This window comes from Spirosoma humi, assembly GCF_054776575.1.
This window is the reverse complement of sequence record NZ_BAAHBR010000015.1, coordinates 1,311,737-1,369,407: the sequence shown is the minus strand read 5'-3', so window position 1 is coordinate 1,369,407 and position 57,671 is coordinate 1,311,737. Positions and strand designations below refer to the sequence as shown.

Sequence of the window (57,671 nt, the reverse complement as noted above, 5' to 3'; positions counted from 1 at the left end):
GAATAAATCAGATCGGAGACCAGTACACTCAGGTCGTCGCCGGTGGTGTTCCGCAGAATTTCGCTGAAAATACCTTCGAAATCGGTGCTGGTGGTTTTTCCTTTCGTTTTGGCGACGGTGAAAATATCTTTTTGCTTGAAGAACTGAGGTAGCGTTAAGCCCAGATCATTCACCTCCGTATTCACGACGAATAATTTCCCCTGGCCAGGATTAACGGCATCGAACTCCGTGAGCACATCGTTGATTGTCCGTTTGAAGGCACCGTTTCCGTTTGGCGCATCGTAGGGAAACATGCTGGCGCTGGCTTCAAGGTAAACTTTCAGGCGCAACGGTTTGCCGGCTGTGACGGCTCCCGACATAGCCAGAGTCGGCTCTTTGCCTTCTTTGGCCAGTTTACGGTACGTGCGATTCCGCTTAATATACGCTGCCAGGGCCGACTCGTCGATTTTTCCATCGGGTGTCAGGAGCGCCTTTGTTTTTTTGTCGGCACCCAGTTCTTTGCTTTCCTGCCCGATATATACCCGTAGCGCATCGGCTTCTGTCACGTCTAAGGTGTTGTCGTTACTCAGGGCGTCGCTGATCTGGTCATCTAATTTATCGCCTGAACTGGAGCAGCCGGATAGATAACCTATCGACAGCACAAGCAGTGGCAATAAACAAAAACGGGGGTGAATCATGAATAGTTATTGAGTTTATGAATGGGTAGGGTTTCTGCTGCCAATCCGCTATTTGCGGCCGGACCTGTCGCAAAAGTAGGCATCTGGCTATACGTTAACCCGTCATGAACCTGCGTGACCTTAAATTTTCTTAAATTACTATAGAACGTAACGAACCATCGGGCCATTTTATGTCAATCGGTACGGATTAACGATGAACGGACGTTTACCTTTGTAGTTCTGATTACACCCAACATGACGCTCCGCCATCTAGTACTGAGTTTTTTACTGGTTCTTCCCATTCTTCTCCAAAACTGCGCACAGGTAGCCCAACCGCCTGGTGGTAAGAAAGACACCCTGGCCCCGAAACTAGTGAGTAGCCTGCCCACCGCCCGCCAACTCAACTACAAGGGCAAGACGGTTGAACTGGAATTTGATGAATACGTAAACAGTGAGAATCTGCAGCAAAAAATAACGATTACACCCCAGGACAGCAATACGTTCGTGGTGAAGTCATTGCCGCTTGGTATCCGGCTTACCTTTGCCAAACCCTTTTTACCCAACACGACCTACACCATTGATTTTGCCGATGGTATCAAAGACATTACCGAGCGTAACATCGCTAAAAACACCAAAATCGTTTTCAGTACGGGGTCCAGTATCGATTCGCTTTACCTGACCGGCAATGTGGTGGACGATGAAAGTCGGCAGCCACTGCTGGGATTTGTCGTCGGCTTATTTGCACCGACGGATACACTGCCTATCAATCGAAAACGCCCTCAGTATTTTGCCCGAACGGACAGCAGTGGCAATTACCGCATCGAAAACGTGAAGGCTGGCCAGTATAAGGTCTATGGTTTCGATGATAAAGATTTAAACCTGGTGAACAACACGCCAGGCGAGCGGGTGGCTTTTCGGGATAGCGTCTTGAACTTGAACCGCAACTATTCGGATGTCAATATGGTCGCGTTTCGGGGCTACGGGAAGCCGCGCATCAGCCGACGCGAACGCACCGACGAAACCCTCGGCCTTGAACTCAGTAGTGGCATAGCCAGCTATAAATTACGTTTCGGCAAACCCGTATCCACGACGGCTGTGTCCACGACGGCTGTATCCACGACGGCACCAGCGCAGAATGCATCGGCTGATACACTCGTCTCGGCTTTGGAGAATCCCAAAATGATTCGGCTTTACCGACCGGCTAATCGGGCCGCCGACGATACCCTGCACTTAACCATTATGGCCGAAGATTCGGTGGGCAACGTGACGGAACTGCGAGAGCGGGTTTATTTTTCGCCATTGAAAACACGGGCCAAAAACCGGACAGCGCTGGCGGTACAGGTAAATCCTCCTTCGGGTGAGCCGATCGATAATAACCTGGAATTTACGCTGGTCTTCAATAAGCCCATTTTACGGTTTAGTACGCAGTTGATGATTATTGGGGCGGACAGTACGAAACCCATTAAACTGACACCTGCTAACCTGACATGGAGTAATAATTTCTCCCGACTGATTATTCGGGAAAAGACTACTCTACGCGATACCCTGTTTTTCCGACTTCAGAAAGGCGCCTTTGTCAGTGTTCAGGGCGACACGTTGCCCCGTTACTCGGCCCGGTACCTGATCGCCAAGGACGATAGTTACGGTCTTATTGCCGGGAAAGTGAATCCGGCCACCGTTGGACCCGCTGGTACCAACTTCATCGTTGAGCTACTGGACGATAAATACCAGGTTGTTCGAACGGCCTACAGCACAACAAGTTTTAGTTTTGGTCGACTCAAGCCCGGACTTTATCGCCTTCGGCTGATCATCGACGCCAATAACAATCGACGGCGGGACATCGGTAATGTGCAGAAAGGAATTCAGCCCGAACGTATCATTTACAACCCCGGCACCGAAGAGAACGGAACCATCCGGGTCAAGCAGGATTTCGAACTGACCGATCTCGACTTTTGAGGGGGTTGGGGGTGGTAAAAACAACAAGCCAATGAGAAACGGACAACTCAATAATCTCTCCTCGCTGAAATCTATCCGAAAGGAACTACGTAACGGCGCTACGGAAGCCGAAAAGGTGCTTTGGCAACGGTTAAAAGGTGGTCAGTTAACTGGTTTGAAGTTCAGGAGGCAGCATAGTATTGGCTTGTTCGTATTAGATTTCTACTGTCCTTCAGAACGTCTGGCTATCGAATTAGATGGAGAAATACACCAAACCAGCGAAGTTCAACTGCATGATGAAGAGCGGCAAAAGGCCATTGAAACGCTGGATGTCCGTGTCATTCGCTTTCCGAATGCAGCGGTAATGGATAACATGAGTCAGGTTCTTCGTGATCTTCAGCAATATATCACAAAAGAATAGTATCAGATCGCACTAGGAATTCCGGGTATAGTTCTTTTACTGGCTGAATAATAAACAGCACAGCGCCAGATGGCCGCTGATTATTCAGCCCTTGGCCCGTACCTTTGCGCTGGGTAACAAAATCAGTCCCAATCCGCCGGAATTATGTACGTTAAACCTAAAAAAGAACTCGGTCAGCACTTTTTGAAAGACCTGAGTATTGCTCAACGTATTGCCGACTTGCTGACGATGCATGCGGGCGTCGATGGAGTGCCCTACACGAAAGTTCTTGAAATTGGGCCGGGAATGGGTGTGTTGACCCAATTTCTACTTCAGAAGACAAACGTTGACACCTATGTTATCGAAATTGACCGCGAGTCAGTCGATTACCTGAAACAGCACGTTCCTGCGCTCGAAGGTCGAATATTAGGGGCTGATTTTCTGAACATTCGCCCCGATCTGCTGCCAACCAAGCAAGCGGATAGCACCGAGCCATTTGCCGTAATCGGCAACTTTCCCTATAACATCTCGACCCAGATTTTATTTAAAGTGCTTGACATGCGCGATCGGGTACCCGAGGTGGTGGGCATGTTTCAGCGCGAAGTAGCCCAGCGGGTAGCCTCCGGACCCGGTAATAAAGATTATGGAATTCTGAGCGTGTTGCTACAGGCTTGGTATGACATTAAATACGAATTCACGGTCGAACCGGACGTATTCAATCCGCCCCCAAAGGTCTTTTCGGGCGTGATCTCCCTTCGTCGCAACAGCACCACTGACCTGGGTTGCGACGTGAAAAAGTTTACGCAGGTGGTGAAGCACGGCTTTAGCCAGCGCCGGAAAACACTTCGTAACGCACTCAAACCACTCGCTCCGTCGGAAGCTGCTCTTGCCAGCCCATTCATGGACAAACGAGCCGAGCAGCTAGGCGTAGCGGAGTTCGTGGAGTTGACTTTGTTAATGGACGAGCGCGCGCAGGAGTAAACACGCGTCACCTGGACTACAAAACACAGGTCATCCTCTCTCGCTCATTCACGCCACTTTGGTGGACCGGTTTCGCTTTTAAAACCATGACGTTCGAACTTACTAAAGATTACCTCGATACTATTCAGGCGGCCATCGACGCGGGTGATGATGCCTTGCTTCGAACGGAGATGGAGGAGCTGTATCCGGCCGATATTTCGGGTGTTCTGGACGAGCTAGCGCCTGAATCGGCGCATTACCTGCTTAGCCTGCTCGACAAAACGGTCGGTGCCGAAATTCTGGCTAACCTCGATCAGACCGAGCGAACCACGTTGCTCAAGTTGTTTACGTCTGCTGAAATTGCCCCGTTTATCAACCAGATGGACTCCGACGATGCCGTGGACGTGCTCAATCAGCAACCCATTCAGGTACGGGAGGAAGTAATCGGTCTGCTCGAAGACCGGGAGCAGGCGCGGTTCATTCTGGATTTGCTGCATTACGAGGATGGGGTAGCGGGTAGTCTGATGCAGAAGGAACTCATCCGAATCAATGTCAATCTGACGGTAAATGCCTGCATTGAAGAGATTCGCCAGCAAGCCGAAGACGTTGAGAATGTATACGCCGTTTACGTTGTCGACGACGTGGGGAAGTTGCTGGGACTGGTATCGCTGAAGAAAATTGTGCTCGCCCGGAAGAATGCCAAAATTGCGGACATTTACGACGACGACATTGTGTTTGTCGAAACCTACCGGCCCGTCGATGAAGTGGCCGAAGTGATGCAGCGGTATGACCTGGATGCCATTCCGGTCGTGAATGTTCAGCAACGATTGTTGGGCCGGATCACCATCGATGATGTAGTCGACGTCATTACCGAGCAGGCCGAAGAAGACATCCAGGTAATTTCCGGTCTGTCGGGAGAAGTCGAGGAGGATGACAACATTTGGCGACGGTCAAAAGTACAATTGCCCTGGCTTGTAGCCGGGGCGATAGGCAGCCTGATGGCAGCAACCGTTATCAACGGTTTTCAGACGGAACTAGGCAAGATTGCCGCTCTGGCCGCTTTCATTCCCATTATTGGGTCAACGGGGGGCAATGTCGGGATTCAGACCTCATCGCTGATTCTGCAAAGCCTGGCGGATACGTCGGGTCTGAGCACAACCCTTGGCCGCCGGTTATTACGAACGCTGATGGTTGCCGTCATCAATGGTCTGGTCGTGGGTTTGATTGCGGGAACTTACACGTTCATCATTGGTGAGCCCCGTTTGTTTTTCGTCGTCGCCACCTCGCTGTTGGCTGTTGTCTTGCTGGCCTCCTTTATGGGGACCGTAACGCCATTGTTGCTCAATAAAGTCGGCATCAACCCGGCTGTAGCCTCAGGGCCGTTTATTACAACGGCCAATGACCTGATTGGCATCGGCGTTTATTTTTTGATTGCCCAGTGGCTGCTGGCTGAAGTCTGATTGCGCCAATCTTATCCTGGACCTTAAAGGTATTGAACCAGAAAAAGCTCCCAACGGAGCTTTTTCTATAGTGGGACTGAACACACAAAGACCGATTTGTTGCAGCCTTAGTCCAGTATCAGTTCGGCGAAAGCCTCTTTACTAAAGCCTTTCAACTCACCGGTCCGGCCTGCTTTTATTTTGGCTACCCAATTAGGATCGGCCAGGAGCGGCCTGCCTACAGCGACCAGGTCAAAATCGCCCCGGTCCATTCGTCTGTTCAGCTCATCCAGGGAAGCGGGTTGTGAGCTTTCGCCCGCAAAAGCCCCGAAGAACTCACCCGTAAGGCCCACTGAACCGACCGTAATGGTGGTTTTGCCCGTCACCTTTTTGGCCCAACCGGCAAAGTTGAGATCAGATCCCTCGAATTCAGGTTCCCAGAAACGACGTTGTGAACAGTGAAGCACATCGACGCCAGCATCCACCAACGGCTGAAGCCAGGCTTCCATTTCCTGCGGTGTTTTAGCCAGTTTATGCGTGTACTCTGCGGGTTTAAACTGAGATAGTCTGATGATGATGGCAAAATCTTCGCCTACCTGTTTTCTGACTTCTTTTATCACATCCGTAGCAAAACGCGTACGCTCAGCCAGGGTTTTGCCGCCATACCCGTCAGTACGCAAGTTGGTTGCCTCCCAGAAGAACTGGTCGATCAGGTAGCCATGTGCTCCATGAAGTTCGATACAGTCAAACCCTACTTTTTGGGCATCGGCTGCGGCTTTACCAAAAGCCTGTATCGTGTCGTCAATGTCTTTTTGAGACATGGTCGAGCCATTGGCGAAACCCGGCCGGTTGAGTCCCGACGGTCCTTCGAAGGGAACAGGCGGCACCCACCCCGACTGGTGGTTATCCATAATGCCCATGTGCCAGATTTGCGGGCCCATTTGCCCACCGGTAGCGTGAACCTGATCGATAACGCGTTGCCAGCCTTCTAGCGCCTGCTCGCCGTAAAAATGGGGTATGTTTGCATCATTGGAGGCCGAGGGGCGGTCAATGACGGTGCCTTCCGACAAAATCAGGCCTACTTCACCTTCTGCTCTTTTCTGATAATAAGCGGCTACCTTTTCAGTGGGTATGCCACCAGGTGAAAACGAGCGCGTCATTGGTGCCATGACGATGCGGTTTCTTAAATCCAGTGTTTTTAACTGAAAAGGCCTGAACAAACTCTGAGTACTCATCTTTTTCTGGGGTTGTATTAGAGCGAAGAAGAAATAAGTTTACTTAACCGCTCAAAGGCCGCTTCGTCGCGTTTGTAGTAGGTCCATTGCCCCTTGCGGGTGGCTTTGACAAACCCGGCACGCTGCAGGATTGAGAGGTATTCGGAAACAGTTGACTGGGTGAGGTTAGCCTTCGCCTGAAGCTGACCGACACATACTCCCTGGTCATAGCCATATTCTTTCTGCCCCGGAAAATTAATTTCCGGTTCTTTAAGCCATTCCAGCATTTGCAGGCGCGTCTTGTTAGACAGCGCTTTGAATAGATCAACCTGTTCCATATAACAAATATATCGACTTTTCTCGATATCTAGAAATGGATAGTACTTTTATGAAAAACTAATTGAGTTTGAAGCATTCGTCACATCGGCAATAACCCCAGAGTTGATTACAACCTTTTTTCGTATTGTCTGGAGCTTTGCGGGCAGCCTGCGTTGGTGTTCCTACGAAGTAGTTTTGTTGGTCAGCAAAGGCCGATGGATGCGGGAATTGCTAACACCTCTCCGCATCCATCGAGTTTCTTTATCTAGTGCCTTTATTTCTACTATCAATGGCTTCCTGGGTTGGGGGCAACAAAAAGGAAAGGCCGTCATGAACCGTGGCTTGTAAGGCTTCCACCATTGGCCGGAAGCGTTCATTGTATTTCTGAAAAGCCACTTTATAATCAGCCTCTTCAGCCATCGCATCGGCCAGAACAGTAGCGCCCTGCATGGCCAACGTGCTTCCCATTCCGGTCGGAAAAGCGGGTGCATAGCCTGCATCGCCAACTAAAGCCACTCGGCCACTGGTCCACGTGGGCATTTTTATTTGGCATCCCTGGTCAAAATAAAACGTATCGGCTTTTTTTAATTCGTCAATGAGTTGGGGTACTTTCCAGCCTACGCCCTGAAAAGCTTCAATGATGATTCGTTTCTGGCCGTCGATATCGTACCGGTCGTAGTCGACTTTCTGGTTGGCTCTGAATGTTAAAAAGCCATCCGCACAAGCCTCGTTGTAATAGTAGATCACGGCCAGATTGGTGGGCGTATTGTACATCTGCCCATAATTTTTCTTGCCCAGGGATCCGTCGACTGGAAAAACAGAAAAATAAAAATTCAGGAAATGCGTAAACTGCTCTTCCGGGCCAAAGGTGAGCTTTCTAACCCCCGAGTGAATGCCATCAGCCCCAATGACGAAGTCATAAGCGTCGACCGTTCCGTCTTTAAACGTAACCGTTACCGCGTCTTCGCTTTGTGTTAACGCGACCAGCCGATTGTTGAAACGATACGTAATGCCGTCTTTGGCCTTGGCGTATAAAATGTTCACCAGATCGTCCCGGCGAATTTCCGTATCGTCGCCCGGCCGGATAGCCCCGATTTCCTCGACCTGCATCGTTCCCTGTACGTCGCCAGCGGCATTCATAAACTCAAGCCCTTTGGTTGGCACTTTAGCTGCTTTTATCGCGTCGAGTATGCCCATTCGCTGGGCCGTGTCCAACGAGTCACCCCGCACATCGATGGGGGAGCCACCCATTCTGGGTGCAGAACCGGTTTCTACGACGGTTACCCGGTAGCCATACTGGTTCATCCAGTACGCCATTGTTAGGCCCGCAATACTGGCCCCTGAAATCAAAACTGACTTTTGCATGGTTGGTCTTCTTACTTAATTCGTATGCAAAGGAATGTCAGTTTTTAGGGTTAAAATAGCGCGATCGCTACTAAAACTAGTCGTAAACATGAAATCAAAAGTCGATAATCAGCAGCACTTTGACAAAATGGCGGCCATGGCAGAACGCCTGGGTGTAGAACTGTCCAGAGACGTTCGGGATGATTTTTTGCAGAGTTTTGAGTTCACCAACGTTCAGATTTTTGATTTTCTACCCGAGTTCGCCCTGATGATTCGGAGCATGGTCTCCAAAAAGGAGTTTACGTTCAGGCGAGGGGCGATTAGAGCTATTGAGCGCGGAGTCTTGATTGCCTTCAATAATTTTTTTAATGATGGGCTCGAAGAAACCGCCCCCCGAAAAATGGTTTTGAGTGAAGAACTGCCCAGTATACAAATAATGCCCTTGCAGGTAGGGGCGAGCATTCAACTGCCCAGCCATTCGCACCGGAAGCTGATTTCAATTATCGTGAGTCTGGATTATCTGCAGTTGCTTCTAAGCGAAGAGCATGCTCGTTTCGATTTTTTACTGGGGCAGGAAAACCAGTTTTTTATTGACGAATTCATGTCGGCCGATATTGTCCGGGTGGCGAATGAGATCAGCAGGACCAGTACTCAGCCCGCGTTGCCCGCTCTTTATTACCGGGTAAAGACGTTGGAGTTGTTGTACTTTTTATTTCGCGATTTGACGAAACGAAAAGAGGCCGCGCACGAACAGGTAACCATTGATGAGTTAAAGGCCCTGTATAAAGTGCGTGATAGTCTGATGGTAAAACTTAACGAACCTACTCCCGTAAAAGAACTGGTACGCATAGCGGGTATGAACGAGCTAAAACTGCGTAAGTTATTTACCCAAGTTTTTGGAATGGGTTTATACGATTATTTCCAGCGCATCCGGATGCAGGAAGCCGCCCGACTACTCCGTGACGAAAAGCTCACGGTATCGGAAACCGGCTATCGACTTGGCTTTTCCAACCTGAGCCACTTTACCCGCTTGTTTGAAGAGCACCTTGGCAGCAAGCCCAAAAAGTGGAGTATGGGAAAAGGATGAAAAGAAAGGGGCTTATACAGACGGAGTTAAGTAAACAATCGCATCCATTCGCAGTCAGAGTGGGGCTGGCATTTTGTCCCTAAGGTCTAGGTGTGCATTCATGTACATACGCTATATACCTAAAGGCCGAACTTGTGCCTCATTTAAAGCCTTTACAGGTTGTTCTTCCTGAATCTGGCTGGTGATAAACCGACCCCTTTCCCAAATAAACGGATAAAGTATTTAGGGTCTTCGTAACCCAGCCGTGTGGCAATTTCCTGGACACTTAAGTCGGTGTAGACCAGCAACCGCTGCGCTTCAGCCAAAACGGCCTGCTGGATATGATACGTAACCGAAAAGCCTGTCACGGCTTTGATCGTGTCATTTAAGTGACTGGCCGATACATTCAATTGTTGGGCATAGTCCGATGGTTTTTTACACGTAAGAATTTGCTGAGTCAGTAACTGACGAAATTTCCGGGTCATCTCCAGGCTACGTACGGAGTAGTCCCGAAGCCGGTCGTGAAGCTGTGCCTGAAAAATAGCCGCTACGCGGTAGATAAACCCATTGAGCAAGGTCTGAACAAGCTTATGGTGAAAAATGGCCGATTTGTTTTCATACAAAGACCTGTCAATCAGCAAAAGCATGGCTTTGAACCACGCCTGTTCACTTTCATTCAGGGTTAATAACATAACGGTTGACAAAGACTGCTCCAGTAAATCTCGTACGGCTTCGTCGATCAGTTTGGCATCGAATCCCAGAACCCAGCCTTTGCACTGGTGGGCAGAACGTACCTGGTGAATTTGACCCGGCTGGGATAGCAGGAAGGCTGTTTTGTCGATGGTAACCTGCTTGAAATCAATGTGAGTCGTTATGGTGCCTTCTTCCAGGAAGAAGCAGGTGTAATGATCATGCCGGTGCGGATTCGTCAGTTCATTCTGATAGTGCTGGAGTATTGGATGAGGCAACTGGAAAAGGACTACGCCTTCCGATATTTCATTCATCTGGTAGACCTGTATCGGGCCTTTAGACATAACCGTCATTGGCGGTTTATCGCCAGAATCCGTGTGCATAAATAGTCGTGTTAGGATCGACGCTACTTTTTAGCTTTTTTCGTAGTTCCCGAACCATAGGAATATACCCTGCAATATAAATGGAGCTATACTCACGTAGGTCTTTGGTGCCTGTCCATTTTTCCAAACTTTCCAGACTGCTGCCGTCGGGCTGGACAATAAAGTCAAATTCCGGATTTTCACGGATCAATGCCGTTGGAATCTGGTAGTCTTCGGGCAGGAACACGGCCACCTCCAGCGGGTGTTCTTCCGGGTAAGTCAGCTGTTTCAACCCCAACACATGACCAAGTGCACTGCCGTCGACCAGGGCCAGCACTTTACCTTGTCTGGCCGGTAGGGGAGCGGCATGAGCAGGCCCTACCAGAACCTGGTCGCCTGGCCGAATGCGTTGTGCCCAGCGGCTACCCGCGCCGTTATGCCCGGTTTCTACGTAGAGGGTACAAATTCCCTTTTCGGCCTCCCACCAGGCAGGGGTGTAGTCCCGGTATTCAAACTCATCTACCTTACACTTAAGTCGATGGATGCTTTTCCATTTGCCCATATCGACGGTGGGCAAGTGTAGATCGATTTCGTACATAGAAGCGGGGTTCCATGGTCTGACATCCAATACGTTGGCTGGGGCGGCCAATGTTTTTTCGATCAGCTTGAAGGCTCGTTTAATAATATTTGCCATAGCTATCAGTTGATTTGCCTGGCAAAAGTAGCCCGTCCACATCGGTGATTTGTCCGACAAATGACGGTTTATGGTGGACTATTCACGTCTAAAGGCTAGCTGGGCAAACGGCTATCGATGTACGTGTCTCGCGCGAATCCGGCGTCCGCCCCGACCAAGACCAACAATGCCACCCGAATCAGTACGTTGTAGCCCATAACGAAGAATAAATCCATAAAACGTTTTGGAGCTATCAAAGGAGTCGTTGCTGAAGTCGTAGTAGCCGGTCGTGATGCCGAAGCCAACTTTGGGAGCAATCTGGGCGAAAATGTTGTAGCTGAGTTCCAGCATCAAACTCCCCTTCGAGTCGAAAACGCGGCCTGCGCCAATGGCCATTTCATTGGCGAAGATGCCGTAGTTGGCCACATCCATCGTTACTCTGGCTTCCAGGAACAACGTGGTGTCGGGTCTGAGGGAGTTGCGGCCGAAAGCAATGCCCAGGTCAATGACATCGAACGTCTTGCCGATCTCAATATTCTGCGCTACCCGATCGCTGGTTTTGCCCGCCCCTGTATAGATGGAAAAAGGGACCGATCGGACATACCAGGGAGCCTGTTTAAAATTAAAAGCTGTCTTCGTAGAATCGGGTGTTGATTGGCCCTGCGCTTGGAGCGTACCGCTTAGGGCAAATAAGAACACAAGGGAACACAGGCAACGAGTCCGTAATAAATGGCGCATGAGCAACTGAAGGGAAAAGCACCAAGTTAGGCACAATGGCTCAGTAAACTACGAAATAGGTCACTAAGTGATTGTGTATAATGAAGCTAGCTTCCTGTGCCTACTTTCCGATACAGAATGTAAGTAATTTAAGCACGAGCGTTTCGGAAGACAAGTTTAGAATAAACAAGTTCTGTAAATAAGCCCAAAGCGGTATTCCTAAACGGGTACACACTATCTTTTGAACGAGTTATCATAACTTAGCCCACTAAAAAATAACAGCATTTCTGCTACGTAAAACTCGCTCACTACGGATGACTGAAACCCAGATCTTGGTTGACCAAACTGCCAATGCCTATCAATGGATTAATAGACTGGTGGAGACCCTGCCGCCTGACAAGTGGCACATCATTCCTGCGACCGTAGAATCCAGTATCGATTGGCAGATTGGTCATTTACTTATCAGTCATTATTTCCATTCCATTATGGTCATTCGGGGACACCAAATGGACATCCTCCAGCAGCTTCCCATTCGAGAATACAGTGAATGGTTTACCATAGCCGCTCCTTTCCAATCCGTAGGCAAAGTAGATTCCGCTAAATTGAAAGAGGATTTGCTCTTCATGCAGCAAAAGTCGTTAGCAATCCTGGCGACGGTGCAGGCTTCGGAACTAGATGATCCGTTGGAGCCCACCCCAACTGCTCACCCCATCGCCACCACAAAACGGGAGGCCATTGATTGGAATATCAAGCACACCATGTACCACTGTGGCCAGATCGGGCTTATTAAGCGTGTGGTGGATACGCGTCACGATTTTGGCCTACGAGTAAGTTAAGTGGCAGCGATATGTATACGCCCCTTCGTCTCATTTGGGAGCCTGCCTTTGCCAACACCTCGTTCCCGTACCAGGCCAGTTCAACCGGGTTGGAATGGGGCAAAAAGAGAGGTTTCACAAGGGGAGTATGGCTACCGAAAAGTACATAGTAGATCATTGGGTGGATCGAAAAGGTTTCTATACAATGAAATAGGAGCTTGAAAGCGTAAGGGCTAAAATTCAACTTTAGCTAACTCTTGCGAGATCTCCCATAATTTCAAAGAAACATTTACATCCTCTGCTTGTGCAGGTATTTTTGCCACAGATGGAAATCCTCGAGTCTCAATCATTTTATTGGGTCCATAATATGCACCTCCTTTAGCCTCTGGAGCAGTAGCTGCATATAAGGTTGGCAAGGCTCCTTGAGCAGATGGCTGGAACAAAAACGGAAAAAAAGTTCTCGCCATGCCTGCGACACTCCATCGTCCTGCGCCAGTAATAAGCAGATTTGTTCGAGAAACACCTGGATGGGCAGCCATACTCACGATACCCCAACCGTGCTTTTCACTTTGTCGCTGAAGTTCTAAAGCAAACATCAGGTTGGCCAGTTTTGATTGGCTGTATGCTTTCCCTGGCGCATACGAAGAGGTTGACTGAAGGTCATCAAAATTGATTACTGCTTCACGATTGGCTATACTTGACACGGTAACAACACGAGCATCGGGTGATTGGCGTAATAAGGGAAGAAGTCGTGCTGTCAGAGCAAAGTGGCCAATATGGTTTGTGCCGAACTGCAACTCAAAGCCATCGGCCGTTTCGAGTCGTTTTGGCGGTGTCATGACGCCAGCGTTATTGATGAGAAGATCAATGGCTTGCCCTTTTGACATCATTTTCGACGCAAAGGATTTGATTGATGACAGGTCGGCAAGGTCTATTTTCTCGAAACTCACGTTGGCGTTGGGGTTGATCTGTTGAATCCTGGCTATTGATTCCGCCCCTTTTTGAGGATTACGTCCCATCAATAGGACAGGCCATCCTGCCGATGATAGAGCCAGTGCATCTTCATACCCGATTCCTTCGGTACTGCCTGTAATGATCGCTAAACCACTGTTTCTTTGCGGAATATTAGCGGCTGTCCAATTATTCATTTCCGTCTGCATCTACTGTTTTTTGTTGATGCAAAGGTGGACAGCCAATAAAAAACAGATGTAGTCTAAAGTCGTATTGTTGTAGTTCAAAGTATGTATCAACGACAACAATACGACGTTTTGGGATGGTGGCTTTGTTTGCCGTTTTGTACCGCTGCGGCTGTCTGCAAAATCCGTCGCCTGCTCGTTAAAGTCCTCACGTCTCACGCAGGAGCGTTTGGTGCTATTGATATTACCAGGGCAATTATCGACTGCGTCGACACGTACCTTCTCAACGATTCTGTCAGACCTAGCATGGGTCTATTAGCGCCGGTCAAGAAATTTACAAGCTTGTTACTCGCTTTACTCGTGGCTATTATTCGTCTCCGTTGGGAGGGTTTATAGAGACGATTATTTTTTACGATTTGTCAACCTCAATCAATAGCATACGCCCTAAAATTGACCGCAGGTTCCTGCCGGTGCCGATTCCCCAGGCACATAAGATTATTCCTGCCAATGCTGAACAAACTCATCCACGGCGGCAACGTAGTGTTTCTTTTGATCCGCTGGTAAGAAAGCACTCTCAAAGCTGTTTTTGGCCAGTTGCACCAGCTCTGACTGGCTCAATGCAAGGGCTTGCTGACACGCCTGCCAGTTGGCAGCCAGATAGCCGCCAAAGTAAGAAGGATCATCCGAATTGATTGATACCAACAAGCCCCCTTGGAGCATTTTCTTTAATGGATGTTGCTCAAGCTGGGGTACCACCTTCAGCAGTACGTTCGATAAGGGACACAGCGTCAGAGGAATCTTCGTTTGGGCTAGATCGTGCATTAGCTGAGGGTCATCCAGGGCTGCATTGCCGTGGTCGATACGGTCAACGGTCAACAGATGAAGTCCCTGCTTTATATAGTCAGCTGGCCCCTCTTCGCCGGCATGAATTGTGGTCTTGAAGCCTAGTCGCTGAGCCTGGGCAAAATACGAGCGAAACTTAGTTGGAGGATTGCCTCGTTCGGCTCCTCCCAGCCCAAACCCTGCAATTTGCTCATACCAAGGTCGAACTGATTCCAGCAGGGCTAACGCATCGGCTTCCTGGCGGTGTCGATGCGCGCTGACCAGGAAGCCGGTTGTCATGTGGAACAACTTTTCTCCTTCACGCAGCGCACTCAACACCCCATTCATGATCACCTCAATGGGCACGCCCGTTTGGGTGAAGCTTTGAGGGCCTAAAAAGACTTCAGCGTGACGAACACCATCCTGGCGGACTCGGGTTAAATAAGCCAGTGTAAGCTCATAGAAGTCCTGCTCGCGACGCAGTACCCGACATCCCTCAAAATAGACGTCCAGAAAGGACTGAAGATTGGTAAACCGGAAGGCTTGCTGAAGGGCCAGTGGCGAATTCCAGGGAAGCTTGATTTGGTTGCGTTCAGCCAGCTCAAACATCAAATCAGGTTCAAGGCTTCCTTCCAGATGCATGTGCAGTTCGGCTTTGGGAAGCTGAATAATAAACGGATGTATGGGTGATCCGCTCTCAGCGTTGGTTAGGCAATCGGAAAAACTCATCAGTTTTCAGCTCGTAACTAATCTACAAACGTAAAGAAAGCGAACTGGATTCAGTAGCGCAATCCTAAGAAAGAAGCCACTCTAAAACAGGGATTGTCTACGCCTTGTAAGTTGAATGAGTGGACAGGAGGAGGGAGGTAGCTAGTTTTGTTAAGGGCTGGTTTTCGTCTGCCTCGAGAGGGAGCGTTTTTAAAAGACGAATAGTTGGCTACGTGACGCCCGCCCTATCGCCGAAACCTGGGTTACAGATGCTGATTCAGTCTACTCTGAATGTCGAAATCAACGCTGACGATACAATCTTCCGCATTTGACAAGCTGAACATGGGGTTGACCGTTGCCTATTGCCGAATGAGCAACCCCATGCCTCACTGGCACAAAACCGCCTATCGACTCCTGCGCTGTCGTCAGTTAGATAAAGCGAAATCAACCGCTGCTTTAGCATGAATGGCAATGGTGTCAAAAATGCCAGTAGTCCTTGCCCAGCCAGGCTTAGTCAGGCGGTTGAGCAAACGGCGGGTTGATCAAATTCTTCAGTACCTCTCGAAGCTGTAGCAAGTTAAGCGGTTTGATTAGATAAGCCGCAAAACCAGCCTGTTCGGTGCGGGCCTGGAACGACTGGGGGCTGTAGCCTGTTAGGGCCACGATTGGCAGGGAATGCCCCCAGGACTGCTCACGCAAGCGCCGACTCACCTCAAAGCCATCCATATGGGGTAAGCCCAGATCCAAAAGGATGACATCCGGTCGCCACTGCTCGGCCAACGCAAGGCCATCCGCCCCACTGTAGCTAACACGGGCTTCATACCCGTTTAACGCCACCAACCGGGCCGTCATATCGCCTAATGTCTGATTATCCTCGATCACCAGGATCCGACCCTTCGCCTTAGGCGTATGGAGTATCGGCTCTCGGGTTGATCCCAACGGTACCGATTCCGGCTGCAACGGCAAGCGAACCACAAATTCACTGCCCTCGCCGAGGCCTGGACTGTGCACCTCAAGGCTGCCTTCATGCAACCCGACCAGTTGTTTCACCACGGCTAAGCCTAAGCCCAGTCCACCCTGAGGTCGGTCCAGGGTGGTTGCGCCCTGCACGAAAATGTCAAAGATGGCTCCCTGCTGGTCAGGGGCAATACCATCATCCTTCACCCGCAGCAGCGCCTGCTGGTTTTGCGCGTCATCTTTCAACCCCTGGAGGCTTACCCAGACATGCCCCCCTGGATGGGTATACTTGAGTCCATTGGTCAGTAGATTCATCACCACCTGCGCAAGCCGCGTCTCATCGCCCAGTATCGGCAGCGCGTAAGCCGGTAAGGATAGGCTTAACTGCCGATGCTGCTGGTCATAAAATGGCTTAGCGGTATCGACCGTTTGCCGCACAATCGTTACCAGATCGAGGGGTTTCTTGCGGAGATGGATCAGGCCATACCGGATGCGGCCTACATCCAATAGATCATCCATCATGCGGCTCATGTGGGCCACTTCCCGACTCATCTGCTCGACGGCCTGTGGATAGGACAGGCTCTGATCGGCACCTTTGGTTAGTTGCAGCACCAGCAAGGTGTTGGACAGCGACGCCAGGGGGTTGCGCAGTTCATGGCCCAGCATGGCCAGAAACTCATCCTTGCGTTGATCCGCTTGCCGAAGGGCCTCTTCGGCTTTCGCCCGTGCAACGGCATCCCAGGTTTGTTCGGCCGTGGCTTTTAGAAGCGAAATCTCTTGATTGGTCCAGTGATGGGGAACGGCCTTGAGCACCGTCATGCTGGCCACCCACACACCCTGTTTGACCAAGACCACGTTGAGCACCGAGCGAACCGACAACGCCCGATAGGCGACCACATCGGATGGGGGCAACGAGCGCTCGGCCTCCACGTCGTCCACCACCAGCACCCCGTCGCGATGAGACTGCAACGAGCCGTCGTAACTCGCCAGGGGGTGTTCGCCGACGATGCTGGGCACCTCACCCCGAAAGAAGTCCCGCTCGACCACGGCAACCCCACGCTCCCAATCGTAACTTCCATAATAGGCGCGGTCAACGCCCATATGCTCGCCCAAGACGCGTGCTGCGGTCTCCTGGATAGCAATAGCATCGGTCAAGGGCCGCATGGCGTCGCTCAGTTTGAGCAAGTACGCCTGCCGTTCTTCTAGTCGTTTGCGCTCGGTGATATCATCGTAGATGCAGGCAATGAATGGACTGCCTTTAGACCCTAGCCTGGATAGGTAAGCACTGTACCATTGACCCAGTTGTTGGACCGGGTATTCCATTCGGATTGGCTCACCCGTGCGATACACCTTTTCCAGCGTCCGATGCCACTCGGGTTCCAAATTGGGTACCAGTTCGCTCATTCGTTTGCCGATGACCTCTTTGAGGCCCGTCATCCGAGTAAAGGCTGGATTATGATCACGATGCCAGTAATCGACCACCTTACCGGTCTGATCAAGGATGACTTCCAGGAGGCTGAAGCCTTCATCAATGGCATTGAAAAGAGTTCGATATTTGGCTTCCGATTGCTGGTCAAGGCTGGATTGACTGTCTGCCTGCGGGATGGGCTTTTGCGGCTGATGCCCATCCTCGGGCTGGTTGTTAAGCGGCTGGAACTGATCGTCTGAGTTGGCCATTCGATTGATTATGAGGGCTTGATGGCTTAACTAAGGAATAGAAGAAGAGTTTATAGCAGTAAGCTTATTAGTAGTCTCTTTGAACGCCCGGATTATGGAGCAATTGATTAAGGCTTCGTTGTTTCCTGGTGAAGCGTATACACGAATACGGATTTGTCTTAAGTAGAAGCGTTCATGGAGTATTGTTCTCAACGATGCCAAGGAAGAACATGGTGAATCATAGAATACGAAACTACTGAGCTAGAAAGCCATTTGACATAGCCCCATCTATCTACTTATACTCGTTGTTTCGCTTACCGCTTATCCATTTATTAGGCCGCTTGGCTACTTTGCTATACATAGTACTATATATAGCAATTAAGTTTGATTCAACAAACAGAAGGCCGTTTTATGCCTGTACCGGATGATAGTAGTTCTTGGTCAGGAGAAGTATGATCTTGGCCAACTCTTCCGATTTTAATGCTTTACTGCAAACAACCAACACAGCACATGCGATTCTTTTTTAGCTTCTTATTAATTAGTCTCTGCTCATCAACCTATGGACAACTGCCCGATTCGCTAACCAAAAAAATAGATGCCGTTTTTGCTGAGTACGACAAAACCAACACGCCTGGCTGCGCTTTAGCCATCCTCAAAGACGGTAAAATTATCTGCCAAAGGGCTTACGGCATGGCCAATTTAGAATACAACATCGGCATCAGTCCTGCCTCCATTTTTCACACCGCATCCCTCTCCAAGCAGTTTACGGCCGCAGCATTGCTCCAATTATCCCTCGATGGCAAGCTTTCGTTAACCGATGATATCCGAAAATATATCCCGGAGGTGCCCGATTTTGGGCATACCATTACGTTGAACCACCTCATCCATCATTCCAGTGGAATCCGAGATCAGTGGGATTTGCAATGGCTGGCCGGGTGGCGGGATGACGATTTGATTACTGAAAACGACATACTGACCATGCTGAGCCGACAGAAAGCGTTAAACTTTGTACCGGGTGAGGAATACGCCTACTGTAATACGGGCTACACCTTAGCGGCTATTGCCGTCAAACGAATTACGGGTCTTTCGTTACGGGCCTATGCCGATTCGGTTTTCTTTAAGCCCCTGGGCATGAGCCATACGCATTTTCATAGTGATCACGCCGAAGTCGTTCCCAACCGGACTTCAGCTTACCGACGAGATCGAAAAGGAAATTGGAAAATTAGCCTGCCCGTTTTTGATACCTACGGCCCAACGAGCCTGTTTACCACCGTGGAAGACTTAGCTCGATGGGACGAGAATTTCTATAGTAAGAAAATTGGGGGAGATGCTCTGATAGACTTAATGCGGCATACGGCCGAATTGACTGACGGGACTCCACAGACGTATGCGGCTGGCTTGGTCATGGGCACCTATAAGGGCTACCGAACCGAAGGGCATGGTGGTGCCGATGCTGGTTATCGGTGCAATATGATCCGATTTCCCGATCAACACTTCTCCGTTATTTTACTGGCTAATCTAGCCAACATTAGCGTCAGGGACCTGACGGACAAAGTCGTCGATATTTTTTTGCCAGACAGCTTGTCTCAAACGCCGGTTTTTAAAGCCGATAGTCTTGTTGTAGGAGCCTGGGCGGGCGATTACTTCGATTCGCGCACGCATTCGATCTTAAAGGTCAGCGCTCAAGCGGGGACATTGCGCCTGGGCAACACCGACTTGCTGGCAACGACGAATACGGAGTTTAGGGTCCAGTCGTATGGGTTTAGCTTTAGCGGGAATGCCACTCATACGAAACTACAGGTCAGCCTGCCCGGCTCGAAGGTTCAGGTATACGACAAGGTTAAACGGATTACCCCCTCAGCGGTAAAGCTCCAGGAGTACAGAGGAACCTTTTTCAGTGCCGAACTAAACACTACCTACAGTTTATCGATGAAAGAGGGTTATTTAGTGTTGCAAATGCCTAAAAATGAGGCCATAGAGCTTGCTCCGTTCATAAAGGATGTTTTTGCGGATGGGATGGTGGTTCGCTTCACCAGAAATAAAAAGAAGCGAATCACGGGTTTTTATCTGACAACCGATCCGGTGCGCAATCTGTATTTCGAGAAAACGGGAGTTAAGGGCTGAGTAGCGTTGACGCTAATTCGTTTATCTAGTCCATTGCTTTACCGTTTCAAAAAACGCCCAGTTTTCGAATCGTGTTGGTGACGACTGTCCCTTCGTCTCAGGAGGGAGGGTATTTTGATACAGAAGATAATCCCATTAGTCTTCGATGGGAGCGGCTAGTGCTTCGCTGAGGCCATGAGCGGCTAAGCCCTCAAACGTAGCCAGCAGAACGGCCGTATCCAGATAGGCCCGCAAGTACACCACTTTGCCCCAGCGCATTTTGATCAGGTGCATTCCCTCATTAACATAGCTTGATCCGTCTGCGGGGGTAGCCCGGTCGGTCCATTCCACGGCGATCGTCGTCATCCAGGGCCAACCGCTAACGGCTATACTACGAATCTCAAAGTTGAGCCCCGGAAAAAGCCGAAATAAGCGAGCAAACCATTGCCGCATGGCGGGAACGCTATGGCGGGTTCCGCCTAAGGCGTGCTGGCCGCTGAAGGTATGCGTGATTGAGGGCGACATTCCCCCGAGCATGGATTCATAGTCGCCCTGGCTTAAGCGCTCAAAATTTTTTTGGACGATCTGTTTGACGATGCGATGGTACATGGGGTTAGCGATCAACAGGGTAAGTATCACCTAAACGTTCCAGCTAAGCGGCCTAGTACGCTGGGCTATTAGGCAGCCAAAGGACGGAACTTAAAGCGAACTTTTTGTGGAATATATACTTCAGCAATCGCTCAGTTTATAAACAGGTGAATCGCTTACATCTCCGGGAGGAGGGTTTTGTGAGATTTGATTTATTAATATACCAGACAAATGGTACTTAGCTTTTTGTCCAGCTCGATGCCAGGATTCGCTCCATGAAGCTCTCTTCTTCTCACGCAGGAGGGCATGATGAGAAGGCACGCAACTGTTTTATAAGACAAATGGCTATTTTTCACGAGCATTGAAGCTTTAAGAGTCAGTCTGCTTCAATCAACTACCTTTCTTCAAAACGATAGCGCTATGACAAAACCCATTATTCTCCTGCTGCTGGCGACGGTTTGTGGCCTCATTAATCCAGTTGATGTGAAGTTCCAGGCTCAATCCATACCAGCCGTTAAGCCCGTGCTAGCCTTTACCTTCGATGATGGCTCAATCCAGGATTTTGGTGCGTATAAATTGGAAACCTGGAATCAACGACTGCTGGACCATCTGAAAAAAAACAAGCTCAAAGCCATCTTATTTTCGGCGGGTGCTAACAAGTCTGGCCCTAAAGGAAAATACGTGCTCAACTCCTGGAACAAGGCTGGACATCTCATCGCCAACCATACCTTCTCGCATGTCAGCTTTAACCGTAAACAGGTCAGTCTGGAGGATTTCAAGCTTGAGCTAACTAAAAATGACCGTCTCATTAAGGGGTACGCCAATTATGCCCCTTACTTTCGATTTCCCTACCTTAAGGAAGGCGACACTAAAGAAAAAGTGGATGGGTTCAGAGCCTTCATGAAGCAGGAAGGCTATAAAAATGGCCACGTCACCATCGACGCTTCGGATTGGTACATCGACGCTCGCTTAACCGAGCGGCTAAAAGAAAGCCCTAATGCGGATCTAAGCGGCTATCGAACCTATTATAAAAATCACTTATTGAGCCGGGCTCTTTACTATGATTCTCTGGCCTACCAGCTCACTAAGCGGCACATCAATCACGTGCTGTTGCTGCATCATAATCTAGCTGCAGCCCTTTTCCTGGACGATTTGATCAGGCATTTTAAAGCCAATGGTTGGGAGGTTATCGACGCCGATCAAGCCTATAAAGACAAGATCTATGCAGCCGTGCCCACTACGATTCCCGCTGGCGAAAGCTTAATTTGGGCCTTAGCCAAAGAATCCGGCCAGTTTGAATCGGTGTTGCGTTATCCTGCTGAAGATGGCGAGTATGAAAAACCGTTGATGGACAAGTTAGGGCTTTGAGCTAACATGCCCTGATTAAGATGCCCTTGTTTAAACGCCCCTTTCTCTCACGCGGGAGCCTTTTGTGAAACGCCGTAGCTGTAAACCTTAGCTAATAGCTGAGAGTCTAGTTGATCGGACGCAACCATCCAATGCAATTGTGCATCAACCTGATGATCACGTCACGTCAGCCCAGGCGATCGATTGTAAACTATATTGTTTCGATGCCAAAGAAATCGTTGTACTTATTTAGTTTTATCCTTGCCAAGTTCGTCCTGCAATATCTCCTCATGAGTCCTGAGTATGATTTACAGCGGGATGAATATCTGCATCTTGATCAAGCTAATCATCTGGCCTGGGGATACCTGTCTGTTCCACCAGCTACTTCCTGGGTTGCTTTGATCAGTAAAGGGCTTGGCAACTCACCGTTGGTTGTTCGTTTTTTCCCCGCCTTCTTTGGTGCCTTGACGCTGCTCGTAGTTTGGAAAGCAGTCGAAGCCTTAAAAGGCAACCTATTTGCCTGCGCACTGGCAGCCACCGGCGTGTTATTTTCAGTGCTGTTACGATTAAATCAGCTTTTTCAACCGAATTCGTTGGATGTCTTATGCTGGACAACCTTGTACTTTATTGTCATTAAGTACCTTCAGTCCAACAACAAACGGTGGCTTTACGGGTTTTCGGTTATCATTGCCGTTGGGTTTCTTAATAAGTACAATATTGTTTTTCTACTGACTGGATTTCTACCGGCCATCCTCCTTACTCCACAACGCAGGCTATTGCTCAATCGCCATCTTTACCAGGCGTTACTGCTTGGCTTATTGCTGATTTCACCCAACCTGATCTGGCAATACCTGCATAATTTTCCGGTCGTTCACCATATGAAGCTACTAGCTCAAACTCAGTTGGTTCATGTAGACCGAATCGATTTTCTGAAGGAACAACTCCTCTTCTTCTTCGGCTCCCTACTTATCATAGGAGCCGGATTATATGGTCTGCTGGTTTATAAGCCTTTCGAGAAGTATCGTTCATTTTTTTATGCCTTGATTTTTACCTTAGCGACCTTCACCATTCTGAAAGCTAAGGGATATTATGCCATCGGTATTTACCCGATTTATATTGCCTTTGGTGCCGTTTATCTGGCGGTAAAAATACAATCGGGGTGGGGACGGGCTTCGTTAATAGCCATTCCAATCCTGTGTTTTATTCCAATGTATCAGGTAGCTTTTCCCAATAAGCCACCACAAGAAATCGCCCAACATCCTGAGCGGTATAAGAAATTAGGCCTTTTACACTGGGAAGACGGCCAGGATCATGCCTTACCCCAGGATTTTGCGGATATGCTAGGCTGGCAGGAATTAGCTGCTAAAGTGGATACCGCTTATACCCGACTGGCTGATCCAGAGCATACCTTGGTCCTCTGTGATAATTATGGGCAGGCTGGAGCGATTAACTATTACACTCGTGAGCACATTAAGGCTGTTAGCTTCAATGCGGATTATATTGACTGGTTCGATCTAACGAAAACATACAGGCATCTCATCCGAGTTAAAAGCGTTGAAGAAAACGCCAGTGAACTGAAGGAGAGCAGCCCTTTCTTTTCAACTGGCTATGTATCCGATTCGATTAGGAATCCGTTTGCCAGGGAGCGTGGTACCACCATTTATGTTTTCGAAAAGGCCAAAGTAAATATTAGGAGTCGGCTTGCTAACGAAATTGCAGAAGAGCACTGGTAACGTCTCGTCCCCTGAATCCTGATCAAAGGGTGCTCATGAGCTGATGGTAGAAGGCATCTTCGTCTCAAGCGGGAGGGTATTTTGAGCGTTCACAAATGAGAGTACTACGCCACAACATGTTAAACTTTACTCAATGCTAAAGCCTCTTTGAAGGCAGCGACGATAGTCTCATTAGACCAGCCTACTATACTGTCGTTTACCAACAGGACTTGAGTGCAGTCGGGTCTTGCACCCGGGGTGGCCATATTGAACTTCTGCAAGAGTGTATCTTTAAGCTTCAAAAAGCTTATGCTGGAAGACAACTGCAACGTAAATACATTCGTCCCGCCTTCAACCGGGCTAATCGTGGGGTCAGGCAACTCATTGAGGAGCGTAAACAAGTGCTTTGACTGGGCCACGGCGTCATTCGCCAAATTACGGATTCCTACCGGATTGATCCTCTCGCCTGGGAAAACCCGAGTAGTACGCCGGGGCGGTTATGGGCCACTTGTTCGAACACACTTGGTCCGCCGTTGTGGTCTTTTAACCTTGGTCAAAATAAGGTTTACTCGTCAAAGAGAGCCCGAAAAAGTAGCAAGTCAAATGTAGCAACTCCAGACAACATAAATAAGCCTGGTAGGCCACTATAAGCAATAAACCCCCATTGTTACCAACTAGACAACGCTGGGGGAGAAAAGAGCCAGGCCGCTATCAGCCAATTTTACCAAGGACACGTAGCCGGGGCGGGGAAGTACTCTGCACTAAAAAATTGTCCACTTGGACCAGTTTGGTCAAGCAGCGCATACTTCACGATGCGCTGGCCAGCCTGCTGGGCAGTGCTGGTGCCCTGATACCCCGTAAAATCGGTCTGCGTCCAGCCGGGGCAAACCGCATTCACTTTGAATGAAGTATCCCGTAGCTCGTAGGCCAAATTGATGGTGTACATGTTGAGGGCCGCTTTGCTGGATTGATAAATGGCCAGTTTATTATGATAGCTGATGCCCGTTGGGTCGGCGGCTAAGCTTAACGAAGCCATGGCTGTCGTTACGTTCACAATGCGTGGCGCAGGCGACCCCTTCAACAGATCAATAAACGCTTGGGTTACTCGTATTACGCCAAATAGGTTCGTCTCATAAACTTCTTTGAACTGATCAATTGACGTACTCAAAGCTGATTGGGGCACTGCACCTGAAATACCCGCATTATTAATCAGTACGTCGAGTACTGGCGTCGCTTTGCCAATGAACTGGCGGGCTCTCTGAACCGATTCGTCATTGGTAACATCCAATTGAATGGCCTCCACGTTGGCAATACCATCCGCACGAAGCGTTTCCACGGCCGACAAACCATTCTCAAGATTACGGCTACCCAGATACACAAAGTACCCCTGCTGAGCGAGTTGTTTGGCCACTTCGAAGCCAATGCCTTTGTTGGCTCCGGTTACTAAGGCTGATTTCATCTTATTTCGTTGCTTGTTGAACGGCACAAAATTCGTCCGCCCAACACCAACTCATAGGGACAAATCACCTTAATTGTTGGACAAATTGTGCCGATCCCCTAAAAACTCACTGACATTCTTCCCTGTCTTTTTCTTAAACAAGCGGGAGAAGTAAGCTGGGTCAGTAAAGCCGAGTTCATAGGCGAGTTCCTTCACTGAAGTGGGCGAGTAGTGCAGCTTGCGTTGGGCTTCTTCAATGAGACGGTTGGTAATCCATTCTTTGGGCGAGAGCCCAGAAAAGGCTTTAACCACTTCGTAGAGGCTGTTTGGGCTCATCGCTAGTTGTTCGGCAATCGTATGCACATCATGCTGCTGATTGAGCTGGGCTTCCACCGCCAGGGTAAAGGCTACGTATTTTGACAACTTGGGATTGACGGGGATCGGCTGCGGCTGCCCCTCGAAGTAAGCGCTGTTCACCTCGGTTAACAAGGCATTCAGATGGGCTAAAATGATGTCTACTTTCGTTGGCTTACCCGTTGAATGCAGAAGGCCAAATAACATCGTCAGTTCTGCCTTTACCCGCTCCCTGGCATCTGGCTCAAAGCGGATGATGCTTGTCTGTAATGGATTCAGCAAAAAGGGGAAAGCCTGTGGCAATAGGGCCAGGGTATGCTCATCAAAGCTGATTTTATACTGTTGTGTGGCTTTATCAGGAGCGGGATGAGCAAAAACCTGGTTAGGCGTGCCAAACACGGCCTGACTATCGGTAATGGTCATCGCTTGCCCATCGATCTGAATGGTCTCCGTCCCCTGGTCCACAAAAACAAGATAGTAATAGGCGAGCTGATGAGGTTGTAGCAGTTTGGGCCATACCGATTCGGGGAGCGGTATGGCACAGTTTCGGTTCACCGTGATGGGCAAGCGATCATGGTGTTTAATTTGCTGAAGTAGTCCCTTGGTTTCGAACATGGCTAGTCCCGTCTTTTGAACAAGCATAACAGGAAAACTGAATGGGCTGTTCCGCTTATTCGGGACAGGTTAAGGCCCCCAGTTAACGGGTGTAAATAAGGCGGTGTCAACCAGGGGAAAAGCCTGGAAGAGCCCGTTCCAACTGGGCAACGCCTATCAGTTCATTCAGCATGTACACGGGGGCAGTTTCGCTTAACCGGCACAAACAAAAACAAATTTCATCAACGGCTAGGGGGGCTTCCTTTGGAGCATTTTATCAAAAAGAAGGGGTACTCTTCCTCAATGGGTGTAGTGTCAAACAGCCCAACCTGGCCGAACTCCTCGTCAATGGAGGCTTGATCGTAAAAAAACATCTTGATCCCGTCAAATACCTCATAGTAATCTTGGCTGATGAACCGACCTTGGCCGTAGGTATGAGCTTGTTTGGAAATGGCGGTAAACACCATGTAGCCCCCATCCGCGAGTTGATCATAACAGGCCTGAATCAGTTTCGCCCGTTCCTCTCTGGCCAGCAGATGAACCAATCCGTAACAGAAGATGCCATCATAGACGGCGGTGTCGAAAGGCATATCGGTCACTGAACCCTGATAAACTCTCATACTGGTTCCAAACCGCTGACGACCCAGTTCGATGGCTGTTGCCGAAATCTCAATGCCTGTCACGCTCATGCCGTTCTGGATGAACAACTGGGCATTACGTCCGTAACCGATGCCCGGTACAAGCACATTTTTTACCGCCTTTTCCCGAAAAAAGTCGTTGGTCAATACCGCAGAACGTGCAGGCTCAAAGCCCCACATGGCCTGTCTTTGTCTGAAGGTGTGCTCCCAGATTTCAGTCATCTATCTGCAAATTTTATCCGCTAGCACTTTGCATCTGAACCCTAGCCGGTTCACCAGGCCTATAATCCGGTCCGTGTCAATGGCAACGCTCTCGACCCGCAGGACGGTATGCCGGCACGGGAAATCAGTTCCTACTGAGGAGCTCTCCATATCAAAGCTGAATTGCAGGCTGGCCAAACAGCTTACCAACAGATTTGTCGTTTGCTGGGCCTGTCGGCGGTTCTCTATAGTGGTGATAAGTAGCTCAACCATTAGCTGAAAGCCGCTTGCTTTTAAATGGGCTACAGGTAATTTACGTTAGAAGCGGTCGTCAAATGTAAGTAGAAACTCCTTTGATGCAGCAATGTTGCATTAAGGGAGTTTCTAGCCAAAAGTGAAAAAATTAACTCTTGGACGTATTTTCATAATAGTTAGGTGATTTTTCGTCGTCTCAGATAGGAGCGGCCGACCGTGAATTATCGGGGCGCCAGCAACGACTGACCGGCCGTGGAGTAGGTTTCGGCAAACCTATTCCATGCTCTGAAATAGGTTTGATTGAACCTGGATACCTTCTCTCTTCAGTGCACGACAGGTTGACAATTAAGTCCCTCCGTTGTGCAGGAAAATGCTCAAGGTTGCTGATTTGTTAGCTGGGCATGTGCTGCCCGGTTGAACTGATACTGCGTTTTGGCTTCGATCCATTTGTCGGTGGCTTCGGTAAGCAGGGCCTGGGCTTCCAGCAAGTCCGATACGGTGATCAGACCACTGGCGTAACTCGACTGGCTTACCTTTACATTTTCGGTCGCCTGAAGTTTCGCCTGTTCCAGTACGCTGATCTGACGGTAAGACTCGACCACATCCACCCAGGCTTTTTCGGTTTGCAGTCGCAACAAGCCCTTCGTATCGATCAGCGTATTCTCGGCCATCTGCTCCTTGATCTTCTGTTTCGTGACGGCATATTTATTCGTCCACCAGTCGGATAGGGGAATCGAGACCGTAGCGTACAACAAGCCATTACTGATGCCACTTCCGCTTCAGAGTAGCCGTCAGATGGTTTGTTGGCTCTGAAGTCATCTCGAACCCCTAAGCAGCCAATACAAATGAGCTGGTTTCACGGATGGGTAATCGGCAGCTTGTCGCTTATCACTTGGTCAGTTACTGAAAACTGAACGTCTGAATAATCTCCATAGGTAACATCGCTTGCGCAGGTTACTGCTTGACTGGTATTTTCCCCTTTGTAAACCAATGAGTTACTAAGATAAGTTTACAAAAGGGACGGTTAGCTACTTGGTCTCTGATAGGAGCGATTGGTGAGACGATTATTTTTTTAATAGATGTCAACTCCAGTTAGTAGCATACGTGTTGTCTAGTCCTAAAATTAATTCTCGTCACCGAGGGACTTATTTTTCTTCACCTTTGCCCCATTCAAACTACCCAGCTTATAACTGAATGTTGCCCGAACGCTGGCGTTATAGATGTACTGCCGGAAATCCTGATCAAACTGAGCCGAATTCAGTACCGACGTAAAGCCCATGCCCCGGGTTAGAAAATTCTCAGCAGCGAGTCCTAAACTACCTCGTTTATTGTTAAAATCTTTGCGTACACCCAATGAATACTGAGCAAAGCCAATCCGGTACCCTTGTAAATTAATGTCCTTTCCTCTATATCCGATGTTCGCCTGAACGGCCCAGCCTTTGTCGAGTTGCAACTGGGTATCCATGCGACCACCCCACCGAAAACCTTGGTTGCTGATCATCGTCGACAGGCCGTTGACGTCTAGCGTTAAGCCCTGGATAAAACGGTACATCACGTCTAGGTTGCCATTTACACTCCACCGGGGCGTAATATTGACCGTGGCAAACAAGTTAGACCCATAATTATATTCTTTTCCTAGGTTGGTAACGCGCGTCACGACAGCCCCCACCAGCGTATCCGAACGTTGACTGATCGATTGAATATCATCCGTGTTGAGTCGGGTATACAGTGTAAAATTCAAATACGTTTTCTTTATCTGGGTACTATAGCCAGCTTCAATCCGGTCCACCGTTTCAGGCTTTAAATACGGATTGCCAATCCGAATAGTAAGCGGATTGACTGTATTGAAGTTGGGATTTAGGTCATCGATAAACGGGCGTCGAATACGCCGGGTATAGGCCAGTTTAACCGTGCTACTTTCCCCGATTTTCTTGGACAGATTGATGCTGGGTAATAGTCGCCCGTAATCGGGAATTAGAATTGGGCCTTGCCCACCCGCGGTCGACCCACCAATCCGGGGCCCTCCAGTCTGGGCCTGAATGCTGGTATACTCATACCGCAAGCCCGTCATAATGGCTAATTTGCTACGTGTGGTGAACGTAGCCGATAGGTAGGCAGCCGCAATATTCTGATCGTAGGTTAGCGAGCCAGACGGACGGCTGTCGTCAGTAGCAAAGGCGGAGGTAGGCGTAGCCAGCAGATATTGGTAGAGGCTGGTGACCTGACGAAGTGTGTTTTTTCCACCGAACTCCAGCTGAAAGCGCTGACTGATAGACAGCTGATAGTCGGCCTGGAGGATAAACTCCTTATTTGTCGCATCGTTTAAGTTTCGCTGCCGGGTTTTGATCAAACCAAGCGTATCCAGTTGATTCGCGTCGAAATTGTTGGTCAGCTTATTCTGGCTGTACTGCGTCGATAGGCTAAACTCTTTCTTAGGTCCATCGCCGGTACCGGAGTACGTATGCAGGTAGTCGACGTTGACATCAATTGAATTGGCTAAATTTTGGCTATACACATCCCGTTTTAAAGGAACAGTAATGGGCTCGTTGGATAGGATGGTTGTTGCCTGGTGTTGATCCTGGTTTAAGTTCCGAATACCCAGCCGCACGCCAGCCGTCAACGATTGATTTTTCGCCAGATCATAATCCAGCCCCAGCGCATATTGCGCAAATACCCCTTTGTCGAAAGCCTCAATATGCTGATTGGTGCGAACTGGTGCGGCTCCCGATGCCATATAGGTCGTTTGAGTCAGATCGGATGCCGATGGATTATAAATTACACGGCCATTCCCATTGAGGTTGAGCCCTAATCTGCCTTTTCGGAAACTACCATTCAGGCCCAGGGTTGCATTGCGGTTGCCCAAGCCGCTGTCTACATCGAGATGCAGTCCCTGGAGCGTGTTCTTTTTCGTAATGATATTGATAATCCCCCCGCTCCCTTCCGAATCATATTTGGCTGATGGAGACGTGATGACTTCAACCGTTTTGATGAGATCGGCGGGTATTTGTCGTAAGGCATCGGCCAGATTACCGGCCAGAATGGACGACGGCTTGTTGTTAATTAAGACCCGGACACTGGAACTGCCCTGTAATGTTACGTTCCCCAGCAGGTCAACCGAGAGCATGGGTACTTTTTTAAGAATATCGGTGGCATCACCGCCTTTAGCCGCCAGGTCGCTATCGGCATTGTAGACCAGCCGATCCACTTTATCTTCCACCAGGGCTTTCTTTCCCGCGACAGTTACTTCATTCAACGTACGGGTACTGGCTATTAATCGAACAACGCCAATGTCTTTGGTTTGACCTTTCGCCAAAACGATAGGCTCAAGGGTCCTGGTGTTATAACCCAGAAACGAAATGAGTAGTCGATACGAGCCGGGGGCAATACGGGTAAGCAAAAATTTACCCTTTTCATCGGCAACTGTTCCATCCACTAATTTACCACTTGTCGTTTCATATAAAGCCACATTGGCAAACTCGACCGCTTTGGTCATGGTCGAATCAATGGCATAACCCGAAATTTTTGCGTTGCCTTTTGATGCCGTTTCCCCCACTGGAGGGGTATTGGATTGGCCCGGTTGAACCGGAACTGTCGGATTTGTTGTACCACCCGGCGTTTGAGCGAACGTAACGATGGTCGTTAGGAAAAATAAGTAAATGGTAATTCTTAGCCACATAACCGGATCTAAAAAGTTGACCTGCTGCCTGATAGAGCAAAATTGCCCCTAATGATTGATGAATAGAAAAGAAACGCGGCTAATGCCTTTACAAGGGTAGTAAATACATGGTTCAGGGCCGCTTCAAAATTCCCGGCCTCTTTCTCCCATTATCAATAAGGTATACATGGTTTCTACCCGTTTCGTTTGGGCATCAAAAGTACCCCCGCATTCTGAAGCAACTTTGAAGTTTCAGCAGATAATAAGCTCGTTTACTAATTAACCTGAAACAGGTGGCGACGCATTGCCGGGGCCTGGTTGCAGATTACTCGCATGGCCTATTGGGGACAAATCGGTGAAAAATCTGCTCATCCCGGAAGAGCAAAGGATTGCCTTCGTTGATGATAATAAATCTCGACCGGTACCATCGCGATCAGTCCGAAAATGAGTTGCGTTTTACCATCATGCTAGGGCCGTCGCATCAACTACAGATTCTCTCTAGGTTTGCCCATTTACTTTGCCCACCCCAACGTATTCTACGTGACGTTGCTTCAATCAACTATACCTTTTTTTGTCGGGTAAACGTACTGGGGAGATAAGAGACGTTATGCATTATCAACGTATGAAAAAAAGCCAGAGATTCGGCTCGTTACCATCCTGGATACTAGTTAGTTGGCTGTTGCTACTTCCAGGGACGGTATCCACTGGGCAACCGCTGACTACGAATGCCCGACAGACGTTTCCGGATAGCCTTCCGACGCGCCCCACTACGTTCCGATGGGTCGCACCAGCGGTACTCATATCGGCAGGATTAGCCTTATCGCCTGATTATCCCAACAGCCATTTTGACCGCTTTTACATCCGCAGCGAGGTTCTGGCTAAAATTCATTTTCGCACCCATGCCGATGATTATTTACAGTATGGGCCAGCCATAGCCTGGGCTGGCTTGAGTCTGGCGGGTGTGAAAGGCCGGTCGCATCCCCTCGACCGGGCATTGATGGGCTTACTCGCCTACGGGATCAGCACAGGCGTCGTGCTGGGCCTGAAACATACGACCCATGAGCTTCGGCCCGATGGGTCCAATTACCTCTCTTTCCCATCCGGACATACGGCCAATGCCTTTACCGGAGCGAGTTTATTGGATCGGGAATTTGGCGGAGTCAGCCCCTGGATTCCCATCGGTGGCTATGCGATGGCCACCTCAACCGGCATCTTACGGATGACCAATGATAAGCATTGGGTATCGGACGTATTGATTGGAGCCGGGATTGGCCTACTCTCGACCGAAGTCGCGTATCGCGTTTACCCGTGGATAAAGAAGGCATTCACAAGACGTGAAGGCACCCATAATGTGTCATGTTGGCTCCTAAGAGAAAGATGAGTTAAATGCATTGCGTTGGATTTCTGCTACTAGTAAGGGCACTTACTACTTTACTTAACTAAATCTATCCTACGCCTATGTGGTGGACGTATGCATTACTCTCGGCCTTGTTTGCCGCCCTGACCGCCATCCTGGCTAAAGTGGGCATTAAAGGAGTCGATACGAATCTGGCAACGGCCATTCGAACTGTCGTTATTCTGTTTGTCGCCTGGGGACTGGTATTCTGGCGAGGTGGTATTGATACATTACCAACGCTTAGTCGCCAGAACTGGCTGTTTTTGGTATTATCGGGCGTAGCAACCGGGCTCTCGTGGATTTTCTACTTTCAGGCGCTGCAACTCGGGAAGGTCTCGCAGGTGGCACCCGTCGATAAGCTTAGTGTGGCCATTGCTATTGTGCTATCGGTTGTATTTCTAGGCGAAATGCTAACCTGGAAAACCGCTATCGGGGCGATCTTGATTATTGGTGGCACGCTGGTGCTGATTCTGTGAGTTCGTCAGATAACAAGGTACTTACCGAATGGCAGCGGACTACCCATTCAGCCAATGTTGGCTAACGTTCCCCCATTGATTGCAGAATCAGTATCCTTATGTTTTTATCCTGTTTGCTTTTAGTTGGCTACTTTTGCCTTGGCTAATCCACCCTTACTCATCCTGTCAAACCCCAATCCGATCACTATTTATGCTTTGTTGAAAGGGACGAACACAGTGAGTAGATTACTTCCTACGTAAGCGGTAGCCCTTATCGGTAAGAATCCTACTCGTTCATCCGTTGTCATAAGTAAGGCCTAGTCCGGCAACTGCGCTTTCCCTAAGCAATCAGGCCTGCTGGCTATCTGGAGCCATCACCGTTTTGGCCAGGTTATCTTCTTGAACGCCCATTTATGTGCTGGGCAATTTCTTTTGTCTCATTTTGGAGACCGCTTCGTGAGATGAAGCAAATGAGTATGGAACTTGGTGAGTAAACGTGTCTGGCAAACAGCAAGTTGACCTGGCAAAGAGCGAAAAGAAAAGCTGTTAGGATGTTGAGTAAGCAACCTCTAGCGCCCCTGTTGCTCAATGAAGAGTAAGGCCCGCTGTAAGACTTCGTCTTGACCACTAAGAACGCCTTGAATGGTCAGTGAAACGGGAACGTCAATCTTCACCCCCAGGCGTTGATTCGGCGTGCCGTCGGGATAGTAGACTGCAAAACCCGAATAGCGGGATTCGTAACCGCCAGCCATCAGAATCGTGTTCGACACCCCATTGGCGCCAACGGTAGGTAAGCCAATCGTCGTGGGATGAAGTATTTTTTGCCAGGCTATAATATTGGTCTCCGCCTGGCTGGCATTTTGCCCACACAGCAACACGAAATGCTTATCTCGGTCTACGCTCACGACCGAACCCAAGGGTAAAACCGTTTCAGCTTCCAGGGTTACGGCATTGCGGCTCAATACGGGATGCGTAATCTCGGGAAAGGCATTGATACAGACCGTATCGGTTTTAGTCATGAAAGGAGCCGCCAGGGTGGCCACGATGGCCGCATCGCGGGGATAGCCCCTGGCATCGAGAATAATATATTTTCGCCCCTTCAGGGCCTGCCAGACGCTGTCCACCTGGGTACTGTAAATACTGTTGACGCGCACGTAACCCGTGCTGTCGTTCAGGCTGCGCCAATATGGCTTGGGGACGGCCGGATAGTAAACGCGGCTGAAGGCGGTCAGGTAAGCGCTTTTAGCCACCGGCGTTACGGGCATGGTCAGGGGTTGGCCCGACCGCACAATCGTGATGGCAAACGGCTGTGGCCCCGACCGGCTTACCAGAGGAATCTTGTGCAATAGATCGCGGTAACTGGTCTCATTGGAACTGCCGGCATACTGGTGCCATCGCTGATAGAGCGTATCAATGGGGATGCCATCGATCGCTACCAGTTGATCGCCGACCTGTAGGTTGGGTGCTCGATGGGTAGAGTCAGCAATGAGTTGGACCAGGACGGTTTTGCCGTCAATGTATTTGAGGCAGAAGGGAGCATAGAACTCCGTAATCCCCGGGGGCGGTAAGACCCCATGCTGATACAGCACCTCAGCATGACCATCGTTGAGCCGAGCACTCAATTCGCGCAACAGCCAATAATAGCTTTTATAATCGCTGGCAAAGAGAAAACGAGGGACAAAGTAGCTCAGCAGCGTATCCCAATTCCCCTTGATCAAGTGTTTGTTGGGACAGAAGTAGTGGATCACGTTCCAAAAGTTGAACAAGGCCGCTAAACGAAGTTTGCGATTGGGATATAAGGTATCGGGGTAGGCGGGTTGGGGGAGTCGTATATAAACCGTATTGGCAACAGGGGTGGGATTTCGGCGCGGGGGCTTCTGGAAAAGGACCCGACAGTGCTGGATTAATTCATCGGTTGTCAACGGATTGGCGACCCCTAGCACCCGGTCAGGGGGGGTACCTAACGTCCCATCTTCATAGATTTGCTCGCCAACCTTAATCTTCACCCGGACTTGATCCGTCAGGGGTAGGGTGTAATAGTCCCCCTTGAGATAATCAGGCATGGCGCCCTCAACGATCAGGTAACAACCATTCCGGTTGCGCAGGGCCAGCAGTGCTTTTAGCGAATTGGCGTTGGTATATTGATTAACGATAAAGCAGAAACGCTTTCCGCTAAAACGGGATTTGCCTTTTAAGAGATACGCTCCCTGGGAGGTATTCTTGAGCCCAAAGCGTTCCTGATACCAGTAATTGGGGTCGCCCCCCCGATCCCGGGCGGGGATGACATCCAGGTCATCGGAAAAGTCTTGCCGTAAGTAGGCATGATAATAAGCCGTCCGGAGCGTGGGTAAAATAAGGGTACGATCAATCAGGCCCGCGACTAACGGCTGCACGAAAGCCGTATATTGTTGAACACCTAACCGTTCGTTTTCGGCTTGATTGCGCAGGTCAACAATCCAGTACGGTTGGTTATGGCGTGAGGCTGTTAAAAAGGAGTCCAGCGAGAAAGGGGCCGTAAACCGCTCTTGCGGCAGAGCGATATAGCCTATTGTAGCGGGTAATGGCCGGGTAGACTTACCGGATTCAGTACGAGCGGATTGAATGAAGACCGGTGTCGACTCAATCGTTGTCGTCGTATCGCCTATCAGCCGCAGCATGCCCTGAATGGTACGAACAAAGTTGGCTTTGGATGGATTATCCAACAGCGGGTCGAGCGTTTTGAGCAGTAACTCATCGGCCTGAAGCGTGCCTTTCATCAACTGGGGATGGAAGTATTTGAGCGTGCCCCAGAGCTTGCCGATGTCGGCTACTCGTTGGGTAGCCGGTGCATTCCAAACCGCCGTATTGTAGGGGGTCAATAAGCTGGTTTCAGCCGGGATGGGGGGTTGTGCCTGGGTGACCAGGGCGAGTAGGCAACCAACGCAGGACAAAGCAAGAAAACGGTTCATGAACAGAGTGCTGGTGAAGTTCATACATCAGCAGATTGACGAGTAGGTCAAGACCGTCGCCAAGGCGCGTTGGCCCTGCAAACCACGTCTCCTTATGTCTCCGCTGAGGTGAACAGACCGCAAAACTACGTCCGCTAATAAGGTTAAAATTGTAAAAATCATGCAGCCCGGGTCTGGGTAGTGATCCAGATGAGCTCGTTTTGTTCAACCGTTGCTTTTTGTCGAAGTTGCTTGGGGGTGTAGCCAGTTAACTGTTTGATGTGTTTGATGCAATGCGCCTGGTCATAGTACTCACTGCTGTAGGCTACCTGGGTCAAATTGGGACGAAGAGGGGCCTGTAAGTCCGTCAAGGCATGCCGGAATCGAACCGTCTGTTCAAACAGTTTAGGACTCTGGCCCACCTGTTCCATAAATAGTCGATACAAGGTGGAGGGATTGATCCGGAGCGTCGCGGCCAGGTGCTCAATAGGTTGACCGGTTGGCCGCTGACCAATGAGTTGCAACGAAGCGGTGGCCAGGGGATTTAAGCGAGTAGACTGAAGTCGAGCCACCAAGAACGCTTCCAGTACGCTAGCGCGTTGGGACGCTTCGTCTAGACTGAAGAGCTGATCGAGCAGTGAGCTTGACGAGGAACCGAACAGATCGCTTAATACGTGTTCGGATTGGAATAGCTGGTCGTAAGCTTCAGCGGTAAACGCTCGTAAGGCTGCCGGACGAAACAAAATACAAACCTGATCTATCTCGCCCTGAATGTCGACGGTAAAGGGCTGTTGGTGAAAGCCATATAAGCGGCTACTACTCTGCTGCTGGCCGGGCTTGACCCCACACAGATTCAAGCCGGAATTCGGCCTGTAAGTAACCTGGTTATTTTTGTAGATGGCTAAGCATAGGTTGGTATTGGGAAAGGTCGTATAGCTGAACGAAGCCTGATCTCGTTTACAAAAGAATAAGAAGGATTGCACAAACGGTTTTAACCGTGGATGCGAGACGGGTATAACAAGTGTTCGCATGCGTAACAAGCGCTAGTTGTCGTTTATGAGCTAATAAGGAGTATATATTATAGACTCATTTTTGATCGATTTGCTGCATCCTTCCATTTTTTAATTGCTTTTTATGAAATTTTCAATGACCTGTATCGCCAGAAACGGCCGGATTATGGAGCAGATGAATAAGGCTTCGGCGTCTCATGGTGAAGCGTATACATGAACACCGCCCAGTCTCATTTGGAAGCCTTTTAGAGATACTTATATTAGTAAGCGTGTCGTGCAGAAAAGCCTAAAATTCTCACAGGCTTAGCGTCGGTGGTAGTCTGTCCAGCCTTAAAGGGTTAGTAAGTGGGTTATGGTCCGTCAGCGCATAACGAGGGTGCTTTAAAAGCCTGATCAGTGTCAAAAACGGCTGTCCCTCTAGGATAAGGTTGCGCTAATGGGGGTTGGCGAATTGGGGATTATGAATAAAGGTACTATCGGTAAACAACCGTAAAAAGGAAATTAAATCCGTTTTCTCACCACTTGTCAGATGAAACCCGTTGGGCTGGCCAGCTAATTCAGGAGCCAGCATGGGACTGGGCTGAATGTGTTCACTGTAATGGTCCAGCACCTTTTCTAGACTATCGAACCGGCCATCGTGCATGTAGGGGGCGGTTAGGGCAATATTCCGTAAGGTCGGCACTCGAAAACGGCCCTGATCGAGGGCTAGCCCCGTTATCGCTTGCCGACCTGAATCCGTGGCTTGCTTATCCAGCCCGTTATTATGAAATAATTCCTGGTAGAGTTTCGCTCCCCCATGACAATGGGCACAGTTGCCACCCCGAACGTTGCGTTCGGGCGAAGGCGATCGGTTGAACAACTGCATCCCCCGCTGTTCCGATTCGGTTAGCTCATACTGTCCTGCTACGTACTGGTCATAGCGGGAATCCGCCGATATCAGCGTCCGTTCGAACTGAGCCAGGGCCTTACTAATCCGAACATCGGTGATGGTGTCGGAACCGAAAACCTGTTTAAATAGCGGGGGGTACGAGTTGGTTTTTTGTAACGCTCGGGCTGCCTGGCCGGGTTTGGAACCCATCTCATCCGTATGCCCCAGCGGAACTAGCGCTTGTTCTTCCAGACTCGTGGACCGCCCATCCCAGAATAATTGACGTACCCATAATAAATTTGCCAGGGACATTGAATTGCGCTTCGTTCGTTTCCCACTCACGCCCACACTGAGGGCTAGCCCATCGGTGAAAGCCCGCGCCTGCTGGTGGCAACTCGCGCAGGAGATCGTTTGGGTGGACGATAATTTTGGTTCGTAAAATAAAAGACGACCCAGATAAACGCCTTCCCGTGTCGTTGGATTGTCGGCAGGAATGGTGAATCGACTACCAAAGGAAGCAGGATAGTGTAACGGGTACGGCCCGGTTGGCACGGGATCATCAACCAATGTCCAGGCAGATACACCAACCATCACCACAGCGCCAATATAATAACCCATCCAGGACCGCATAATCAGTTATTCTTATTTAGCAAATCGAACCTCAATCCCTTTGACCTGCCGAATCCAGCGAGCCGGTTTTTTCTCCCCCGGGACGATGATCCGATACGGACCGGTACCGTCGGGTAAAGGGGCGCCGTCTACCTGATCGGCCAGCAAGATCATCCGCGTTGCAAACTCGGGATCAAGTTCGGGCAGCGCAAACAGCACTTCGTAGCCGTCGATGGCTTTGACAACTACATACTTCATCAGGTTTTCGCCCCGCAGTTCACCACCCACCGTAGCCCCGGCCTGTTTGAGCAGGTCGATAAGCAGAATGCCCGTATACTGACGTTCTTTGCCATCCCGGTCTTTGGCGCTCACCTGGGTATGGGCCATCGTTTTCAAATCGGCCCCTTGCAACGTCAAGGGTTTGGTCACTTCTCCCGAAATGGTCAGCACCGTCTGTGCCTGACTGGACAGCCCGGTAAGCCCAAAGGCAAAAAGGAACGGTAGTAACCAGGTCGTTGTCATGCGTGCGTGTAGCTTTTTCATGAGGCTTTTTTATAGATTACTGATGGCTAGGTTAATAAAGAAATTGCGGCCCGGCTCGGGGAACCCTTCGGCCAGCGCATAATTCCGGTCGAACAGGTTATTAATGCCCCCTTCCAGGCTTACGTAGCGGTGTAAGCGAACGGAAGCTTTGGCGTTGGCGACCATAAAACTGGCCGCTTGGGTGCCGTAACTCGTGCTGAAACGATCCGAGTCATACTCGACATTCCCAATCAACACCACTCGACGCAGAAGCTGGGCCTGGGCATAGACGAAGAGTTTGTGATCAGGCACGTCTACAAACTTCAGATCGGGATTACTCAAGTTTTGGCGGTGAATGTATGAATACTGCACACCGGCTTGAAAGGCCGTACTCACGGGTATCTTCAGGGAGACATCACCCCCGTAGAATTGGGCTAGTCCCGTATTCTGAAACTGATAAATGCCCGGCTGCACATTATTGACCTGTTGGATGGCATCCGTCAAGCGACTGTAAAATGCACTGGCTTGGAGCGATACCAATGGGCTAAGCTGATCGGCATAGGCCGCTTCCAGATGAAGCGCGGACTCCGCTTTCAGGTCCGGGTTTGGAATAGCCGCGCCCATGCGGTACGAATAGCGGTCTTTTACCGTCGCAAATCGGGTCTTCCGGGCTACCGTTAGGCTGAGCTGCCGCTGTTGGCTCGGATTGTAAAACAAACCCACCTGGGCGTTCAGCGCGTCGCTGTTATTGCCAGGAAAGGCCGATATAGTTTTGGTGGCACTTTCGTAATTCTCCGCTCTCAGGCTTTGCCGACGGTTATAGCTGATGCCTGGAACCAGCGACAACCGATTACCTAATGCCCACACATCTTCTACGCCGACCGATACCGTCTGATCAATGAACGTACGTACCGGTTCTCCGGCGTTGTTTTCGCGGTGACGATCCTGTTTGTAATGAACCGACGCTTTCAGGGTATGGACCGTGCCAATCCGATTGCCGTATTCAAGCGAACCGCCTTTGGTGTCATCGTTGTAGTAGCTGTTGAAAGACGACCCGCGTTGCTGAGTAGTGTAGGTATTATTATCGAAAGCACTCAGCAGGTTTTTGAATTTGTCGTAGAACAGGCGAACCTTCAGGTAGCTGTTGGTCGTCAGTGCCGTTCGGGAGATAAAGTACCAGCTCTCCTTGTTCCAGTAGGGCCACTGCCAGAAGCGGGCGACCTGCCGGGAGTCAGCCCCCACGTAGGGTGGGGTTCCCTTGGTTCCCTGCTGATTGATGTAACTGAGGGTGTATTCATCCGTCGCATTGGGCGTAAAGCCAACTTTGACACTGTATTTCCGATCATTCCGGTAGGCATTTTCCCGATTGCCGCCGTCTTCCTGGGTCTGGGGGACAAAGTCCGCCGATAAGGGAAACGTCTGCTGTTTCAACTGCGAGGCCGAACCCTGCACGTAAAACTTGCCGAGGTTACTCCCCAGGTTCAGGTTAAGTCGGTGGCCCTGTCCACTTAACAACCCCGCGCGGCCATCGAACTCCAGTTTTTTCCGGGGTCGGCGTGACACCAGGTTGATGGCTCCTCCCAATGTGTTGGGACCATACGTCACGGACGAGAAGCCTTTCGAGACATTAACCTCGGCCAGATCGAAGGTCGTAAAGCGGCCCAGATCCACGTATCCATCGTAAGGTACATAGACGGGTATCCCATCAATGAACACCGGTACCTGCCGCAAATCAAAACCGCGCACGTAAACCATCGATTCGTTGCGAGCGCCCACGTTGGAAAGCGTCACCCCAGGTAATAGATTAAGAGCCCGGCCTACATCGAGCCGGTTGAAGGCTTCAATCTGCCGATTAAGGGCCGTATTGGTCGAGTCCAGACTGCGACGCCCCAGTACGGTTACTTCCCCCAAACGAAACGCGCGGCTGGAATCAGGGGCCGTAGTCAGTTGAGCAACGGCAGGAAAGGTGATGGAAGAGATAAGTAGACCAGGTAACAAAGCGTAGATACGATGTTTCATTCAGGAGATGGGTCAAATCGTTATGTTTTGACAAATATAACGATTTGGCCCGCCGAACATAGCATTTGCTGATACAAGGTCTTCGCTCCAAAATCCGTAACACAAGGTTATTTTCTTGAACAGAAATCGGTTTTGGGAGCAGTCGAATAGTATAGACGTTGGCTGTTTACGGAAGCGGCATCAGTCATCAGGCTACTGGTTACCCGCCTAAAATCGGGGCTCCCAGACCAGATTCGTGTAATAAAGGCCGCCCACGGCTGGACCACCGATAAAGGTATAATACGCCTGGTTGAGGACATTGGTCCCCCCCGCTTTCACCAACAGATTTAGCTTCGGGAGCCGGTAACTCACTTGGGCATCCAGTGTATTGATGGCCGACACATTGCCCGTGGCCAGTTCCGACTGCCACAAAAACGCGTCCTGGTGTTTGTAATTCACCGAAAAGCCAAGACCTCGCCACAGATCCCCATTGGAAACGTTGAGGTTGGTAATCCAGCGGGGGGTGTTGAAGGAACTCTCTAAGCCGTCTCCATTATCGGCCCGGTCGAGTTTGGCGTAGGCCGCATTGCCACCCACCGACCAGGTCTGGGTCAGGCTGTAGCGAAGCCCCAGGCTAGCTCCGTAATTATACACCTGAGTCTGTGAATTGGTTCACAGCCGGTACCGATCCTGGGTAGTTGAAGAAGAAAAGTAGTACGCCAGCGAACCCTGATTTGTGCCTTTCGCCAGGTTGGCATTCACTTGGGCGATAAAGTTTTTATAAGCCGAATAATACACGTCGGCATCCACGTAAAGCCGGTTTTTGAACAGCAATCCTTTGTAACCCAGCTCAAAACTATTGACCTGTTCGGGCTTCAGATAGGTGTAAGGACTCTGTTTGAGAAGTCCTTTATTCTTCTGAATGGCCTGATCGGTCGTGAGTTTGTTGGTATTGACATCGGTGGTAATGGCGGCCTGAAAGGCATTGATGGACGTGACCAGGTAAGCGTTTTCATAAATGCCCTGCGACATGATCGGCAGGCCACCCACGCGTTTAACGCCCCCGGAGTTAATATTGGTAAAGCCTTCGAAAAGGGAGGGAAACCGGTATCCATTCTGGTAAGACAGGCGAATGTTGTGCGCTTCCGTGGGCGAGTAAACAACCGATACCCGGGGGTTCAACCGGGCGTCGAAGTAGTAGTTTTTGTCAACCCGCAGGGACCCGGCCACTTTGAGCCGGTTATCAAAAAACTGGCGATTTAGCTGCACAAAGCCGCCGGTTTTGCCGTAAATAAGGTTTTTTCCGGCCTCGGTGGGGTTGATAAAATAATTGCCATCCGGGAACACCACATACCGACGGAAATCAAAACCAGCCTGAATATTGATACCCGTTTGCTGACGAAACCGCTGCCAGAGTACTTTCGTCGGTTCGACCTGGCCTTCGACGTGATACATCCAGGACTGCACCCGAAGGGCAGCCCCGATGTCCCAGTTATTAATGTCGCGAAGTTTAGCAACCAGGTCGTTAAAGGCGGGAGTACCCGGAACCGGGCGCCCTTTGTCGACGATGACGCGGGCATCCCGCAGGGCATCCGGTACCGCTAGACCCACCCGGGTATCGGCATTGAACTGGTTGGTAAAGTCAGAAAACCATTGGTTATCGGTCTTAAACGACTTGTCGATGTTTTCGGCCATGGACCGAATATTGTAAGAATCGCCTGTGTTTTCGTGGGTTTGGTAGGCCCGCACCTGCACCGAGGGCGTGGTCAAGGTCAGACTGTGCTGGTCAAGCCGGTAATTCTCCAGTCGAAAGCGGTTAGTCCGCTGGTAGACATTGTTGAGCGTAGCCCCCTGGTACGTATAGGCCAGTTCAACGGTTGGGGAGAAGCGGTAATGCAGGGATAGATCACCCCGCAGATTTCGTAAGCTGTAATCGGTAGCCTCCGCTTCGTAGTACCCCGTTCGGCTAATGCTGTACCGTTTCCCGCCCAGGGTAATCGTTCGCCGGTTGGCCGCTTCGTTCCCGTACCCGTTGACGGGGTCATAAGCGGGGTTATCAGCCCCGAACAGGCCCAGAGATGCGTTGCCATTGGGGTTCAGGTCATCTCGGTTACCCGCCACCCAATCGTAGCCCCCCTGATACACCAGGTTCACTTTGAACGCGAACCGATTCCCCAGTCGGCGGGCATACCGGATACTGGTTTCGGAATAGAGCTTGGGCGATACGGCGGCATCGTTCAGGTGGTTTACGCCGGTTTTTTGGCCGACGCTCAGGCCCTGCGAATCGAAGGGATTGCGCGTTAAGATGTTAACCAGCCCGTTCAGTGCGTTCATGCCATACAGGGCGGATGCTACGCCGGGTACCAACTCGACCTGTTGAATGTCCAGGTCGGATGGGGCCAGGGCACTGGCAATGGGGGCACCAATATGGGGTGCCTGGTTATCGCGGCCATCGACGAGTTGAACGAAGCGAACGTTGGTGGTAGCCGCAAAGCCGCGTGTGTTATAGACTTTGAAGCCCAAGCTGGAAGTCAGCAATTGAACCCCTTTGATATTTTCAATGGCATCGAAATAGGAGGGCTGAGCCGAAAGCCGGATACGTCGCGCATCAATGACATCAATGCTGACCGGCGATTTAAGGATGCTTTCCGCGACTCGGGATGCGGAGACGACTGTTTCACGGAGTTGAATGTTGCGCAGCGAATCGTTGGGCGTTATCGTACTATCGGGCCTGACGGCGGCCTGTAGGGTCGAATTAATGAAAAGAAACAATAAGAAGATGTATTTCATAAAGGGCGTTATTTTCGAACAAATATAACCCTTTAAAGCACTACTTGAGGAGTCCGGCTGACGTCGAGCAGCCAAATAGCTGGAATTGGCGTTCGGCGGCCTCTGCTCGTTGTGAGGGTGGCTTGGCCATTACCCTGTCTCAGAAAAGACGTTCTGGCAGGCAGACGACGAAAAATAGATCTCGCTAATCAATTCAAACGCTATATTTGGGTAAACATAACGATAGATAACCCTGATTTTACGCTGTCGTTCGCTAATAAACCAGTTTACAGGCCAGAAATAGGTTTTTTGCACGCTGGTTTTGGTCGGTCTTGGCCAGGCAGACCCCGACCGTACGACTATATCCGCTGATATTATTAAGCGGCTCAATCGAAAGGCTGTGGAAATCGAGTGGCCAGCGTCAAGAAAACGTCTACTAAAGAATGATCAAGAAAACCCTTTTCTTTCTGCTGCTGGTTTGGTCCAGCCGTTCATTCGCTCAAACGCTGCGGGTAGCGGTAGCCGCCAACGCTCAGTTTGTGATGGAACCCTTGCGGGAAGCCTTTCAAAAACAGTCCGGCATTCAGATCGAATCCATCGTCAGCTCATCGGGGAAACTGACGACCCAGATTCAGCAGGGAGCACCCTTCGATGTGTTTCTGTCGGCGGATATGGAGTACCCCAATGCCCTCCACCAGCAGGGACTTACCACCAGCCAACCGATTGTGTACGCCTACGGCTCGCTGGTACTGTGGACACTGAGTGAGTTGCCTCTTTCGGCAGATCTGCGCGTCTTACAGAATCCCCTGGTTCGCCACATCGCCCTGGCTAACCCCGAAACGGCTCCTTATGGTGCGGCTGCCGTTTCCCTGTTGAAACACCGAAAGATGCTGGCCTCCATTCAGCCTCGCCTGGTTTATGGCGAAAGCATCGCCCAGGTAAACCAGTATGTGCTGTCGGGGGCCGCCGAGGTGGGCATAACCGCCAAATCGGTTGTGCTCGATCCGGCCCTGAAGGGGCGGGGGCACTGGATTGATCTACCCCCGCCGGGCTATTCGCCCATTGCCCAGGGAGTGGTCGTGCTCAAGCGAACGGACCAGCCCAAGGCAGCCCAACAATTTGTTCAGTTTTTGCGGACTCCGGCTGCCCGACGACTGTTGCAGCAGTATGGCTACCGCACCCCCAAACCGTAATGCCCCTTTGCAATATGCCCCTTGACTGGGAACCCATCTGGCTGACCCTGCGCTTAGCCAGTGTCACCACACTTTTGTTGCTACTGGTGGGGGTACCCCTGGCCGGTTGGCTGGCCCTCAGCCGGTTTCGGGCGAAACCCTTGCTGGAAGCGCTGGTTAGCCTACCCCTGGTCCTGCCCCCTTCGGTCGTTGGCTTCTATTTGCTGTTGGCTTTTAGTCCAACGAGTTCGGTAGGCCGCTGGCTGCTGCACACGTTTAATCTGCAACTGGTTTTTTCGTTTCCGGGCCTGGTCGTTGCATCGCTGCTCTACAGCTTACCCTTTATGGTCCATCCCATTCAGGCAGGGCTGGAAAACTTACCCATATCCTGGCGCGAAGCGGCTTACACGCTGGGTCAGTCCCCCCGGCGTACGCTGTGGCGGGTCTTGCTACCCAACTGTAAACCGGCTTTACTAACCGGTGTCGTGCTTTCGTTTGCCCATACCATTGGCGAATTTGGGCTGGTGCTGATGATTGGGGGTAACTTGCCAGGGCAGACCCGGGTGGCTTCGATTGCGATTTACAACGAAGTCGAGCTGTTGCATTTTGATACGGCCCATGTGTATGCTGCCCTGTTACTGAGCTCATCTTTTTTGATTTTGCTGCTGGTCTATAGCCTCAATAAACGGGTTACCCTATGATCACAGCTCAGCTAAAAATGGCCCGGTGGTTCGCCGAAGGAGCCGGTGAACTGCGTGTCCAGATCGAGCTGGCCACGGGCAGCCTGACAGCCCTGGTGGGGCCATCGGGTTCGGGTAAGACGACGCTGCTTCGGCTTTTGGCGGGCCTGGAAACGCCCACTCAGGGATACATCCAGGTGGATGATACGATATGGCTGGATAGTGCGCAGCGGATCAATCTTCGTCCGCAGCAGCGCTCAGTGGGCTACATCTTTCAGGATGCTGCGCTGTTTCCCAACCTGACAGTTCGGGAAAATATCCTGTTTGTCACGCCTAAAGGTGAAACCGGTCGGGCTGACGAGCTCATTCGGGCCACGGGATTAGGCCCTTTCGTTCACCAAAAACCACCGGTTTTATCCGGGGGGCAACAGCAACGGGTCGCCCTGGCTCGTGCGCTGGTGCGTCGGCCCCGTTTATTGTTGCTGGACGAACCCTTTGCCGCCCTGGACGCGGAATCTGCTCACCAGTTACGAGAAGTCCTGCTGGCGTTGCATCGTGCCTGGGAAACGACGACGCTGATCGTGAGTCATCAATCGGAGGATGTGCAAGCCTTAGCCGATCGCGTCATTCGCCTTTCTCAGGGCCAGATCGTGGCTGATTATCCAAATCTCCTGCAAGCCACTCAAGACTCCTTAGGCGAGCGTATTGAGCGAATTTGGTTTGATCAGACTCAGCAGCAGTGGGTAATTCAGACCGCGACCTTTCAACTCAGGTCAGCTAATCCGGCCTGGGGTCAGTTGTCAGTGGGTGCGTTGCTCAATCTATCCTGGTGATCTAACGCGTATTCAGGCGAACGGGTTGCGTCTCCTAACTGGATTAGAGAAATCGGGAAATCCGTAAATCGACGAAACTCGGTGTCCTTACGGTTCATATATCGCTGACAGGGCCAAGCGTATTTATGTGCTTGATGATCGATTCTCGTAAATCCTCCCGATTTGGCGCATAGGTTAAATACATGCGCGCCATATCACTTAGATCGAGCGCGATATAATAAGCTTGGGTATCCGTTCGATAGGCCGCATAGTGCTGTTTTCGAATCGAGTCAGGTAAGGAGGCAATCTCGGATAAGTACCGGGTAAAATTCAGCGAATCCATTTTTCGAGATGACTCATCGGGTAGGGTGAGGAGGTGCGTTAGATACGGCCTAATCGCCAATTTATACTGCGAAAAATTACCCGTTTGTTTCTTGGCTCATTTCAAGGAGCATTTTATGAGAAGATTAATTGTTAACTCCGATTAGAAGCATACGTCATGTACAGTACTTCTTCTATAACCTAGCCTGTTTTTCAGACAAGCATACCTAACAATAGGAAAAGCAGGAACCCCAAGTAAAAGGTAGCCGTCAGCCAAGCGGGTTCACTGGCTAGGTGGGCTTCCTGCAGCAGCTCTTCGGTCACCAAAAACAAAAGAGCTGCCAAGCCAAACGAGAGCACCAAATCCAGACCCGTGGGCGACAGATTGTGCAACAGCGTAGCCCCGCCAATGGCGCTAATCATGAACACCAGAGCGATGCCGCCCAGGAGGCTAATGCTACGGCCCCGCGATAAACCAGCGCTTCCCAGGGTGGTGGTCGTGGCCAGGCCCAACGAAATACTTTCAATCCCCAGCGCGTAGGCGAGCAACTTCCCTTCTTTGGCACCAGCGGAAAAGCCCACCCCCAGTAACAGGCCATCCACGATCACATCAATGGCGAGCAGGACTAAAAACGTAACCGGAATTGCCTTAGTCGACCCACTGGTGGTCGGCTGGTGGGCTCCTTCCGTCACTTGCCGGATCAGCAGCATGAGCACAATAGCACCACCAAATCCGACCGTAGTCAATACATAATTATGATACGCAACCACCTGCGGCAGGATCTCAACCGCAACCACGGAAAAGATAACCCCGGCGGCAAAGTGCAGGATGGCACTTTTGGCCTTCCGGCTTAACTGATAATAGGTGGCCCATATGCCACTCAGCGTGAGGGCCAGGGCAGGTAATAGAGCATAAATGGCAATGGAGAGAAAGGGCGTCATACGAAGAGCAAACAGATAAATAAGGTAAGAAACAGGCTTGAAAATCGGGCTGATGAGCACCCGTGATTGGGTAGTTCACCTAGCCTTCTGTTTCGGTGTTTTTAATTTTCATGAGCAGTGCGTACGCATTTTTCAGGACGAGCTTTGTCTGGTCGGTAATGCCAGGCCCTTCAATCTGTTGTTTACCCTGATTCAGTAAACCGGGAGTCACTTCAACCATGGTGAAGTGACCATATTCCTGCTCCGTAAACACGTACGATTTGTTTTCCCAGCGAACAATGGCGCTTTCCGGCACGGTCAACGCCTGTTTTGTCGTCACCGAAACCTCCCCGTTCATAAAGGTACCCGGTACCAGCGAGACGCTGTAATCCTTAAAGTGGCACTGTATTTCGGCCATGCGGTCAGCATTCAGGTTTTTATTGATCAGGATGATTTCGGCTCGGAAGCGTCGGCGGGATTCCCCGTTGGTGTAGGCCATGATGGGCTGACCTACCGATAGTTTAGCCAGGTCTTTTTCAAAGACATTCAGCACCAAATGAATATCCCGAAGATCAACCAGCTCAAATAAAACATCGGTTGGGGCCGTGTATTTGCCCACATTCGCATTAATCTTGGCCACGACTCCGTTAATAGGGGAGCGAATGGCGATGCTACGGGAAATATTATCGGCCCGCAGGTTGGTTGGGTTAATACCAATCAGGGTTAGCTTCTGGCCCAGCGCATTCATCAGAATGCGCTGACTCTCCATCTCCGCTTTGGCCTGCTGGTACACCTTGTCACTACTCGCTTTGGTCGCATTGAGATCCCGCTGGCGATTATATTCGCTCTGGGCCAGTAAAAAGCGTTCGTTGGCCGTCAGGTAATCCTGCTGAAGCTGGATGTACTGCATATCTTCCAGGATGGCCAGCACTTCCCCTTTGTGCACGGCCATACCCGCTAGCATGTCTGTCGATTTGAGATAGCCCCCCAGGGGAAAACTAACGCTGACGGTGCCTTGTGGGGGAATCGACACGGTTCCCTGAAGGGTTAACACCCCACTGACGCTTTGCCGTTGGGGATGCCCCACGTCAATGCCCACACTACGCAGTTGCTGACTCGTAAACGAGACGTTCTGCCGAGTCGGTGAATCGGCTTTGGCCGGTACCTGAATCGTTTCGGTGGGCTTGTTCTTATTGCAGGATGCCAGCACTAGCAAGCATAAACTGCAGATGATAAATGGCTTCATAAATAGGCTATAAATTGATTAACGTCAGGTAGTGAATAACCGCCTGATTGTAGTTGCTTAATGCGTTGACGTATTCGTTTCGGATGCTGATGGCCTGATTCACCAGAATCACCCATTGCAGGTAGTCGATCTCACCACCCTGAAACTGCTGATCGGCCGTGGTCAGGATGAGATCGGCATTGACCAGGCCCTGGTTCTGGTAATAAGCCAGACTCTGGCTATATTTCTGAACCTGCTGAACCGCATTGGCCAGCTCGGTCTGGAGCTGGCGCCGAATATAATCGGCCTGCCATCCGCTGCGTTCCCAGTCCAGTTTGGCCGCCGAGACGCGCGCTGATTGTGCTTTAAAAAACAGGGGAATGGCTACTCCCGCGCTGAGGTAGTTAAATCGGCTGCGGCTGGTGTAGGTCTGCTCCACCCCGTTGACCAGTTGCGTACCTACGAAACTTTGGTTGTTGTAACCAAGGGTGAAATCGGGCAGTAACCGGGCCTTTTCCGTTTGATAGCGGAACTGGGCGGATCGTTGCTGCTGGCGGGCCATTTCCAGGATTGGTAGTCCCGTCTGGGCAGAATCGAGCTGGATTAGAGGTTCATCCATTCGGAACTGAGTTGCCTGAGGAACGTAGACGCGATCCGCCTGCAGAAGCCGATTGAACTCCGTCAGCACGATCCGGATATCGCTGGTCAACATGGTCAACTGGTTAGAAATTTGCTGCCGTTGCGATTCGGCGGCCGTTTTTTCCAGTACGTTGGCGGCCCCTTTCTCAAAGCGGGCTCTGGATTTGGCTTCGAAAAGCCGGAACAAGCTATCTGCGTAGGTCAATAGCTGTTTACGCTGGATGAGCACAGCATACTCAAAATAGGCCTGGCGTACCAATGCCCGCGTGTCGGCTTCGGTTAGCTGGCGCTGGGCCTGAGCAACCCGGTAATTGGCTTCCAGTTGTTTGCGCTGGTTGGTATAGACCGATGGGAAACTAAACGACTGACTTACCCCCAGGCGGGTATCGTTGCTCACGCTGTTAAACTTGCCCACATCCGTACTAAAGACCGTTTTGGCAACATCCACCGCAGTGGCCTGCCAACGCTGGCTAACCTGCTCGTTCAGGCGAGCACCCTGCACTTGCCCGTTTTTAGCCAGGGCCAGCTCCAGGGCGCTGGCCAGCGTAATTGGCGTAGACTGAGCGTTCACCGGCCCCGTTTTAATGAGTAGTGTGAGCAGAAGCACGGCCATTGCTGATTTGGTCGCTACCCGTTTGGGCTTGCCCTCCACCAGTAAATACAACGCCGGTAAAACAAACAAGGTGAGCAGGGTCGCCGTCAGCAGACCGCCGATGACCACCGTTGCCAGGGGGCGTTGCACTTCCGCGCCAGCGCCGTCGCTGAGAGCCATGGGCAAAAAGCCCAGGGAGGCCACGGCAGCCGTCATCAGTACAGGCCGAAGCCGATTGCGCGTGCCGGTCAGCACCAACTGAATCGGGTTGGTTATCCGCCCTTCCTGCTTAAGCCGGTTAAATTCCGAAATCAGCACGATCCCATTCAGTACGGCTACGCCGAAAAGGGCAATAAAACCGACGCCCGCCGAGATACTGAAGGGCATCCCCCGCAGGGCCAGCGCGAACACGCCCCCGATGGCCGATAGGGGGATGGCCGTGAAGATCAGCGCCCCTTCCTTCAGGGACGAAAAGGTAAAATACAGCAGCCCAAAGATGAGCAGCAGGGCTACCGGAACGGCGATGCTCAACCGGGCTTTAGCCTGTTGCAAGTTTTCAAAGGCTCCTCCGTAGGTCAGGCTATACCCGGGATCGAATCGAATGCCCATGCTTACTTTACGTTGTAACTCGTCCACAATGGACTGCACATCCCGCCCTCGAACGTTGAAGCCGACAATGATTCGTCGGCGGGTATTTTCCCGTTGAATCTGGTTAGGACCCTCGATTTCCCGAATGAAGGCCACCTGGTAAAGCGGAATTTGGACACCCGTTGCCGTCGAGATGGGCAGATTCTGCACATCCGTGATGGTCTTACGACCTTCTGTGCCGACCCGCACCACCAAATCGAACCGTTTCTCCCCCTCGTAGATTTGCCCCGCTGCGGCCCCCGCAAAAGCGGCATTGATGGTTCGGTTAACATCCTCGATGGAGAGACCATAGCGGGCAATTTCGCGTCGGTTAAACTCAATGACGATCTGGGGCATACCCGTCACCTTCTCAATGTACCAGTCGGCCGTGCCGACAACGGTTTTGCTGATCGTGCCCAGTTGTTGGGCATAAGCGGCTAGTTTGCTCAGGTCTTCGCCATAAATTTTGCAGACCACATCCTGTTTGGCCCCGGTCATCAGTTCATTGAAGCGCATCTGCACGGGAAATTGAAATCCCGTCGTTACACCTGGCATGATCTCCTGAGTGGTAGCGGCCATTTTACTGGCCAGCTCGGGAAACGAATGGGCGCTGGTCCACTTTGCTTTATCATTCAGCACGACAATCATATCCCCCCCTTCAATGGGCATGGGATCGGTGGGGATCTCGGCGCTACCGATGCGGGCAACGATTTTTTCGACTTCCGGATATGTCGCTTTCAGGTGGTCGGAGATTCGGCTAATGGCCTCGATGGTGGTACTCAGGTTCGTTCCCACCAGCAGGCGGGTTTCGACCGCAAAATCACCCTCTTCCAGTTGGGGAATAAACTCACCGCCCATTCGGGTAAATAGGAAAACAGCCACCGCCAGCAGCGCAAAGGCCGCCCCCACAATAAGCACTCGAACGCGTAACGCCTTGATGAGAAGGCGTTGATAGACCGCTTCGATCCGGCTCATGACCCGGTCCGATCCGGTTGGCGCGTGAGTAAGCTGTTTGCTGATCAGGATGGCGCTGATCATGGGTACGTAGGTGATCGAAAGGACAAACGCACCCAGGATGGCAAAGGCGACGGTCTGCGCCATGGGTTTGAACATTTTGCCTTCGATGCCCGACAGCGATAAGATCGGCAGGTAAACGATCAGGATGATAATCTGGCCAAAGACGGCCGCATTCATCATCCGGGAGGCCGAATTGGTCACTTCCTGGTCCATATCAGCCTGCGAAAGCTGCTTAACGGTGGTATACTTTTTTGACGAATGAAGGTGATGCAGGACAGCCTCCACGATGATAACCGCGCCATCGACAATCAAACCAAAGTCCAACGCGCCCAGGCTCATCAGATTCCCGGAAACACCAAACCAGTTCATCAGGGTAATGGCAAACAGCATGGACAGGGGGATCACCGACGCCACCAGCAGGCCGGCCCGCCAGTTGCCCAGAAACAGGACCAGCACGAGCACCACGATCAGCGCGCCTTCCAGTAAGTTATGCTCGACGGTGCCGATGGCATTATTGACCATTTTGGTGCGGTCCAGAAAAGGCTCGATTTCCAGACCGGGGGGCAACGTTTTCTGAATGGCCTGAATCCGGCTTTTTACGTTTTTAATGACGGCCGACGAGTTACCGCCCTTGAGCATCATGACAATACCCCCCGTCAGCTCTCCCTGCCCGGCCATCGTGAGCGCCCCGTACCGAATGGCCGAACCCAGTCGAACCTCCGCTACGTGCGAAATCAGAATCGGAGTGCCGTCCGTAGCGTTTTTGACGACGATCTGGCCTACATCAGCCCCCGTTTTGGCCAGCCCGACACTGCGAATGTATAAGACTGATGGTCCTTTTTCAATGTAGGCTCCGCCCGTGTTCTGATTGTTGCGGCTCAGCGCCGTAAAGACATCACTGATGGTAAGTCCGAGTGATTTTAGCCGGGCCGGGTTGACCGACACTTCGTACTGCTTTAGCTCGCCCCCAAAGGTGGCGACATCGGCCACACCCGGCGTGCCGAGCAATTGCCGACGCACCAGCCAGTCCTGAGTGGTGCGCAAATCCGCCAGCGAATAGCGGTGTTCAAATCCTTTTTTTGGTTTGACCACGTACTGATAAATCTCACCCAAACCCGTGGTGACGGGTGCCAGTTCGGGCTTGCTGGCATTGCCATCAATGTCGACCTGGCCCAGCCGCTCGGTAACCTGCTGGCGGGCCCAATACACATCTGAGCCATCCTCAAAGACGATGGTAATCAGGGATAACCCAAAGCGCGACAAGCTCCGGCTTTCGGTCAGCCCCGGGATATTGCTGATGGCCTGCTCGATGGGAAAGGTGATCAGGCGTTCCACGTCTTCGGCCCCCAGCGAAGGGGCTGTGGTGATGACCTGAACCTGGTTGTTGGTGATATCGGGTACGGCATCAATGGGTAACTGGCTAACCTGGTAGGTGCCGTAAACAACCCACCCAAGCATAAATAAGCCAATGGCCAGTTTATGCTGGACAGAGAACTGAATGATTTTATAGAGCATAATCGGATTAACTCGTTGAGAAAAAATAGCCAACGAACCGAGTGCATGGGCAAGTGCGCATGCTCAGCTAGTTCGCCAAGACCACAAAAACGGAGTTATCCTACCTGGGGCGGTTGAAACAAAAACGACGTATTTTGATAGGTGTACAGGTTCTCGTAGGTGAAATGAACCTGGGGCCAGGGAATCAGCGTCACCAGTTGAGCGGGAGCTGGCTGGGGGTAAAAGGGAGATAAGGTAAAGACGAAACCAGCGGAGAGATGGTTGTAAAGGGGGATCTTCACTCCTTTGTGCGGCAGTTTGGCGTGCTTCGAGGAGGCATTGTAGTGCATATCCAGAAACTGCCAGAAATCGAAATCGCTCCCCGCTGATTCCTTGTGGAGCTGGTAATGCACAAGCAGACCGGGAATTTTATAGACCTCTTCCACGTCGGTCTGCGGAAACAGACTACCTAGTAGCATGATGATGCCCAGAAAAAGCGCCAACGTGGATCTCATAGCGCAAAGGTAGGGCGCATTTTGGTTAGTTCCGAGACTAACAACGAATTCGGGTGCGTGCCTACGTCAGTTTGGATTTGTCTTCACGGGTAGAAATAGGGCGCAGCCGAGCTTTATCCCAACAGCACCCTTCTTCCCGGTGCGTTACCGAATGCTTTCACGTCGACATTTTCTCATGGCTACTGGGGTGCTGGCAGCCGGACTTCCTACTTTCTCTGCTGAGGCTAAGGACAACTACCCCATCGGTATTCAACTTTATACTGTCCGGGAGTGGATGAATCAGGACCCCGTAGGCACCTTAAAGCAACTGGCGGCTATTGGCTATACGCTGCTCGAATCCTACCAGGGGGATAAGGGCATTTATTTTGGGTTGAAACCAGCGGAGTTTACTAAAATTGCGCATGACCTGGGCATGAGCCTGTTTGCCTCTCATTTCAATTTGGGCAAAACGGCAGAACGCTCGATCACCGAGGCCGCTGCCGTGGGACTTAAGTATATGATCGTTCCGTATAATGAGCTTACAAATTTGGAAACTACCAAGCGGGCGGTAGATGAGTATAGCCGGTTGGGGGAGCTGTGCCAAAAACACGGCATTCAATTTGGCTATCACAATCACGGGTATGATTTTGAGACCTTCGAGGGCGTAGTGCCCTATGAATTGTTTCTGCAACAGATTGACCCCAAGCTGATGGTGATGGAAATGGAACTGTATTGGTTTGCCCGAATGAAGGTAGACCCCCTGACCTACATCCAAAAGTACCCTGGGCGTTTTCCCATCTGGCATGTCAAGGATATGGATAAACAGGATCGCACGGCCAATACGGAAGTTGGCCAGGGCAGCATTGACTACAAGCGGCTTTTTGCCCATGCCAAGCAAGCAGGTTTACAGTATTCCATCGTGGAGCAGGACGGTCATTTCCACCCTTCCGTTTGGCCCAGCCTAACAACTAGTTTTAGGGCCACAAGAATTCTAGGTCGATAGCCCTAAGCAGCTCGTAAAGGTTTGGTTTTTCTGTTAACGCGGTGACCGGGATGATAAACGGATTCTAGACGTAAAGGGGATCAGAAATAATGTGTGTTGATATTTCCTGAAACTCCCCATTTGAGAAGTAGATACATGAGGGATGGGCCTAAATAGGAACCCGCGAATGTTAAAGGGTTGACGACCAAATCAATCCAATTACACACGCGGTTCCATGTACGCCAAATTACTGTATTTGTCTGACTTTCTGAATATCTGTTAGCAACCAATAGCCGACGAACGGCCAAAACGGGGGAAACCTCAAACCTGTACGAGGATGTCATTTCTGCTATTTTTTATGCTCATGCTACTCAAACGTATTCACCCTTTTGCCGCCATGCACCGATGAGCCAAAGCCAATTATGCACTGTTGGGTTGGCAACAGGCTCCAGACCGTAAAACCATTCGTAGACGCTTTCTGGCTCTACCTGATCTGATTCAGCAACTTATGCCCGCCATTGCTCACCAATGTCAGCAACTACATCACCCTACTTTCGGCTACGCCTGTAGTTTTGCTGATAAAAGCGTGTTTCGAGCTTTAGGCGACCTGTGGCACAAAAAACACAGGCTCCTCAAGGTGGTTCCACATCCCAGTATTGACACGGAGGCATCTTGGGCCAAAAGCGAGTATCATGGCTGGCGCTTTGGCTATGGCCTCCATCTGATTTGTAATCGCTATCGGTTTCCGCTGATGGCAACCGTAACGACGGCTTCCACCAAAGACTATACACTGCTGGAGACGCTGATTGCGCCTTTGAAACAACGCCTTGGCATCGTGGTGGTGGCCGATCGATAGTGGCTACTTCGCTCAATATTTCCTACAAGCGATCTACGAGCAGTTTTCGGTATTAGTTACTACGCCTTGCTTCTTCAAGGTCGGTGAGCGGATGAGTTCTTTCAAAAGGTACTATAATGACATGGCTGGCAGTGTGATCGGTCGGCTAACCTACAGTCGACGCAAGTCTTCGATTGAGCCTACTTTTGCCCATATCAAAGAACTGACTCAACTATCTGCCACCAATCCACTCCCTTACAAAGGGCTTGCCCGAGTCAGTGCTTATTTATTGGTGGCCAGTTGCACGGTTCAGTTGATGATGTACGCTAATTTCACCAACCAACAGGAGTTAGGCAGCATGGAAGCCTTTAAAGTCTCTCTTCAATAATGCTCACCCCTCAATTCTATAGCTACGTTTTAAGCGCATCAGTATAATGCCAATACTTGTAACGCTGTTTCAATTGTTGCTGGTTACGATAGACATCTTAATCTATTTCGTCTTACCCAACCCTTTGAAAAAATGGTTCTGGTTACTCCAAGCCGTTATATGCTTCGTGGCTGTAATCGGTAACATTTTGCAAAGGGGGTGGCGGAAAACTTTGTGGTTATCTATATTGATGAGCCTGTTTCTTCTCTTTTGGTATAGGCAAAAGAGAAGAAACTAAGCACTATCAAATCAAGCTTTACTACCGGCCTTATAAGTGACTTACATAGATTTAGGTTAACGTAAAGCAGATTATACAACAAGAAAATGGCTTCAAAAGAAGATAAGCAGAGAAGAAAGCAGCTTTTGCAGGGGTTCAAAAGTCAGGAACAAGAAGCTAAGATTGCGCAGATGCCTATCTCTAAAACTGATTTGAGAGACTTATTCGACTACTTGGATTCTTCACGACAAGAGGAAGGTTGTGATGATTCGCTAACGTTAACTGAGGATTTTTTGCTAGAAAGGGGTTTACCCGTTGACCAAACAAAAGCTTGGCTGGCTCAATACGGTGGCTATTGCGACTGTGAGGTATTAGCCAATGTCGAAGACAAATTTTCTGAGATCATCTAACGTAGCTTTACATAATGCCACTCATACAACAGGTTTTCAAGAAACTGTACCTTTTAGCTTTTGACTTATCAAATGAAATCCTTACTACTTTTTCTAGCGGTATTTGGTTCATCAACTACCTACCTATCCGCTCAAAGCCGGATCTCAATAGCACCCACGTATTGGTATAATTATAATTCCAATTCTTATCAGGCCGACGTAGCATTTTTGGGCTCCAATAGTCGAATCAATGTCGATGAACATAATCAAACTTCATCGTTTGGGTTGAGCGCACACTATCAGTTTGCCCCTAAATGGGATGTATCTGTTGGGGCACTTTATTATCGAGGGAAAGCCAATTTGATTGTATTAAGCGGTCAGGGAGAGCGTATTCCCTATACCCAAGAGGGGTGGCAAGTTCCCGTTTTAGTAAACTACCAGCTGACGAGCAGTCGTTTATCTCCCTATTGTTCAATTGGCGCTCTTTTTGCCAAGAGCACCAAGATTACTAGTGGGTCTATTGGGACAAGCGGCCTAGTTGGTGTTGGCTTAAGCTACCGATTTAGTTCAGCCTTATCGCTCTTATTGCAGCCTACAGCTAGTTATTCGTTCAATAGACCAAGTAGCAATGAGGTAGTACAATTTTCCAATTTTACCAATTACACTCTAGGTGTTCAAACACAATTAAGTTGGCACTTTTAGTATGTATTTCTTAATTACATAACATAAGTGGCTGTTGCAAAATTGGGGACAACCGCGAACTCGCTGTCTAAACAGCCAATTTTTAGCTAGTGCATGAAGTCGAATAAACCCATAATTTAGGTTCATTTGACTTCATTCAGACTCTTGCAACAGCCACTTATGTTAGGAGGAATAGCCGTCAATCAGCAAAACAGCGTCGCAAACGCCTATTCTTTGAAAGAGTAGTACTCAACCACCAAACCTAAGCCATCCTGAGTTGATTGACGACGAATTAATCTATCTTGATTATCGTACTGATTGGTGTAATTAGTCGATGTAGAAAGGGTTTGATTATCCTTGAAAGTTCTTCTGATCAGGTTATTGTTATTTAAACTATGCTCAACATATTCCTGACTAAATCTAAGGAAAACCCCTTTCAAGATATTCGGCCGTTTGTCGTATTGATATTCTGTGTAAAGTCCTGAAAAGGTACCGTTAGCATTCCGAGAGCGAACTACTTGTAGGCTGTCGCCTATATATTCGAATGTCTGACCCATATGATAACCATTCGCATCTTTAATCTCAACGAGTTGATTTAGTGAATTATATATGAAATTATCACGCGATAGTAACTGAGCCCGACCATCAAGCTCGACTCGATATAAAAGGAGAGCTTTTGGATAATTTTGGGTACCATATACCCATTGCTCCATAAAATAGAATGGAGGTTGATTCGGATTGATCGCTTTACAAAAAACACGAGCAACCTTATTATTTTCGTATTCGTATACGAATGCATTATCCACTCCCTTAGAAGGCGAACTAAAATTGGTATACCC

The 57,671-nt window shown here is 50.2% G+C and carries 49 protein-coding genes (2 of these 49 running past the window's edge); 20 read left to right on the top strand and 29 right to left on the bottom strand.

The window, feature by feature from the left end; all coding sequences use genetic code 11:
• On the bottom strand, positions 1–677 hold the 5' end (the start) of the coding sequence (locus tag ACYU8Y_RS21975) for a hypothetical protein (protein WP_460940255.1). Its footprint begins 832 nt before the window's first position; the window shows 677 of its 1,509 coding nt (coding positions 1–677); it begins with the start codon at positions 675–677; its stop codon lies off the left edge, out of view.
• A gap of 234 nt (positions 678–911) precedes the next feature.
• Here ACYU8Y_RS21975 and ACYU8Y_RS21970 point away from each other — a divergent pair, with 234 nt between their 5' ends.
• The 4 genes from ACYU8Y_RS21970 to mgtE all read left to right on the top strand — a co-directional run bounded on the left by ACYU8Y_RS21970 (position 912) and on the right by mgtE (position 5,411).
• Complete coding sequence (locus ACYU8Y_RS21970; RefSeq protein WP_460940254.1) at positions 912–2,612, top strand: Ig-like domain-containing domain; 1,701 nt, start codon at positions 912–914, stop codon at positions 2,610–2,612.
• 31 nt (positions 2,613–2,643) lie between these two features.
• Positions 2,644–3,012, top strand: a complete 369-nt coding sequence (locus tag ACYU8Y_RS21965; RefSeq protein WP_460940253.1) for an endonuclease domain-containing protein — start codon at positions 2,644–2,646, stop codon at positions 3,010–3,012.
• 144 nt (positions 3,013–3,156) lie between these two features.
• Positions 3,157–3,972 carry a 16S rRNA (adenine(1518)-N(6)/adenine(1519)-N(6))-dimethyltransferase RsmA gene (gene rsmA, locus ACYU8Y_RS21960; protein ID WP_460940252.1) on the top strand — a complete coding sequence of 272 codons (816 nt, stop codon included), beginning with the start codon at positions 3,157–3,159 and terminating at the stop codon, positions 3,970–3,972.
• Between the two features lie 86 nt (positions 3,973–4,058).
• A complete protein-coding gene (mgtE, locus tag ACYU8Y_RS21955) occupies positions 4,059–5,411 on the top strand; it encodes a magnesium transporter (RefSeq protein WP_460940251.1) in 1,353 nt (450 codons plus the stop codon).
• Positions 5,412–5,518: 107 nt separating this feature from the next.
• On the opposite strand, the gene ACYU8Y_RS21950 is transcribed toward mgtE, so the two are convergent.
• The 3 genes from ACYU8Y_RS21950 to ACYU8Y_RS21940 all read right to left on the bottom strand — a co-directional run bounded on the left by ACYU8Y_RS21950 (position 5,519) and on the right by ACYU8Y_RS21940 (position 8,287).
• Entirely contained in the window at positions 5,519–6,625 is a 1,107-nt protein-coding gene (locus tag ACYU8Y_RS21950; RefSeq protein ID WP_460940250.1) for an NADH:flavin oxidoreductase, read from the bottom strand.
• Positions 6,626–6,642: 17 nt separating this feature from the next.
• On the bottom strand, positions 6,643–6,942 hold the full coding sequence (locus ACYU8Y_RS21945; RefSeq protein ID WP_460940249.1) for an ArsR/SmtB family transcription factor: 300 nt from the start codon (positions 6,940–6,942) through the stop codon (positions 6,643–6,645).
• Between the two features lie 241 nt (positions 6,943–7,183).
• Positions 7,184–8,287 (bottom strand): FAD-dependent monooxygenase, encoded by a 1,104-nt coding sequence (locus ACYU8Y_RS21940; protein WP_460940248.1) that lies wholly within the window; start codon positions 8,285–8,287, stop codon positions 7,184–7,186.
• A gap of 88 nt (positions 8,288–8,375) precedes the next feature.
• Between ACYU8Y_RS21940 and ACYU8Y_RS21935 the strand changes: the two genes are divergently transcribed.
• Entirely contained in the window at positions 8,376–9,353 is a 978-nt protein-coding gene (locus ACYU8Y_RS21935) for a helix-turn-helix transcriptional regulator (RefSeq protein WP_460940247.1), read from the top strand.
• Positions 9,354–9,505: 152 nt separating this feature from the next.
• On the opposite strand, the gene ACYU8Y_RS21930 is transcribed toward ACYU8Y_RS21935, so the two are convergent.
• From ACYU8Y_RS21930 to ACYU8Y_RS21920, 3 genes are all read right to left on the bottom strand, one after another.
• Entirely contained in the window at positions 9,506–10,405 is a 900-nt protein-coding gene (locus ACYU8Y_RS21930) for a helix-turn-helix domain-containing protein (RefSeq protein WP_460940246.1), read from the bottom strand.
• Positions 10,383–11,078 carry a ferredoxin reductase domain-containing protein gene (locus ACYU8Y_RS21925; RefSeq protein ID WP_460940245.1) on the bottom strand — a complete coding sequence of 232 codons (696 nt, stop codon included), beginning with the start codon at positions 11,076–11,078 and terminating at the stop codon, positions 10,383–10,385. Before ACYU8Y_RS21925 ends, ACYU8Y_RS21930 begins: the two co-directional genes overlap by 23 nt.
• A gap of 111 nt (positions 11,079–11,189) precedes the next feature.
• Entirely contained in the window at positions 11,190–11,795 is a 606-nt protein-coding gene (locus ACYU8Y_RS21920; protein ID WP_460940244.1) for a hypothetical protein, read from the bottom strand.
• Between the two features lie 293 nt (positions 11,796–12,088).
• Between ACYU8Y_RS21920 and ACYU8Y_RS21915 the strand changes: the two genes are divergently transcribed.
• Entirely contained in the window at positions 12,089–12,610 is a 522-nt protein-coding gene (locus tag ACYU8Y_RS21915) for a DinB family protein (protein WP_460940243.1), read from the top strand.
• Between the two features lie 212 nt (positions 12,611–12,822).
• Here the strand turns inward: ACYU8Y_RS21915 and ACYU8Y_RS21910 are convergent, their stop codons facing one another.
• Together ACYU8Y_RS21910 and ACYU8Y_RS21905 are read right to left on the bottom strand one after the other, a co-directional pair.
• On the bottom strand, positions 12,823–13,749 hold the full coding sequence (locus ACYU8Y_RS21910) for an SDR family oxidoreductase (protein ID WP_460940242.1): 927 nt from the start codon (positions 13,747–13,749) through the stop codon (positions 12,823–12,825).
• A 471-nt stretch (positions 13,750–14,220) separates the two neighbouring features.
• Positions 14,221–15,276: an adenosine deaminase gene (locus tag ACYU8Y_RS21905; protein ID WP_460940241.1), complete on the bottom strand. Its 1,056-nt coding sequence runs from the start codon at positions 15,274–15,276 to the stop codon at positions 14,221–14,223.
• Positions 15,277–15,546: 270 nt separating this feature from the next.
• Between ACYU8Y_RS21905 and ACYU8Y_RS21900 the strand changes: the two genes are divergently transcribed.
• Complete coding sequence (locus ACYU8Y_RS21900; protein WP_460940240.1) at positions 15,547–15,720, top strand: hypothetical protein; 174 nt, start codon at positions 15,547–15,549, stop codon at positions 15,718–15,720.
• A gap of 45 nt (positions 15,721–15,765) precedes the next feature.
• On the opposite strand, the gene ACYU8Y_RS21895 is transcribed toward ACYU8Y_RS21900, so the two are convergent.
• Entirely contained in the window at positions 15,766–17,889 is a 2,124-nt protein-coding gene (locus ACYU8Y_RS21895) for a PAS domain-containing hybrid sensor histidine kinase/response regulator (RefSeq protein WP_460940239.1), read from the bottom strand.
• Positions 17,890–18,378: 489 nt separating this feature from the next.
• On the opposite strand from ACYU8Y_RS21895, the gene ACYU8Y_RS21890 reads away from it, so the two are divergent.
• On the top strand, positions 18,379–19,992 hold the full coding sequence (locus ACYU8Y_RS21890; RefSeq protein ID WP_460940238.1) for a serine hydrolase domain-containing protein: 1,614 nt from the start codon (positions 18,379–18,381) through the stop codon (positions 19,990–19,992).
• 135 nt (positions 19,993–20,127) lie between these two features.
• On the opposite strand, the gene ACYU8Y_RS21885 is transcribed toward ACYU8Y_RS21890, so the two are convergent.
• On the bottom strand, positions 20,128–20,580 hold the full coding sequence (locus ACYU8Y_RS21885; RefSeq protein ID WP_460940237.1) for a nuclear transport factor 2 family protein: 453 nt from the start codon (positions 20,578–20,580) through the stop codon (positions 20,128–20,130).
• A 399-nt stretch (positions 20,581–20,979) separates the two neighbouring features.
• Here ACYU8Y_RS21885 and ACYU8Y_RS21880 point away from each other — a divergent pair, with 399 nt between their 5' ends.
• Entirely contained in the window at positions 20,980–21,927 is a 948-nt protein-coding gene (locus tag ACYU8Y_RS21880) for a polysaccharide deacetylase family protein (RefSeq protein ID WP_460940236.1), read from the top strand.
• A gap of 269 nt (positions 21,928–22,196) precedes the next feature.
• A complete protein-coding gene (locus ACYU8Y_RS21875) occupies positions 22,197–23,639 on the top strand; it encodes a glycosyltransferase family 39 protein (protein WP_460940235.1) in 1,443 nt (480 codons plus the stop codon).
• Positions 23,640–24,339: 700 nt separating this feature from the next.
• Here the strand turns inward: ACYU8Y_RS21875 and ACYU8Y_RS21870 are convergent.
• The 5 genes from ACYU8Y_RS21870 to ACYU8Y_RS21850 all read right to left on the bottom strand — a co-directional run bounded on the left by ACYU8Y_RS21870 (position 24,340) and on the right by ACYU8Y_RS21850 (position 30,774).
• The gene (locus ACYU8Y_RS21870; protein WP_460940234.1) at positions 24,340–25,077 is read right to left on the bottom strand and encodes an SDR family oxidoreductase; all 738 of its coding nucleotides are present in this window, start codon (positions 25,075–25,077) and stop codon (positions 24,340–24,342) included.
• Between the two features lie 69 nt (positions 25,078–25,146).
• Positions 25,147–26,052: an AraC family transcriptional regulator gene (locus ACYU8Y_RS21865; RefSeq protein WP_460940233.1), complete on the bottom strand. Its 906-nt coding sequence runs from the start codon at positions 26,050–26,052 to the stop codon at positions 25,147–25,149.
• A gap of 194 nt (positions 26,053–26,246) precedes the next feature.
• The gene (locus tag ACYU8Y_RS21860) at positions 26,247–26,864 is read right to left on the bottom strand and encodes a class I SAM-dependent methyltransferase (protein ID WP_460940232.1); all 618 of its coding nucleotides are present in this window, start codon (positions 26,862–26,864) and stop codon (positions 26,247–26,249) included.
• 608 nt (positions 26,865–27,472) lie between these two features.
• Positions 27,473–27,853, bottom strand: coding sequence for a TolC family protein (locus ACYU8Y_RS21855; protein ID WP_460940231.1), 381 nt, complete (start codon positions 27,851–27,853; stop codon positions 27,473–27,475).
• A gap of 368 nt (positions 27,854–28,221) precedes the next feature.
• Entirely contained in the window at positions 28,222–30,774 is a 2,553-nt protein-coding gene (locus ACYU8Y_RS21850) for a TonB-dependent receptor (RefSeq protein ID WP_460940230.1), read from the bottom strand.
• A gap of 601 nt (positions 30,775–31,375) precedes the next feature.
• Here ACYU8Y_RS21850 and ACYU8Y_RS21845 point away from each other — a divergent pair.
• Together ACYU8Y_RS21845 and ACYU8Y_RS21840 are read left to right on the top strand one after the other, a co-directional pair.
• Positions 31,376–32,134: a phosphatase PAP2 family protein gene (locus ACYU8Y_RS21845; RefSeq protein ID WP_460940229.1), complete on the top strand. Its 759-nt coding sequence runs from the start codon at positions 31,376–31,378 to the stop codon at positions 32,132–32,134.
• Positions 32,135–32,211: 77 nt separating this feature from the next.
• Entirely contained in the window at positions 32,212–32,625 is a 414-nt protein-coding gene (locus ACYU8Y_RS21840; protein ID WP_460940227.1) for an EamA family transporter, read from the top strand.
• Positions 32,626–33,173: 548 nt separating this feature from the next.
• Here ACYU8Y_RS21840 and ACYU8Y_RS21835 read toward each other — a convergent pair.
• From ACYU8Y_RS21835 to ACYU8Y_RS21805, 7 genes are all read right to left on the bottom strand, one after another.
• Positions 33,174–35,552, bottom strand: coding sequence for a S41 family peptidase (locus ACYU8Y_RS21835; RefSeq protein ID WP_460940226.1), 2,379 nt, complete (start codon positions 35,550–35,552; stop codon positions 33,174–33,176).
• 158 nt (positions 35,553–35,710) lie between these two features.
• The gene (locus ACYU8Y_RS21830) at positions 35,711–36,562 is read right to left on the bottom strand and encodes a helix-turn-helix domain-containing protein (RefSeq protein ID WP_460940224.1); all 852 of its coding nucleotides are present in this window, start codon (positions 36,560–36,562) and stop codon (positions 35,711–35,713) included.
• Positions 36,563–36,974: 412 nt separating this feature from the next.
• On the bottom strand, positions 36,975–38,039 hold the full coding sequence (locus ACYU8Y_RS21825) for a cytochrome-c peroxidase (RefSeq protein WP_460940223.1): 1,065 nt from the start codon (positions 38,037–38,039) through the stop codon (positions 36,975–36,977).
• A gap of 12 nt (positions 38,040–38,051) precedes the next feature.
• Complete coding sequence (locus tag ACYU8Y_RS21820) at positions 38,052–38,561, bottom strand: molybdopterin-dependent oxidoreductase (RefSeq protein ID WP_460940222.1); 510 nt, start codon at positions 38,559–38,561, stop codon at positions 38,052–38,054.
• Between the two features lie 9 nt (positions 38,562–38,570).
• Positions 38,571–40,559, bottom strand: a complete 1,989-nt coding sequence (locus ACYU8Y_RS21815; RefSeq protein ID WP_460940221.1) for a TonB-dependent receptor plug domain-containing protein — start codon at positions 40,557–40,559, stop codon at positions 38,571–38,573.
• 207 nt (positions 40,560–40,766) lie between these two features.
• The gene (locus ACYU8Y_RS21810; RefSeq protein WP_460940220.1) at positions 40,767–41,192 is read right to left on the bottom strand and encodes an outer membrane beta-barrel protein; all 426 of its coding nucleotides are present in this window, start codon (positions 41,190–41,192) and stop codon (positions 40,767–40,769) included.
• A gap of 18 nt (positions 41,193–41,210) precedes the next feature.
• Positions 41,211–43,328, bottom strand: a complete 2,118-nt coding sequence (locus tag ACYU8Y_RS21805; protein WP_460940219.1) for a TonB-dependent receptor plug domain-containing protein — start codon at positions 43,326–43,328, stop codon at positions 41,211–41,213.
• A gap of 422 nt (positions 43,329–43,750) precedes the next feature.
• Between ACYU8Y_RS21805 and modA the strand changes: the two genes are divergently transcribed.
• Genes modA through ACYU8Y_RS21790 form a run of 3 tightly spaced genes read left to right on the top strand, consistent with a single transcriptional unit; the run spans position 43,751 to position 45,992 of the window.
• Positions 43,751–44,500, top strand: a complete 750-nt coding sequence (gene modA, locus ACYU8Y_RS21800; protein ID WP_460940218.1) for a molybdate ABC transporter substrate-binding protein — start codon at positions 43,751–43,753, stop codon at positions 44,498–44,500.
• A gap of 14 nt (positions 44,501–44,514) precedes the next feature.
• Positions 44,515–45,180 (top strand): molybdate ABC transporter permease subunit, encoded by a 666-nt coding sequence (gene modB / locus ACYU8Y_RS21795; RefSeq protein WP_460940334.1) that lies wholly within the window; start codon positions 44,515–44,517, stop codon positions 45,178–45,180.
• Positions 45,177–45,992 (top strand): ATP-binding cassette domain-containing protein, encoded by an 816-nt coding sequence (locus ACYU8Y_RS21790; RefSeq protein WP_460940217.1) that lies wholly within the window; start codon positions 45,177–45,179, stop codon positions 45,990–45,992. Before modB ends, ACYU8Y_RS21790 begins: the two co-directional genes overlap by 4 nt.
• A 94-nt stretch (positions 45,993–46,086) precedes the next feature.
• On the opposite strand, the gene ACYU8Y_RS21785 is transcribed toward ACYU8Y_RS21790, so the two are convergent.
• The 5 genes from ACYU8Y_RS21785 to ACYU8Y_RS21765 all read right to left on the bottom strand — a co-directional run bounded on the left by ACYU8Y_RS21785 (position 46,087) and on the right by ACYU8Y_RS21765 (position 53,322).
• Positions 46,087–46,314, bottom strand: coding sequence for a hypothetical protein (locus ACYU8Y_RS21785; protein ID WP_460940216.1), 228 nt, complete (start codon positions 46,312–46,314; stop codon positions 46,087–46,089).
• Positions 46,315–46,505: 191 nt separating this feature from the next.
• Positions 46,506–47,234 carry a ZIP family metal transporter gene (locus ACYU8Y_RS21780; protein ID WP_460940215.1) on the bottom strand — a complete coding sequence of 243 codons (729 nt, stop codon included), beginning with the start codon at positions 47,232–47,234 and terminating at the stop codon, positions 46,506–46,508.
• 79 nt (positions 47,235–47,313) lie between these two features.
• Positions 47,314–48,459, bottom strand: a complete 1,146-nt coding sequence (locus ACYU8Y_RS21775; protein WP_460940214.1) for an efflux RND transporter periplasmic adaptor subunit — start codon at positions 48,457–48,459, stop codon at positions 47,314–47,316.
• Between the two features lie 7 nt (positions 48,460–48,466).
• Entirely contained in the window at positions 48,467–52,828 is a 4,362-nt protein-coding gene (locus tag ACYU8Y_RS21770; protein WP_460940213.1) for a CusA/CzcA family heavy metal efflux RND transporter, read from the bottom strand.
• Positions 52,829–52,923: 95 nt separating this feature from the next.
• Positions 52,924–53,322, bottom strand: coding sequence for a hypothetical protein (locus ACYU8Y_RS21765; RefSeq protein ID WP_460940212.1), 399 nt, complete (start codon positions 53,320–53,322; stop codon positions 52,924–52,926).
• Between the two features lie 175 nt (positions 53,323–53,497).
• Between ACYU8Y_RS21765 and ACYU8Y_RS21760 the strand changes: the two genes are divergently transcribed.
• The 5 genes from ACYU8Y_RS21760 (at position 53,498) to ACYU8Y_RS21740 (ending at position 56,853) form a co-directional block, all read left to right on the top strand.
• Complete coding sequence (locus ACYU8Y_RS21760; protein ID WP_460940211.1) at positions 53,498–54,304, top strand: sugar phosphate isomerase/epimerase family protein; 807 nt, start codon at positions 53,498–53,500, stop codon at positions 54,302–54,304.
• Between the two features lie 409 nt (positions 54,305–54,713).
• Positions 54,714–55,139, top strand: a complete 426-nt coding sequence (locus tag ACYU8Y_RS21755) for a transposase (RefSeq protein WP_460940210.1) — start codon at positions 54,714–54,716, stop codon at positions 55,137–55,139.
• A 91-nt stretch (positions 55,140–55,230) separates the two neighbouring features.
• Entirely contained in the window at positions 55,231–55,506 is a 276-nt protein-coding gene (locus ACYU8Y_RS21750) for a hypothetical protein (protein ID WP_460940209.1), read from the top strand.
• Positions 55,507–55,869: 363 nt separating this feature from the next.
• Complete coding sequence (locus ACYU8Y_RS21745) at positions 55,870–56,172, top strand: DUF2695 domain-containing protein (RefSeq protein ID WP_460940208.1); 303 nt, start codon at positions 55,870–55,872, stop codon at positions 56,170–56,172.
• 72 nt (positions 56,173–56,244) lie between these two features.
• Entirely contained in the window at positions 56,245–56,853 is a 609-nt protein-coding gene (locus ACYU8Y_RS21740) for an outer membrane beta-barrel protein (RefSeq protein ID WP_460940207.1), read from the top strand.
• Between the two features lie 206 nt (positions 56,854–57,059).
• Here the strand turns inward: ACYU8Y_RS21740 and ACYU8Y_RS21735 are convergent, their stop codons facing one another.
• On the bottom strand, positions 57,060–57,671 hold the 3' portion of the coding sequence (locus tag ACYU8Y_RS21735; protein ID WP_460940206.1) for a hypothetical protein. The gene runs 291 nt beyond the window's last position; the window shows 612 of its 903 coding nt (coding positions 292–903); its start codon lies beyond the right edge, outside the window — the gene reads right to left on this strand; its stop codon occupies positions 57,060–57,062.

Excerpts from the sequence above, each read along its gene's own strand:
- ACYU8Y_RS21970 (WP_460940254.1), top strand. The coding sequence starts at position 912 with ATGACGCTCCGCCATCTAGTACTGAGTTTTTTACTGGTTCTTCCCATT.
- ACYU8Y_RS21965 (WP_460940253.1), top strand. The coding sequence starts at position 2,644 with ATGAGAAACGGACAACTCAATAATCTCTCCTCGCTGAAATCTATCCGA.
- rsmA (WP_460940252.1), top strand. The coding sequence starts at position 3,157 with ATGTACGTTAAACCTAAAAAAGAACTCGGTCAGCACTTTTTGAAAGAC.
- mgtE (WP_460940251.1), top strand. The coding sequence starts at position 4,059 with ATGACGTTCGAACTTACTAAAGATTACCTCGATACTATTCAGGCGGCC.
- ACYU8Y_RS21950 (WP_460940250.1), bottom strand. The coding sequence starts at position 6,625 with ATGAGTACTCAGAGTTTGTTCAGGCCTTTTCAGTTAAAAACACTGGAT.
- ACYU8Y_RS21945 (WP_460940249.1), bottom strand. The coding sequence starts at position 6,942 with ATGGAACAGGTTGATCTATTCAAAGCGCTGTCTAACAAGACGCGCCTG.
- ACYU8Y_RS21940 (WP_460940248.1), bottom strand. The coding sequence starts at position 8,287 with ATGCAAAAGTCAGTTTTGATTTCAGGGGCCAGTATTGCGGGCCTAACA.
- ACYU8Y_RS21935 (WP_460940247.1), top strand. The coding sequence starts at position 8,376 with ATGAAATCAAAAGTCGATAATCAGCAGCACTTTGACAAAATGGCGGCC.
- ACYU8Y_RS21930 (WP_460940246.1), bottom strand. The coding sequence starts at position 10,405 with ATGCACACGGATTCTGGCGATAAACCGCCAATGACGGTTATGTCTAAA.
- ACYU8Y_RS21925 (WP_460940245.1), bottom strand. The coding sequence starts at position 11,078 with ATGGCAAATATTATTAAACGAGCCTTCAAGCTGATCGAAAAAACATTG.
- ACYU8Y_RS21920 (WP_460940244.1), bottom strand. The coding sequence starts at position 11,795 with ATGCGCCATTTATTACGGACTCGTTGCCTGTGTTCCCTTGTGTTCTTA.
- ACYU8Y_RS21915 (WP_460940243.1), top strand. The coding sequence starts at position 12,089 with ATGACTGAAACCCAGATCTTGGTTGACCAAACTGCCAATGCCTATCAA.
- ACYU8Y_RS21910 (WP_460940242.1), bottom strand. The coding sequence starts at position 13,749 with ATGCAGACGGAAATGAATAATTGGACAGCCGCTAATATTCCGCAAAGA.
- ACYU8Y_RS21905 (WP_460940241.1), bottom strand. The coding sequence starts at position 15,276 with ATGAGTTTTTCCGATTGCCTAACCAACGCTGAGAGCGGATCACCCATA.
- ACYU8Y_RS21900 (WP_460940240.1), top strand. The coding sequence starts at position 15,547 with ATGTCGAAATCAACGCTGACGATACAATCTTCCGCATTTGACAAGCTG.
- ACYU8Y_RS21895 (WP_460940239.1), bottom strand. The coding sequence starts at position 17,889 with ATGGCCAACTCAGACGATCAGTTCCAGCCGCTTAACAACCAGCCCGAG.
- ACYU8Y_RS21890 (WP_460940238.1), top strand. The coding sequence starts at position 18,379 with ATGCGATTCTTTTTTAGCTTCTTATTAATTAGTCTCTGCTCATCAACC.
- ACYU8Y_RS21885 (WP_460940237.1), bottom strand. The coding sequence starts at position 20,580 with ATGTACCATCGCATCGTCAAACAGATCGTCCAAAAAAATTTTGAGCGC.
- ACYU8Y_RS21880 (WP_460940236.1), top strand. The coding sequence starts at position 20,980 with ATGACAAAACCCATTATTCTCCTGCTGCTGGCGACGGTTTGTGGCCTC.
- ACYU8Y_RS21875 (WP_460940235.1), top strand. The coding sequence starts at position 22,197 with ATGAGTCCTGAGTATGATTTACAGCGGGATGAATATCTGCATCTTGAT.
- ACYU8Y_RS21870 (WP_460940234.1), bottom strand. The coding sequence starts at position 25,077 with ATGAAATCAGCCTTAGTAACCGGAGCCAACAAAGGCATTGGCTTCGAA.
- ACYU8Y_RS21865 (WP_460940233.1), bottom strand. The coding sequence starts at position 26,052 with ATGCTTGTTCAAAAGACGGGACTAGCCATGTTCGAAACCAAGGGACTA.
- ACYU8Y_RS21860 (WP_460940232.1), bottom strand. The coding sequence starts at position 26,864 with ATGACTGAAATCTGGGAGCACACCTTCAGACAAAGACAGGCCATGTGG.
- ACYU8Y_RS21850 (WP_460940230.1), bottom strand. The coding sequence starts at position 30,774 with ATGTGGCTAAGAATTACCATTTACTTATTTTTCCTAACGACCATCGTT.
- ACYU8Y_RS21845 (WP_460940229.1), top strand. The coding sequence starts at position 31,376 with ATGAAAAAAAGCCAGAGATTCGGCTCGTTACCATCCTGGATACTAGTT.
- ACYU8Y_RS21840 (WP_460940227.1), top strand. The coding sequence starts at position 32,212 with ATGTGGTGGACGTATGCATTACTCTCGGCCTTGTTTGCCGCCCTGACC.
- ACYU8Y_RS21835 (WP_460940226.1), bottom strand. The coding sequence starts at position 35,552 with ATGAACCGTTTTCTTGCTTTGTCCTGCGTTGGTTGCCTACTCGCCCTG.
- ACYU8Y_RS21830 (WP_460940224.1), bottom strand. The coding sequence starts at position 36,562 with ATGCGAACACTTGTTATACCCGTCTCGCATCCACGGTTAAAACCGTTT.
- ACYU8Y_RS21825 (WP_460940223.1), bottom strand. The coding sequence starts at position 38,039 with ATGCGGTCCTGGATGGGTTATTATATTGGCGCTGTGGTGATGGTTGGT.
- ACYU8Y_RS21820 (WP_460940222.1), bottom strand. The coding sequence starts at position 38,561 with ATGAAAAAGCTACACGCACGCATGACAACGACCTGGTTACTACCGTTC.
- ACYU8Y_RS21815 (WP_460940221.1), bottom strand. The coding sequence starts at position 40,559 with ATGAAACATCGTATCTACGCTTTGTTACCTGGTCTACTTATCTCTTCC.
- ACYU8Y_RS21805 (WP_460940219.1), bottom strand. The coding sequence starts at position 43,328 with ATGAAATACATCTTCTTATTGTTTCTTTTCATTAATTCGACCCTACAG.
- modA (WP_460940218.1), top strand. The coding sequence starts at position 43,751 with ATGATCAAGAAAACCCTTTTCTTTCTGCTGCTGGTTTGGTCCAGCCGT.
- modB (WP_460940334.1), top strand. The coding sequence starts at position 44,515 with ATGCCCCTTGACTGGGAACCCATCTGGCTGACCCTGCGCTTAGCCAGT.
- ACYU8Y_RS21790 (WP_460940217.1), top strand. The coding sequence starts at position 45,177 with ATGATCACAGCTCAGCTAAAAATGGCCCGGTGGTTCGCCGAAGGAGCC.
- ACYU8Y_RS21785 (WP_460940216.1), bottom strand. The coding sequence starts at position 46,314 with ATGGATTCGCTGAATTTTACCCGGTACTTATCCGAGATTGCCTCCTTA.
- ACYU8Y_RS21780 (WP_460940215.1), bottom strand. The coding sequence starts at position 47,234 with ATGACGCCCTTTCTCTCCATTGCCATTTATGCTCTATTACCTGCCCTG.
- ACYU8Y_RS21775 (WP_460940214.1), bottom strand. The coding sequence starts at position 48,459 with ATGAAGCCATTTATCATCTGCAGTTTATGCTTGCTAGTGCTGGCATCC.
- ACYU8Y_RS21770 (WP_460940213.1), bottom strand. The coding sequence starts at position 52,828 with ATGCTCTATAAAATCATTCAGTTCTCTGTCCAGCATAAACTGGCCATT.
- ACYU8Y_RS21765 (WP_460940212.1), bottom strand. The coding sequence starts at position 53,322 with ATGAGATCCACGTTGGCGCTTTTTCTGGGCATCATCATGCTACTAGGT.
- ACYU8Y_RS21760 (WP_460940211.1), top strand. The coding sequence starts at position 53,498 with ATGGCTACTGGGGTGCTGGCAGCCGGACTTCCTACTTTCTCTGCTGAG.
- ACYU8Y_RS21750 (WP_460940209.1), top strand. The coding sequence starts at position 55,231 with ATGAGTTCTTTCAAAAGGTACTATAATGACATGGCTGGCAGTGTGATC.
- ACYU8Y_RS21745 (WP_460940208.1), top strand. The coding sequence starts at position 55,870 with ATGGCTTCAAAAGAAGATAAGCAGAGAAGAAAGCAGCTTTTGCAGGGG.
- ACYU8Y_RS21740 (WP_460940207.1), top strand. The coding sequence starts at position 56,245 with ATGAAATCCTTACTACTTTTTCTAGCGGTATTTGGTTCATCAACTACC.